The sequence below is a fragment of the Colwellia sp. MB02u-14 genome (assembly GCF_014076915.1).
In the GTDB taxonomy this organism is placed as follows: Bacteria; Pseudomonadota; Gammaproteobacteria; order Enterobacterales; family Alteromonadaceae; genus Colwellia_A.
Map to the genome: position 1 here is coordinate 230,687 of NZ_JACGUX010000087.1, position 57,671 is coordinate 288,357.

Genomic DNA, 57,671 nt, shown 5'->3' on the forward strand with positions numbered 1-57,671 from the left:
GAGTTTATTATTAGTAGTGGTGTTCGCACGAATGTAACACTAGAAGCAATTGCATTAATTAAAGATCTGGTTGAAAAATATCAAAATGACTTTAATGACAAAGATTTAGCCACAACTAAAAGTTATTATTTAAAAAGTAATGCGAGAAAGTTTGAAACATACAACGCAAAACTGGCGATATTACAAAGTATGAGCCAATACAATTTGCCTGCAAACTATATACTAGAGCGAGCAACATTAGTTGAAAGCTTAACATTAGAGAATATTAAATCGTTAGCGAATGAACATTTACGCCATGAAAAAATGATTTATCTCGTGGTTGGAGATGCTAAAACGCAGATGGAGGGTTTGAAAGCATTAGGTTTAGGAGAGCCCATTCTTATAGATGCAAACTAGTTGAGTTGAATAAACTTCAGTCTTGTCATTAATGGTAAGACTGAAGTTCATTATAATTACTCATGCCATCGAGTTAATTAACAATGGGTACTTTACCGCTTTCTGGTAAATTGCTGTATTGAAAGTAACCAGAAAAATAGCGTCTAAAGGTAGTTGATTGATAAGAGCATCGAGCTTTTTTTTTAACTTTCCCCCTGTGAATCTCTATAAACAGCAATACTAGCTGTTACTGCACCAAGGGTTTGATAATAACCCCCTGCACTTTCTTCTCTTGTAACAACGTCATCACCGATACCCTTTCAAATACTAATACTTCGCTTAACCAACATATCAACAAGTTGTCGAAGGGTCGCCGTTTGAATAAACATATCTCGCCGAATTTTCATTTGACTTGCTAAAAAGTCAGCATTTCCAATAGTCGTACCCATTGGGCTTTTTGAAGTAGCGATAAGTCAAAAAATTTACGATCAAAAGTAAAAATATCAGAAGAGGTGTCTATTTTCCAGTTTAGTTCTTGTGCATAAAGATAAAAATCAACAGTTTCTAAATCTTTAGGCGTGTGACACGCTATTTCAACACGTTGTTGCTTTAACTGATGTTTAGCGCGTGGATAGGTCATGATCTCAATATTAAACTCGCGGTCAGAAATTTTTACAATAGCGTGAAGCATGTCAATAGTTAGCCCTGTACCCTGCGCATTAACAAACGGGGGAAGGGTTCCATAGCAACGTTAATTCTTTCAGCTAAACAGGAAAAACTAAATCCATTTATTAAGATCCCGAACCAGAAAATAAACTTCATGATTATCCAATACACTTAATAATAAGGGTGAAGCGAGGGTAATTAATTTAATAATAGATATTCTTTGGCAATAATATAATGCACTGTTTAGTGTCATTATTGTTATTTTTTGTCATTTATTCGATTATCAGGCATAAGTAAAACAAACAGAAATCCAACTAATGCAGCAAACGCGGCAAGATTATAGGCAAGTTCGCTGCCTTGCCCTCCTTGCCAAACATTACCTGCTATATAAGCACCAATTGCACCACCTAACCCATAGACACCGCCAATATAGATTGCTTGACCACGGTTTTGTTGGTCATCATTGAAATGTCGATGAATAAATTGAATAGAAACACTGTGGTACAAACCAAAACTAAGTGCATGTATGCACTGAACGAGTGCTAGAACCCAGATAACATCCGCAAAATTACCGGTCATAAGCCAACGAACAGATGTTAATAATATACTCATGGCTAACAGCGTTTTCAAAGAAAAATATCGGAAGAATACGCTCGCATAGATAAAAATAAGGATCTCGGCCATTACTGATATGGTAATGAATATACCAACCGCAAAACCAGGGTAAGCCAGCTCTCGAAGATAAAGCGCAAAGAAACCATAATAAGGACCAAAACTCATTTGTAACATCAAGCCCGCAAGAAAAAAGCATATAAACGAGCGACAAAGAATTTTATCAATGATTTTTTCTAACGGCTTAACACTATTTCTTGTAATTTTCGCAGGGGTTAATTTCATGCTTGAAAGAAATAATCCTGCCAGCACAAATACACCTAAATAAGTAAATGCATCTGCAGAATATCGCTCTATTAAGTCTCCAGCGAGAACCGCTAAAAAAATAAAACCAATACTCCCCCACAAGCGAATACGTGCATAAATTTTTGCACTACGTCGAATTGAGTTAAGGGTAAGCACTTCAAGTTGGGGTAAAACAGCGGTCCAAAACAAACTAAAAACCGCTAAACAAAAAACAATTGGCCAATAACCGTTTAACCAGAAAAGCAGTGAAAAACTCAGTAGAGCTAACAGCGAACCACTGCGAATAATTGATAATTGTTTACCTGATTTATCAGCTGCGAAAGCCCAGAAGGTAGGACCGATGATTTTAGTAGCAGTAATAATCGCAAGAATTTCACCTATTTCAATTGAACTAAAGCTTTTTGCATCAAGAAAAATAGGTAAGAAGGGAATAATCAGACCTAAAATAGCAAAGTACCAAAAGTAACTCGAAGAAAGCCTTACAAATTTATCCGATGTCATTACTTTTGGCTTTCAATAAAAATCACTGACTAGGATTCAATATCAGGTGTAACACAAATAACATCAGCGTTTTGTCCACGATGGCGTAAAAAATGGTCCATCAGCGTTAGTGCTAACATAGCTTCGGCAATAGGAACCGCACGAATGCCAACACAAGGATCATGACGACCTTTGGTGACTAAGTCTGTTGCTTTTCCAGCTAAATCAATCGTTTTGCCACTGACTCCAATACTTGAAGTGGGTTTCATTGCAATGTTAGCAACAATACTTTGTCCTGATGAAATTCCACCTAAAATACCCCCACTATGATTACTGGCAAAACCCTCTGGAGTTAATTCGTCACGGTGCTCTGAACCTCTTTGGTTTACCACCGCAAAACCATCGCCAATCTCAACACCTTTAACAGCGTTTATTCCCATAAGCGCATGAGCAATATCAGCATCCATACGATCAAAAATAGGTTCACCTAAACCAACGGGCACGTTAGTGGCTCGCACCATTATTTTAGCGCCAATGGAGTCTTTCTCACGGATAATGCCGCGCAGTAGCTCATCTAACGCATCAAGCTTAGTTACATCGGGAAAGAAGAAAGGGTTATTTTCTACAATGTTCCAGTCAATGTTAGTTGCGCAAACGTCGCCTATCTGAGTAACACACCCTTGAATGTCGACATTAAACTTTTCTTTTAAGTATTTTTTAGCTACAGCACCTGCCGCAACTCGCATTGCGGTTTCACGTGCTGATGATCTTCCGCCACCGCGATAATCACGAATACCGTATTTTTGCCAATAAGTATAATCGGCATGACCCGGACGGAAACTTTGCGCGATATTGCCGTAATCTTTTGAACGTTGGTCGGTATTTTCAATGAGTAAACCAATAGGTGTTCCCGTTGTTTTTCCTTCAAAAACACCAGACATTATTTTAACTTGATCAGGTTCACGACGAGCAGTGGTATAACGAGAAGTCCCAGGACGACGACGGTCAAGGTCATCTTGTAAATCAGCTTCTGATAACGCTAAACCTGGCGGACAACCATCAATAATTGCACCTAAACCTAATCCATGGCTTTCACCAAATGATGTTACGGTAAATAATTTTCCAAAAGTATTGCCTGACATGAATATATCTTCTCTCTATTATTTGAATATACAATTACGGAAATTGAACTGAATTACTTTTTTTCAAATGCTTGTGTGAAACTATTCGCATGATTTATTAACTGTTCCTTAGTCAACATAAACACACCATGACCACCATTTTTAAACGTTAACCAAGTAAAAGGTACTTGCGGGTAGACATGCTCAACATGAATTTGAGAGTTCCCCACTTCGCAAATTAAAACGCCTTTTTCATTTAGGTGGTTAGCCGCTTGTGCAAGGATTTCACGAACGATATCTAAGCCATCGACACCCGACCCTAAACCCATTTCGGGTTCATGCAGGTATTCTTGCGGTAATGCGTCAACGTCTTCTTGATCAACATAAGGTGGATTAGTAACGATTAAATCATACGTTAGTCCATCAACCCCAGAGAAAACGTCAGATTGAATTGGAATAACTTGTTCTGTTAATCCATGATTTTCAATATTAATTTGTGCAACGTTAAGTGCATCAATCGATAAATCGAGTGCATCAACCTCTGCTTCAGGAAAAGCGACGGCGCAAGCAATAGCAATACAGCCACTGCCGGTGCATAAATCAAGAATACGTTTTGGAGGGTTCTTTTGAGAAAAAGTGGGTAAAAAGTGTTGTTCAATTAATTCACCAATGGGCGAACGAGGCACTAAAACGCGCTCATCAACATAAAAAGGTAAACCAACAAACTGAGCCTGATTCGTTAAATAGGCGGCTGGCAGTTGTTCAATAATGCGTCGTTCAACTAAAGCCAACACGGTTGATTTTTCGTGTGAAGTTAATCGACAATTAAAGACTTGTTCACTTAATTCTTCCGGTAAATTTAAAGCAAACATCACTAAGGTTATTGCTTCGTGCCACGCATTATTAGTACCGTGACCAAAAAAAAGTTCAGCTTGATTAAATTCACTGGTGGCAAAACGTAAATAATCACCAATGGTATGTAGTTCATCTTTAATTGGTGAAAAATCAACTTCGTTCACATCTATTCTCTATTATCTAGCAATTTATGAGGCATATTATAACCTTTTGCTTGTTATTGCCCACAGATGTTTTTAGAATTTAAATTGTTTTCCCTATTATCATTAAGAATGTAGTTTCAAACATGAAATTTAAAGAAGCCTTAACTTCCCATGAGATTGACTTATTCAAGCAAGCGATCGGTAAAGTAAAACCAATCGTGCAAGATAAAATTGCTCCGATTAAAAAGCACGTACAAAGTCAATCATTACAAATGGCTAAAACAAAAGTTAATGCAAAGAAGAAACAGCATGCTGAGTTTTATTTTTCTGATGAATTTGAACCAAACTTGAATCAACAAGGTCCGATGAAATATGTTCGTGAGGATGTTGACAGCTTTGAGGCTAAAAATCTAAGACGTGGTCGGTATGCACCCGATTTAATTTTAGACCTACATGGTTTAAATCAGAAAACAGCAAAATTAGAAATTGCTGCATTGATGTACGCATGTAAAAAAGAACATGCAAAGTGTGTATGTATTGTGCATGGTTTAGGTTCAAAGGTACTGAAAAATAAAGTTCCCCATTGGCTAGTGCAACACCCTGATGTAATGGCTTTTCATCAAGCACCACTTGAATGGGGTGGTAATGGTGCTTTATTAGTACTCGTTGAACTCAATGATCGCTTCGCAGATCTTGTCTAGCGATAAATCTAAAGGCTAGCAGGTGACGTATGAGCTATTAACTGCCCTCGCATTGTACTGATATTATAACTAATTTCAGCAATAGAAGCGGTTTCAAATAGCGGCGCATGCTGACCACAAGTAAACTCTGCCACCAAATAACTGACCAGAGGCATATGCGATACAATCAGTATATTTGCTTGTGCATTATCAATAAAAGTTAACTCAAGGTAATTACGCATTTTATCTGCGGAATCTTCTGGTGTGATAAATTCAAGTGTGGTTAAACTCGTTGCAGTCGCTAAGCCGTTTTTTACAATTTTTGCGGTTTGTTGAGCGCGAACATAAGGGCTGACAAAAATGGCGTCAAAGTGCACTTTTTTATCGACTAACCTACTTGCCATATTTTCAGCTTCACGCTTACCTAGAAAGGTTAATTCACGACATTGATCAGAAGGAGCCATCGATTGAGCTTGACCATGTCGCATAACAAATATTCGCATAAATTTTCCAAATAACATCATTTTTTCAAATCGCCTGCATTTTAGCGTTTATTTCGGTCTATAGTATAGATAATTAATATAAAAATTAAGAATACATTAGACTCCAGTTAATGCATCAGGTAATTTAACTGAATAAATAAAATAATTTTAGAAACAAACGCTTACCTTACCAGTGTCCGTCACCAATAAGGTTGTTGCAGTGTTTGCCGGAGCATATATTGAAACAAAGCCCAAATGACAGCAAGCAATATAAAACGTTAACTCTATCAAACGGCTTGCGTGTTCTAGTAATTCATAATGAGCAAACCAATAAATCAGCGGCTGCATTAGCAGTAAATATTGGACATTTCAGTGACCCCACAGACCGAGAAGGTTTAGCTCACTTTCTAGAACATATGCTGTTTTTAGGTACTAAGTCTTACCCTGACGGTAGTGAATATCAAAAATATATTAGTCAACACGGTGGTAGTAATAATGCTTGGACCGCAACAGAGCACACCTGCTTTTTCTTTGACATTCATCACCAACATTTTACCTTTGCACTCGATCGCTTTAGTCAGTTTTTTATTAGCCCATTACTTTCAAAAGAGTTTGTTGAGAAAGAGCGCCAGAATGTAGATGCTGAGTTTAAACTAAAACTCAAAGATGATATTCGTCGTTTGTACGACGTGCACAAAGAAACCATCAATCAAGCACATCCTTTTTCAAAATTCTCGGTTGGTTCAATTGATACACTAGCCGACAGAAAAGAAAGTGACCTGACAACCGAAATACGTGATTTTTTTCAACAACATTACCGCGCCAACATAATGACACTTGTATTAGAGGGCCCACAGTCACTTGATGAATTATCGCAATTAGCAAAGAATAAATTTGCCGATATAAAAGCCGCAACTTCAACTCCCAAAACAATAGATATACCGCTTTATTTACCTGAGCACCAACAAATAAAAATAAATGTAAAACCGGTAAAGAATGATAGGCAACTTATTGTTAGTTTTGCAATGCCCAGCATTGATCCCTACTACCGTAACAAACCAGAATCTATTTTGACCTATTTACTGGGTCATGAGGGTAAAGGCAGTATATTGTCTTATCTTAAAAAACAGCGTTGGGCACTTAGCTTAACCGCAGGCTCAGGCGTAAATGGATCAAACTTTAAAGATTTCAATTTAAGTATTTCGCTTACTGAATTAGGTGAGCAGCATATTAACAAAATTATTAGCAGTATTTTTTCTTACTTAAATTTAATGAAAAGCAAACCTGTTGATGAGTTTTATTATCAAGAAAAGCAGGCAATCGCTAACTTATCGTTCAATTACCAAGAAAAACTAAAACCCTTAGATTCTGTGTGTCAGTTAGTTATTAACATGCAGCATTACGAGTCCGAAGATTATATTTACGGTGATTACATAATGGATGGTATGCAACAACAAGAAATCAATGTCTTGTTGGGCTACTTATCAGCAAGTAATATGCGCATTATTCATATTAGTGCGCAAAATGAATTTGATAAAAATAGTTTTTGGTACCAAGTCCCCTTTAGTATTGAAAAAATCAGTCCTATGCAAATTACAAACTGGGAAAATGAAGTAATAACTCATGACCTTTCTTTACCGCTAAGTAATCCTTATATCGTAAAATCGCCTAAAATATACGCTTCTACTCCGGTTAGTAAACAACATAAAAGCACCCCTGATTTAATTGAAAAAATTGATGGTTTATCTATTTGGTTTAAACAAGATAATACCTTTAGAGTACCCAAAGGTTATATTTATATCGGTATTGATGCACCACTCACCATAAAAGACAGTAAGCATATTGCGATGACACGGCTATTTGTCGACTTATATAGTGATGCCGTTATTGAACAGCATTATGACGCTGAACTAGCGGGTATTCATTATCATTTATTTTCGCATCAAGGTGGAATGACACTACAACTCTCTGGCGTTAGCACTAAACAAGACAAGCTCCTTGAACAATTATTATTAAGTTTAGTAACCGCGAGTTTTATAGAAGAAAAGTTTGAGCTATTTAAAAAACAATTAATTAACCATTGGCATAACGCGCAAACCAGTAAATCTATTTCACAATTATTTTCGATTCTTAGCTCAACAATGCAACCTAAAAACCCAACAAGTAATGAGTTAGCCAATGCTCTGGAAAACACATCATTTAAAGAGTTTACAGCCTTTAGAAAGCACTTATTTGATGGGATAACTATTGAGGCGTTAATGCATGGCAACTGGGTACCTGAACATGCATTGAAATTTAGTGAACAATTAAAAGCAGCATTTAGTCATCATTATTCAGATAAGTATGCCGTTAATGTACCTGTTCTTGATATTGAAGACCAAGGTGACATTCACCTTCCTTTGCATTTACCAGAACATGATCATGCTGTTGTTATTTATTATCCGTTTTCAAAGAAAGACTTAAAAACAATAGCGATAACCATGATCACTGGCCAAGTGTTATCTCCACTCTTTTTTCAAGAAATGCGAACTGATAAGCAATTTGGCTATTTAGTCGGTGTTGGGTTTATTCCTATTAATCGTTATCCTGGTATCGCCTTTTATATTCAGTCGCCACACATAAATGCTGATGTTTTAGTCACAGAAATAAACGGGTTTATTAATCAGTCTTTAGAGAAGTTAACGCTTTTTTCTGACGATGATTGGCTGCATATTCAACAAGGCCTGGCGAGTCAATTACAAGAAAAAGACTCTAGTTTACGAATAAAAAGCCAAAGATTCTGGGCCGCTATTTGTAATAAAGAAACGAACTTTGATGAAAAGCAGCAATTGATTCAAGTCATCTTGTCATTAACTGTAAATGATATTAGTCATTTTTTTACTGAACAACTTTTAGTGAATAACAATACGGATAGAATAACTTTAACAAGTTACCCAGACAGTACGGAAGAAAAAATCAAAATATCACTCCAGCACAATGAAAAGATTAGAAAAAGATTAAAAAAATGTCAAAGAAAATATTAAACCTGCCGATATAATATCAAGGTTAACCAAATGAACTTAGTAAAGTCTCTTTTATATATTAGAGTAAATGAGTTGACTTAGCCCTAGGCATCATTTTTAATGTGATGTATGCAATACGAATAACAAAAATAATAAAATTGCTTGCTTAGTTTACTCAGTTAACACCAGTCTACTCTTTATTTAAATATTCTTTCTGGTTGTTTTTAATATTAATCGTGTAAATAAGCCTAATTGAAGCTTCTATCCAAGGTTGTATTTGTGCTTAATTTTTTTCCCAAGACTCATCTGATAAAATCACAACAGTTCTTCTGCATTTTATGTTTACTCACTCTCACGTTAATATTTGGTATCCAAAGTGCTTTGGCTGAACAAACAACAACAGAAAATCTCATTGCAAAAAACAGCTCACTATCCAGCCAAGCAGCTTTAAAATTCAAGCATTTATTAACTTCTGATGGTTTAAGCCAAAATAACGTCTTTGATATTACCCAAGATCTCGATGGTTTTATATGGATAGCGACAGAAGATGGTCTCAATAGATACGATGGAAAAAACTTCGTACATTATCGAAAAGATTTAGCCGATCCTAATTCGATTGCGCATAACTTTATTCGTAAAGTATTTATTGATAATACCGGTGTTCTTTGGGTGGGAACTGAAAAAGGCCTAAGTAAATATAACGTACTACTTGATAACTTTGAAAATTTTTATCATCAAGAAAGTAATAATGAATCATTAAAAGACGATGTGATTTGGGATATCTATCAAGATAAAAAGGGAACTATTTGGATATCTACCACAAATGGTATTCATAAATTTAACGAAGCAAATAATAATTTTAAACAAATAAAAATTCACGGACTCGAAAATGAATTAAAAGAAATAAAAACGATTTACCAAGATTTGAAAGGAAACTTTTGGTTTGGCAGCTACGATAATGGTATTTTCTTAGTTAATGAAAACTTAAATTACTCTGCGTCATTACAAAAGAAAAATAATAAATTTCACATAACCATACCAGCTAATTCATTATTTGACATAAAAGAAATTAAGGGTAACTACTGGTTAGCTACAGATAATGGCATCTTTGTCTTAGATGAAAATTATAACCCAATTGATACCTATAACACTACTCATCCAACCAATAGACTTATTTCCAATAAAGTCAGAAGTATAGTGCTAAGTAATGACTCAACAATTTGGGTTGGCACTGAAAATGGTTTAAATATTATAGATCCAAGTTTAAAAAGTATAAGAACCTATCAAAAAAATCAAATACCTAGCAGTCTTTCAGAAAATAGAACCTTTAAAATCATTAAAGATATAACGGGTAATTTATGGCTTGCGACATACGGAAAAGGCGTAAATATTTTTTTTAATGACTCGCTTCATTTTAAGCATTATTCAAATGGTAACACTAGTGGTTACATTGAGTTATTAGCTGAAACAACGGACGGAAAAGTTTGGTTTAATGAACGAAATTCCGGATTGAATTATATAAAAAGTACGACCTCAGGTAATTATATTAATGCAATTAAAAATAAATATATTGATCATATAAAAGCAGATAATAAGAATAATTTATGGATAAACACCTCTTCAGATAACGACTCCGGTGAATTATTTATTTATAACGTTACTTCTAAAAAAACAGTAAAAGTTGAAAGTTGGAAAGAAAATTCACTTTATGACCAAAGCTATCCTTTTAAAATTTTTAATAATAAAGTTTGGTTTATAGATACCAATGGCCACCTTACTTCCTATCTGATATCCACAAATGACTTTGAACGATACCAGCCACAAGATAATAAACGTTTAACAACCTTTGATATCGATAATAAAAATAATACCATTTGGGTAACCTCGAAAAATAACAAATTGCTCTCTTTTGACTTATCGATACCTTCAGATAACCAAAGAAAGTTTGATGTTCATAATATTAAAGGTATTAAATATTTATCAACAATCAAGATAACTTCAATAAAAGTTTCAGACTTATGGGTTTGGCTAACATCTAAGCAAGGTATTTTACTTTATGATAAGAAAAATAAGAAAACTACTTACTTTAATCAAAGCAACAAGTTATTAAACAATTCAATTCAATCTGTTTTGTTAGATAATAAAGAAAATGCTTGGTTTACAACGAATGGAGCGATTTCTTTTATTAATCCCACAACTCAACAAGTTAAAAACTTTGGTAAGGATCTACACCTTGCTGATAATGAGTTTATCGACAATTCCGCTTTAAAAACAATTAACAATGAACTTTATTTCGGTAGTCGTGATGGTGTATATAAATTTAACCCACAAAAAGTAATAAAGATTACCCAACGATTGAATTCGCCAAAATTAACAAATTTATTGATAGCGAATAAAAAAATTAATGTAAATGATGAAGAAGGCCCTTCAAGTAATAGCGTGTTCTCTTTAAGTAAACAGCTAAGTCAGTTAAATAATTTAACCTTAAAACACAAACAATCCCCCTTTACCATTGAGTTTATTTCGCCCAATGCAAAATATCCTGACCAAATAGGCTACCGATATCGTTTATTAAACTTAGAAGAGAATTGGATCGAGGCGGGTAAAAATAACTACCGAGCGACCTATACCAACCTGAGTCAGGGTGACTACAGCTTTGAAGTTGAAGCCTATGATTTACTCGGTACTGTTCCAAGTCAAAAGGCTACCTTAAACATTCATATACTGGCTCCTTGGTGGTTATCAAAAAGCGCCATTAGTGTTTATGCCCTATTTATTTTATTAGTTATTGCTTATTTTGTTCAGCAAATACGCCATAAGCGTTTATTTCACTTACAAATTCAAAAAAGCGAAGAGCGTTTGAAGCTTTCTTTATGGGGCAGTGGCGATGAAATGTGGGATTGGAATATAGTAACTGGCAAGATATATCGCTCAAATATTTGGGGTATTTTAGAGTTCCCACAAGATGGAAAACGCAACGTTGGCTCCGATAAGACCAACATTAATGAGCACGATATTACGCGTGTTCGTGACGCGATAAATGACCATTTCGATAACGATACTGACCATTTTGAAGCAACATACCGTGTAAAGAATAAAGATGATAAATGGATATGGGTACTTGACCGCGGAAAAATAGTTGAACGTGATGAAAAAGGTACCCCAACCCGCATGACAGGTACTTTAAAAGATATAAGCCGCATAAAAAAAGCAGATGAACGTTTAAAATTATTTGCCAAGTGTATTGAGAATATTTCAGATGCGGTTGTTATATACGATCGTGCTTTTAATATTGTTGATGTCAATAAATCTTACCAGCGCATTACCCAAAAAACGCGTAAAGAAATGCTTGGTATAACGTTAGAATTTGCCCAATACCCAAAAAGTTTCACCAAAGATGTAAAAAAGCACTTAATAACCAAAGGCAGTTGGCACGACGAAATCGAAAGTAAACGTGATAATGGCGAAGTATATTTAACCGACATTAATATCGATGTGATACTTGATGAGAATAAAAGTATTTCTCATTTTGTTGGTGTGTTTTCTGATATAACTAAACGCAAAGAAACAGAAGCCGAACTGCGAAAACTAGCCAATAGCGATACATTAACAGGCCTGCCTAATCGTTCATATTTTCAAGCTAATCAAACTCTGCTAGTTAATAAAAAAGCCCCTCATGCTCTATTGGTTTTTGATTTAGATAATTTTAAAAAGATTAATGACTCTATGGGACACGAAGTAGGAGACGTACTTTTATGCCAAGTAGCAAAAAGAATGCAAGCTGTTGGCAGAAAGCAAGATACGGTTTACCGCTTAGGTGGTGACGAATTTAGTATTATTATTGAAAACACCAACGATATCCATACGATCACCAGTATTGCTAAAGATGTGCTAATGACCATTGCCCAGCCACTGAAACTAAAAAACCAAGAAGTGGTGCTTTTTAGTAGCTTAGGTATTGTACTTTATCCTGAAGATGGCATATCCCCGCAAGAGCTACTGAAAAATGCCGATACGGCCATGTACCACGCAAAAAATAATGGCGGTAATAAATACCAATTCTTCAGTGACTCAATGAACAAAGCCGCCGTAAAACGCTTACAAGTAGAAAGCTTAATACGCCATGGCTTAAAAGAAGACTCTTTTTCAGTTTTCTATCAACCTAAAATTGAAATTTCTACTGGTAAAGTTGCCGGTATGGAAGCGTTAGTGCGTTTTGAGACACCTAAAAAAGGCATTATCAGTCCGATAACTTTTATCCCTATCTCTGAAGAAACAGGCCAAATAATTGACATTGGCGAAGTGGTTTTAAGAAAGTCATGTTTTGCCACAAAAAAGTGGGTTGATGCCGGATTATTTATAGGTCGTGTTGCGGTCAATTTATCAGCAGTGCAATTTACCCAGCCTAATTTGGTTGGCATGATTGCTGACATTCTCAAAGAAAGTCAATTACCGGCTAAGTACCTAGAATTAGAAATAACGGAAGGTACGGTAATGGACTCTCCACAAAAAGCCATTGATATTATGTTACAAATTCGTGCGATGGGTATTCACTTATCACTTGATGATTTTGGTACGGGTTATTCATCGCTCGCTTATTTAAAGAAGTTTCCGCTTAATACCTTAAAAATTGATAAAGCTTTTGTGGATGACATCGAAGAGTCTGAACAAGGGCGTAACATGGTTGCCACCATAGTAACGATTGCACATAACTTAGGCATGCAAGTAGTCGCTGAAGGGGTTGAAACTAATCAACAGCTGAGTTTTCTTTCTGGTTTACGCTGTGAGCAATTACAGGGTTATCTCTATAGCAAACCCTTGCCAGAAAATGACTTTCAGAAATATCTACTCTCACACCAAATAACGAACAAATCGACTAATTTTGGCAAAACGTCACGTTAATGTCACTTTGTAAATAAAGTAACTAAACGACGGCACTGCCTTTAACAAAGTTTTGACAATAATACGATTTCCCCCCCCCCTCTCCCTAAAAGCCTTATTAAATAAGGCTTTTAATTTTTGGCACACTATATGCTTTGACATTCATGAAATTAATAATAACAATTAAGGAAATATGAATGCTTAGCTCACTTATTTTATCTCTAGCGATGTCAACTTCACCTGTTCCAGTAATAGAGTCTGATTCATTAATGATGAATGAAATTGGAATTAGAGAAGGTAAAGTACGTATTGGAATTAGAGAGGGTAAAGTACGTATTGGAATTAGAGAAGGTAAAGTTCGTATTGGAATTAGAGAAGGTAAAGTACGTATTGGTATTAGAGAAGGTAAAGTTCGTATCTAGGAGTTCATAATGATTAACTTATTTAAAGCTTTATTTTTACCAAAGACCACAGCAAACCCTATTGCTGCTAGCATTGAAATTAAAGAAATGCCTGCAAGTAAGTGGTGGAAGTAATAATCATTGAACCACTATTTTCAATGGTTAGTTTGAAGAAAGACACTGTTTGCTACAAGGAATGTAGCTGTCTTATTTTACCTAGAGTGGTAAAGAAAAATTAATTTTAAAAGCGTCTAAGCTTTTAAAATTAATGTATTAAAGCCAAACATCTTATTCACCTTCATACGTTTATTCATACAGAACATTGGCCAAATAAAAGGCCCAAACACTAATCCTGCACATGCCCAACGCTTCAAACCTAAACCACTACGTAATGCCTGGCAGTAAAAGAACATCGAACAAACAACACTGACAACCGCTAAAAATAACAACATAATATTTACCGCTAAACCGACTTAAAGAATGGCTAAAACTTTATTAGTAAAATATAACTAATTTAGAGTATTTATTCAACTTATTTTTACAGGTTAAAAAGCATAAAAAAAGAGGCTTTAAATTGCCTCTTTTTCGTTAAATTGCCACCAAGGTGGCATAACATTGCCTGTTGCTAATAATATTTATTACCGGTTTCAGCCATGGTAATTAATGCCTGACAAGGCTTGAAGCGTTCGCCTAGTTCACTACTCCACAAGTTCAACTTATTAACAATTACCTCTGCACCTAACGTATCGATATAATGGAATGGTCCACCTAAGAATGGAGGAAAACCAATACCAAAAATAGCGCCGATATCACCGTCTCTTGCATTGCGAATAATACCTTCGTCTAAACATCTTGCGGCTTCGTTTAACATCATAAAGACACAACGTTGCACAAGCTCATCATTCGTTTTTTGATCTTTAATGATAATATTTAATAATGGATAGACAGATTCATCAACAAGTTTTTTGGTGACTTTTTTGCCGTTTTTATCTTTATAGAGGTAAAAGCCTTTCTGCACTTTTTTACCCAAGCGCTTATCAGAAATAAGTTTATTAAATGCTTCTGGTGCCGCAAAGCGTTCGCCTAATTCAGCTTGTAAAATAGGACCAATTTTAGCGCCTATATCAATACCGACTTCATCGAGTAATTGTATGGGACCAACAGGGAAGCCAAACTTAACCAGTGCTTTATCTAACTTTCCAATCGACTCACCTTCTAACAATAACAAAGCAGCTTCATTCATATAAGGCGCTAATATACGGTTCACATAGAAGCCCGCTTTGTCTTTAACAACTATCGGCGTTTTGCCTTGTTTTTTAGCAAAAGCAACTGTCGTTGAAATAGTTTGATCAGAGGTTTTTGAATGAGCAATAATTTCGGCTAACGGCATTTTATCTACTGGAGAAAAGTAATGTAAACCAATTACGTTTTCAGGGCGCAAAGCTTTTGCTGCTATTTTCCCAATCGGTAAACTTGAGGTATTACTCGCAAAAATAGTGTCTTCAGCACAAATACTTTCCATGTCATCAACCATTTTTTGCTTTAATGACAAGTTTTCAAAAACAGCTTCTATAACCATATCAACATTTTTAAAACCGCTATAATCAACACAACCCGTAATTTTAGCCAATTGCTTTTGCATTTCACTTTTCAACATAAAGCGACGTTTAACTTTTTTGTTAAGTATGTCATAACCATATTTCATCGCATGGCTGATACCTTGCGGCGCAATATCTTTAATACGTACATCAACATTCGCTTTAGTTGCACTAACAAAAGCAATACCACCGCCCATTAAGCCGCCACCTAAAACGCCAATTTGGCTAATCGGCTTAGCATTAACACCTTCGATGCCCTGCTCTTTTTTCATGTCGGTAGTGGCGAAGAAAATCTGTCTTAATTGTGCTGACTCTGGTGACATCACTAATTCACCAAAATGATCGGCTTCTGTTTGGTAACCACGCACTGATGACTTTTCAATACCGCTACGCACACAATCAATAATTTTAAGTGGCGAAGGATAGTTTCCTTTTGTTTTCGCTAATACAGATTTAGTCGCTTGATTAAATATTATCTTACGGCCAACCGCATTACCTTCAAGTGCTTTGTCTAGCACACTGATTTTTCGTTGGCTCTTCTTAATTTTACTGGCTTTGCCTTGTGCCGCTAGCACTAAGTTTTCTGCAGCAGAAACTAAAATACTATTAGGTACAACATCGACAATTAAACCCGCCTTTAACGCTTGTTTTGCTCGAAGCTGTTTTCCCGTTAACATCATGTCTAATGCTTTTTGAATACCCACCAATTTTGGTAAACGTTGTGTGCCACCGCTACCGGGTAATAACCCTAACTGTACTTCAGGTAAACCTAATGCTGTTTTAATATTATCACTACAAATACGTGCATGACACGCCATAGCAAGTTCAAGTCCGCCGCCTAGGCAAGCACCATTAATAGCCGCAACCACAGGAATTGAAAGGCTTTCAATTTGATCAAAAATCATTTGCCCATTGCGAGAAAGAGCCGTTGCTTCGCTCGCACTTTGACAGCTTGCCAGCATATTAATATCAGCACCCGCCACAAAAGAATCTTTTTTGCCACTAAGTAAAACAATACCTTTAATCGTACTATCATTACGTATTTCTTTTAATACCGTATCAATTTCCTCTGAAAACTCAGCTTTCAAAGTATTCATGGATTCGCCAATCACATCCATGACTAAATGAGCAATGCCATTATCTTGGCGAATTAAGGTAAACGTACTCATATTATTACTCTCTTGGTTAATCTCTTTATCGTTTGCTTGGTTGCTATCGTTTTGTGCAGTCATTAGTCTGTCTCCACAATCATTGCCGCGCCTAAGCCACCAGCTGCACATGCTGTTGTTAAACCGGTGCCACCACCACGACGATTCAATTCATTGAGGGTTTGCACAATTAAACGTGTGCCAGTTGCCGCAAACGGGTGACCATAAGCTAGAGAACCGCCCATAACATTGAACTTAGCCATGTCTATTTCGCCAATCGCTTTATCTTGACCTAATTGCTCACGGGCAAACTTAGTACTGGCAAACATTTTCATATTAGCCAGTGCTTGCGCTGCAAAAGCTTCATGCATTTCAATTAAATCTAAATCTTTTAATTCCATACCCGCACGTTTAAGAGCTAATGGCGTCGCATAACTTGGACCCATTAACATATCTTGCCAAACATCAATGGCAGCAAAAGCATAACTCTTAATATAGCCAAGCGGTTTATAACCTAATTCTTTGGCTCGGCCTTCGCGCATTAAAATAATAGCAGAGGCACCATCGGTTAATGGTGTACTGGTTGCTGCAGTCACTGTGCCGTGTTTTCTATCAAAGCAAGGGCGTAACTTTTTATAACCCGCTAGTTCTGAGTTTTCACGAATACAATTATCTTTTTCAATAAAGCTTTTATAAGGTTCACTGTAGGCGGTCATCACTTCACCCGTTAACTTACCTTCTTGCCAACTTTGGGTCGCTAAAGTATGTGAACGGTGTGCTAACTCATCTTGTGCTTCACGAGAGATATGATGAGTTTTCGCCATTTGTTCAGCGGTTTGCCCCATTGATATACCCGTTGAGTACTCAGCAACAGCTGGTGGAACAGGCATAATATCTTTTAAACCTAACTGGCGAATAAGTGAAATTTTTTGCCCTAAATTTCTCGCTTTACTTAAATCAAGTAAGATACGCGCAAACTTTTTAGAAACACCAATAGGTGCAACAGATGAAGAGTCAGCACCACCGGCAATACCCACATCAACATAACCAGCCATTATAGCTTCAGTTACATTAACCGTTGATTGAAAGCTTGTTGCACAAGCTCTTGAAACACTATAAGCATCAGTATTAACATTCATACCGGTGCCTAAAACAATTTCTCGTGCAATGTTTGGCGCTTCTGGCATTTGAACCACTTGACCAAAAACCAACTGATCGATAATAGTAGGGTCAATATCATGCTTTTTTAGCAATTCATTAACGACAATTTTTCCTAAATCTACTGCTGGAACACCATGAAAAGCAGTCGCTTGTTTTGCAAATGGTGTACGCAAACCAGCCACTACAGCAATGCGTTCTCCGTTTCGAGTCGTTAAATTCATTTTTGTCATGTGTTACCCTTCTATCGTAATATCTAGTTTTATCGTCTTTAGACCAAGAGGTCTGACCACTTATTTGTTGCTTTATTCTAACCTCAAATGAAATAAATACAACTCCCTGCTAAAACGTGAAGTATTCATTCCAATATAAATTGTTAAAAATCATGTCAAATCGTAAAAATCGCTTGTTTTATGGTACCTGAACCTTATATATATACCCATAGGTTTAACAATAAAAACAAGTAAGTGGTAGTTAGCATGGCAATTGAACATTTTTCATCTTTAAAAGAATACTTATCTCAACAAATTATCGGTCAACACGCCCTTGTTGAAAACTTACTAATCGCACTCCTTGCCAATGGTCACTTAATTGTAGAAGGTCCTCCCGGCTTAGCAAAGACTCGTGCAGTAAATGCACTAGCTGAAGGAATTGAAGCAGACTTTCATCGTGTACAATTTACCCCCGATTTATTACCTGCTGATTTAACGGGCACAGATATTTACCGCCCTGAAGACGGTACCTTTGTTTTCCAACCAGGACCTCTTTTTAGAAATCTAGTTCTCGCCGATGAAATAAACCGTGCACCAGCAAAAGTACAATCGGCTTTATTAGAAGCGATGGCAGAAGGACAAATTACGGTTGGTCGTAATACCTACCCACTCCCCGATTTGTTTTTAGTGATGGCAACACAAAATCCGATTGAGCAAGAAGGTACGTATCCACTACCTGAAGCGCAATTGGATCGATTTTTAATGCACATTGAAATCGATTATCCTGATGCTGTCAGTGAATTAGCTATTTTAAAACTCAACCGTGGTGAAGCACTTCAACATAACAAAGAAAGTAAAAAACCGGTAAAAGAGATATCACAAAGTGATATTTTTGCCGCGCGTGATCAAGTGATGGAAATTCATATGGCACCAGCGATTGAAAATTATATTGTTGATTTAATCATGGCAACACGTACGCCAGAAAAATATGACGACCAATTAAAAAAATGGCTCGCATATGGCGCTAGCCCACGAGCAACAATAGCACTTGACCGATGTTCACGTGCTAGAGCTTGGTTACATAATCGTGATTTTGTTAGCCCTGAAGATGTTCAAGCCGTATTCCATAATGTGTTACGTCATCGTATTTTATTAACTTATCAAGCTGAAGCTGAAGGTATTAGCAGTAATCAACTTCTTGATCACTTATTAAGTTTAGTCGCTGTTGCTTAAGTCGCTTAACAACATCAATAAAATGAACGATCAATTTTGTAAGTAAATTTATGTGGCTTAATCAAAAAAAAGAACAAAATCAGCAAGACATTGTAAGTCTGCTCAATGGTATTGCCAGTAATGGGATTGAATTATCTATTGATGAATTAATTCAATATCAAAACAAAATTAGACTCATTGATCTTGCTGCACGTAAAAGTCAGCATGGTCAAATGTCGGGCAATTATCTCTCTCGCAGTAAAGGGCGAGGGATGGAGTTTGACGAAGTGCGTCATTACCAAAATGGCGACGACATTCGTGCTATTGACTGGCGAGTAACCGCAAGAACAGGTAAAACCCATACCAAGATTTTTCGCGAAGAAGTTGAACGTCCTGTACTGGTGGTTACCGACCTAAGCAGTTCGATGCTATTTGGTAGCCAACTCCTTTTTAAGTCAGTGCAAGCGGCACATTTAGCCGCATTAGTGACTTGGCATGCTAAAGGTCGAGGCGATCGAGTGGGCGGTATTATTTTTAATGAACATAAGCATAGCGAATTAAAACCGCGCAGCCGTATGCAAGGCGTGCTCCATTACTTACATAGTTTAGTTGAAACGCATCAGCACACTCTGTCACTTCAACAACAAGGTCAAAGCGAATCACACGCTAGTTCCCCTCTGTCTAGCGAGCAATTAAATGATTCTGCCAATGCCGCTTTTGAAGAAAATTGCGCACGATTAAGGCAACTTGCACGACCGGGAAGTTTAGTTCATTTGATCACTGACGGTAACCATATTAGCCAAGAAACTATCCGTCACTTATCTCATATCAGTCGTCATTGCGAATTGGTAGTATGTTTAATAAGTGATCCGCTAGAACACGATTTACCCAGCAGTAAATATAAAATGAATGTTGCCGTAACCGATGGAATATCGAAACAGCAATTATTAATTGGTGACGCTGCATCGGCTAAAGATTATCACCAACAAGCCAGTCAACTCGCTCAACAAAAACAAGATTTATTACTTAAGGCCGGCGCGAGAGTTTTACACTTTTCATCAGGCCAAACTTTAGAGCAGCAGTTAACCGACGGAGTCGCCTCATGGAAGCGTTAAAACAGCCGTCTGAACAATTAGCTCAACTAAAAGATATTCATTTACCGGAGCAGATCCATAATTATCCTATCGCATATGGCTGGTGGATATTACTTGCTGGTTTATTGGTTACCTTAATTTTCATGATTGTTAAATGGCAGAAACGACGAAAACTCAATCTTGCCAAAAAGGTTGCACTAACAAAACTTAAAAACACCGACAACAATGACGACGTCATCGCATTGCTTAAGTGGGCTGCTTTTCAATACTTTCCACGTAATGAAGTCGCCTCATTACATGGTGAGTCATTAAAAAACTATTTCCTCAAAAAATTACCCGTTAAACAACAAGAAAAGTTTCAACTGTTGTCTGAACAGCAATTTAACAACAAATATCAGCTCACTGACAACCCAGAAAATGAAACGTTGAAGGAAGCCGCTCATCTTTGGCTCAGTCAAGCACTACCGCCGAAGTTGCTAAAGAAAAATTCGGTAACAGCACATGAGAGACAGTCATGATTAATCTACTACTACCTTGGGTATTATTAGCGCTGCCAATACCTTTGTTCATGTATCTATTACCCGTAAAAAATCAAAACCAAACAGCGGCATTAAAAATGCCTCTGTTAATTCAAAATGCCTCAAGTCAAACTTATACGGCTAAAAACAAAAAGTCTCCTCGAGTTTTGTTCTTACTTATTTGGGTATTAGTCGTTATTTCTGCCAGTCAACCACAGTGGCTAGGTGAGTCAGTTAATGTGCCCACCGAAGGGCGTGAGATGATGATCGCCGTTGATCTGTCGGGCAGTATGCAAGTAGAAGATATGCAAATAAATGGTCGCACGGTTAATCGCTTAGATATGTTAAAAGTATTATTAGGTGACTTTATCGAACGTCGAACAGGTGATCGTCTAGGACTTATTCTCTTTGGTGACGACGCCTATATGCAAACGCCGATGACCTTTGATAGAAAGACAGTACAACAGATGCTTGATGAAGCCGTATTAGGCTTAGTCGGTAAACAAACAGCCATTGGTGACGCTATTGCCTTGGCAGTAAAGCGCTTCGATACAAAAAAAGATTCAAACCGCGTATTGTTACTGTTAACTGACGGCCAAAATACTGCCGGTAAAATAACACCCGAACAAGCATTAGAACTTGCTGTAGCAAAAGATATTACCATTTACTCAGTTGGTATTGGCGCAGATGTTATGATCCAAAATTCAATTTTTGGCAAACGCCAAATTAATCCTTCCAGTGAATTAGACGAGGAATCATTGCAACAATTAGCCAGCGAAACGGGTGGTTATTACTTTCGAGCTCGCGACAGTAAAGACATGAGTGAAATATACGAATTACTTGATGCTCTAGAACCCATAGAACAAGACCAACAACAAATGCGACCTTTGACTGCATTATTTTATTGGCCACTAACAATAGCGTTACTGCTATCATTTTTCTATTTAATCTGGGTAAACCTGCCCGTATATAAGTTAAAAGGAGCGAGTAAATAACATGGCTGACTTTCACTTTATTCGCCCTTGGTGGCTATTCGCTATTATCGCTTTGGCTTTGGCATTAAAACTACTTAATAAATACCGCTTAAGCCAATCAGGCTGGCAACAGCTATTGCCGCAACATTTAGCGAATGTTTTAGTTGATATACAACACAGCCAACAGAAATTGTCACTGACTTTACCTTTTATTATTGGTTTACTTGCGATTGTTGCCTTAGCCGGACCTACCTGGAAAAAGCTGCCTCAACCTGTTTATCAAACCGCACGGGGCTCAGTGTTGATCATGGATATGTCTTACTCTATGTATTCGACTGATATTTCACCCAATCGATTAACACGATCACGTTACAAGGCCATTGATTTACTTGAACAATTAAATGAAGGCGAAATTGGGCTTGTCGCCTATGCAGGAGATGCTTTTACTATTAGCCCTCTAACAGATGACATTAATAACATTAAGTTGTTATTACCTTCTTTATCGCCTGAGTTAATGCCAGAACTCGGCAGTAATCCTTTAGCAGCACTGACACTTGCTCACGACATGCTCGTTAATGCAGGTCATAGCAAAGGTGATATATATTGGTTTACTGATGGCATTGACAACTATGATATTCAAGACATCACTAATTGGAGTCGAAGCAACAACCATCGTTTGAATGTGTTAGGCATAGGTACAAGGTCTGGCGCACCAATAAAACTCAATAATGGCGAGTTGATGAAAGATAATAGTGGTTCAATTATCGTTCCTAAATTATCAGTATCAGCATTAAAAGGAGCCGCGAAAAGAGGCCGTGGTTATTACGCAACCCTTGCTAATAATAATAAAGATATTGAACAGTTATTATATAAACCACTTGATATTGACGAGCAACAACAAAAAGAGTCTTCAAATACGGGTGATCAATGGCAAGAAGCTGGCCCTTATTTATTATTATTAGTTTTACCCTTATTACTGCCCTACTTTCGCCGAGGACGCTTACTGGCCATATTGCCAATAATGTTATTAATAACACCCGTTGATAAGAGCTATGCGGACGGTTCAACCCTAGCCAATACGGTTCAACCGAGTACGATAGCAACATCAGAGCAAGTACCAAATGAAAATTTTGCCAAAAGCTATTGGGATAATTTATGGCAAACTAAAGACCAGCAAGGACAAAAGCAATTCAATGCTGAAGCTTTTCAACAAGCAGCAAACAGTTTTGAAAATTCATCATGGCAGGGGAGCTCTTATTATCGCTCTGGAGAATACGAACAAGCATTAACAGCATTTCAGCAACAAGATACCGCGGAAGCTCTATATAACCAAGGTAATGCTTTAGCACAATTAAAGCGCATTGATGAAGCGATTGAAGCTTACACGCAAGCGCTGAAAAAAGATCCTAAACATGAGGATGCAAAGGCCAATAAAACTTATCTTGAAGCGTTAAAAAAACAGCAAGAGGAAGAGGAACAGCAACAAGACAACCAGGATAAAGATAAAAATAAAGAAAAAAACAACGACGAAAATCAGCAGCAGCAAAACCAAGAGAATCAAAATAAAGATCAAGAACAAAAAAACAGTGACGACCCATCACAACAAAGTGATGCTGAACAAGAAGGTGAGAAAAAAGAAGATTCAGACAACAAGCCCTCTAAAGAGGAAAATTCTGAACAAGAAGATAAAAGCAAAGCGGAACAAGAACAGCAAGCCCAAGAAGGTGAAGCGAAAGATGATGATAAAAACAAGCCAACGCAAACACCTGCTCAGATTCGTGCCGAAGAGCAATTAGCAGAAGAAACTGAGCAAAAACATCAACAATTACTCAATAAAGTAACTGATGATCCGTATATGTTATTGAGAAATAAAATGCAGCTCGAATATCAAAAGCGTCGTAATAACCGAAGTAGCGCAAAAGGAACAAAAAAGTGGTAAAAATAGTGATGAAAACATTTATAACCTTATTAGCCATTATTCTTAGTAATGCGCTTTTTACAAGTAATGCGTTAGCTGCAAGTCAAATAAGTGCAACTATCGATAAGAATCCTGTAGTGGTTAATGAATCTTTTATTTTAAAAATCACCATTGATGATGATGTCGATACTAACGCTTTAAATACCTCTGCTTTGTTACAAGACTTTATCGTTGGCCGAACTTCAGTGAGTTCTCAAACAAGTATGGTGAACTTTAAAACCACCCGTACAACAACTTGGAGCACCTTACTTATAGGGAAGAAAGCTGGAAATTTCATCATTCCCGCCTTGACAGTCGCAGGTATAAAATCTCAAGCCATAAATGTTCAAGTATTAGCTGAAAATGATCCCCTTGCTGACAAGCAGCAAGACATATTTATTACGACTGAAGTCTCAGCTAAAGAAGTCTATGTTCAGCAGCAGCTTACATTAGTAGTAAAGCTTCACTTTGCTGCTGAGCTAAAGCGTGGAAGTCTAACTGAGCCGACCTTAGAAGGTGCAAGTATTACTCAAATAGGAAAGGATAAAGAAGAAGATACCGTTATTAACGGTCAACGCTATCGTGTTATTGAAAGAACGTATGCAATAAGCCCTAAAAACAGTGGTAAATTTATTTTAAAATCACCTGTTTTTTCTGGCGAAATTTTAGTGCCGTCAACCAGAAGAAATAATATGTTTAGTTTTTCAGAAACTAAGCCGGTGAGTGTTATTGGAGATAAAATCCCATTACTTGTGCGTCCTATCCCTGAGACATTTCAAGGAACTTGGTTACCCAGTGATTTACTTGCTATTCACCAAAATTGGCAGCCTGATATAGCTACGTTTAAGGTGGGCGAACCTATTACTCGCACCATCACTTTGACCGCAGCAGGTTTATCACAAGAGCAACTGCCTATCCTTGAAATAACAGTTCCAAAAGGTTTAAAAGTCTATCCAGATCAAGCGCAGTTACATACGGGTATGAGTAGTGGCCATTTAGTCAGTCAGAAAGTACGAAATTTTGCTATTGTTGCGAGTAAGCCAGGTGAATATCAGTTACCAGAAGTAAGTATTCCATGGTGGAATACTGTGACCAATCGTTATCAAGTCGCAACTATTGCCGCGCAAAAAATCACGGTATTGCCTAATAGCGAACTTGAAACTGCCACCACTGTAGTTAATGTCAATCAAAATAAAGATCTCGCGCCCGCTAAAACAGTAATAATTACGCAGACATCTTGGTTGCAGTGGTTATTTTTAGCGTTATGGTTACTGACGTCTTTAGCGTGGTTTATCAGTGCAGAACTGGCCAAACCTTCGCAAGCCAAGACATCTAAAAATAAAACCCCAAATAATAACGCTTATTTATCTTTGTTGGCTGCCTGCAAAAAGAATCAAGGTTTGGCTGTTCTCACTTTAATTTCACCTTGGATAAATATTTTACAAGCTAAAGCAGGTAAAGCAATTACTGCGACGCTTGATGAAGCATTACTCGAGATTAATAGTGATGAATTTCAACAAGAGATAAATTATTTACAACAATGTTATTACGCAAAAGATCAGAAAGATTGGCAAGGAACCAGCCTAATAAAATTGATTCAAGCGTTTAATAAGCAAGGCTTAAAAGAGAGTAAAGTAACCGTGTTATCCCTGAATCCAACGTAAAAAATGAAATGATTTTTTAAATGCGAAATAAAATAATGTCTGCTCAGGTCTCTTACAACATGGCAACAAAACAAGTTAGATATGAAGCACTAGTTAAAGCATTGCATGGCGACTTATTCCGTTATGCATACTGGCTCTGTCACGACAAACATGTTGCAGAAGATTTAGTGCAAGAGACCTTTTTACGGGCATGGCGAGCTTTAGATTCATTGAAAGATGAAAAAGCGGCTAAGTCATGGTTGATCACAATTCTACGCAGAGAAAATGCCCGTCGTTTTGAGCGTAAACGCTTCGATATGAGCGAGTATGAAGAAGCCACGATAACCGATACTAAATCGACAAGTAGTGAGCAAGAAATAGAAAACTACTGGCTACGTGAAAAAATAGCACAAATGCCAGAAGAATACCGAGAGCCATTAGTACTACAAATTATTGGTGGTTTTTCAGGTGAAGAAATAGCTAAACAGCTTAATTTAAATAAGAATACCGTAATGACAAGGTTGTTTCGAGCGCGTAACCAATTGAAAGATGCTTTAGAAAATACTCCCAACGTTAGAGGCCATTACAATGGATGAGTTGCAATTTAGACGTCGTATTTATGCAGATCCAAATACACGTGATGAAGATATGATTGCTGCGATGAATAGTGATCCTGCCAAACAAAGCTTTACACAAGAACTTGAAAGTTTAGACAGTAAGCTCTTTCAGGCGTTAAATATTGAAGTACCTAATGGCTTAAGTGATAAACTTATTTTACGTCAAACAATGGCTAGTCATCAGCAGCAAAAACGCAAAAGCCGTGTACGCCTAACATTGGCTGCATCCGTTGCCTTAGTGATGGGGTTAACCATTAACTTTATGCAGTTTTCTAGTGCATATAGTAACTTAGGGGATTATGCGATCGCTCATATTGTCCATGAAGAAGGCCATTTCTCTAATACTTCAGCTGCAAATGTTAGCTTAGCCTCTCTTAACGATAAAATGGCGACGTTTAATGGCAGTTTTACCGATAGCATAGGTAAATTAATGTTTGCTGATTATTGCCGGTTTGATGGCATGAAAAGCCTGCACTTAGTTTTTCAAGGGGCAACAAGTATCGTCACCGTTTTTGTTGTTCCCGATAATGAGGGCCTTGAATTTATTGCTGATTTTTCAACAGATAAATTCATAGGAAAATCCCAAAATTTTAAAGACAGTAATATTATTGTAGTTGCTGACAAAAGTGAATCACTTGCGCAATGGCAAACAGCGATTGATAAAAATATTAACTGGTCTATTTAAGCAATAACAAACACTATTATTCGACTTATAATTTCGTCGCGTACAAAACCATGGGACGAAACTTTTAATCCTCTCTATTTAAAACTCCATTGTTCTGATACTGAAACCGCCATATTAATACAGAAATTGTCATGCTGAACTTATTTCAGTATCTACTACTAACAGCATTATCAACAAGTACTAAAATAATAGAGCATTTCTTGGTATCAACTTGCACCAATCTATTTATAAGCCCCAGACATACGAGACTTGGGGGTGCTATAACCGTTAACGTGCAGGATAGCTAAGACCTAGTAAGACAGGATATCTGGGAGACGCAGAACATAAAAGCCCGTTATTGAATTTCAATAACGGGCTTTTTATTAATTTAATTTCAAGATAATCTCGAAAAATTAAGCAATAAGAAATAGAGTTAATCGATGTTGTGGTTATGCTGCTCTATCATCTCATCAAACATTTTTTCAACAGATTCATCAGGTGTCGCGGTCATGTTACTGACCACAATAATAGCGATTGTTGAAAGAATAAAGCCGGGAACAATTTCATACATCACTGAACTTAATAATTCACCACCTACAGTGATAGGCACGTAGATCCAAAAGAGAACAGTTAATGCACCTGTTAACATACCTGCTAACGCACCTTGTTTGTTCATTTTTTTCCAGTAAAGACTTAAAATAACTAAAGGCCCAAATGCAGCGCCAAAACCCGCCCAAGCATTGCTTACCAAACTTAAAATAGAGCTATTTCGGTCATAAGCTAAAGATATCGCAACAAGAGCAACTAACAACACAGATATACGACCAACAAAAACAAGTTGCTTATCAGTAGCGTCTTTGTTGAGAAAAGCTTGATAAAAATCACCGGTTAATGAGCTGGATGTCACTAATAACTGAGAAGATATTGTACTCATTATTGCAGCTAAAATTGCGGCAAGTAAAAAACCAGAAATAAGAGGATGAAATAAAACTTGAGAAAATAAGACAAAAATAGTTTCTGGGTCAGTTAATGTCGTCCCTGTTTTCGCTACATAAGCAATACCGGCAAAACCTGTTGCCATAGCACCACAAATAGAAACAATCATCCAAGTCATACCAATACGACGGGCGGCAGGTAAATCTTTAACTGAGCGAATTGCCATAAAACGCACGATGATATGCGGTTGACCAAAATAACCTAGGCCCCAAGCCATCGCTGAGATAATAGCCAAAGCACTCACACCACTGAACATATTAAATTTTTCAGCATCAAGCGAATGAATAGTTTCATTCATAGCTTGTAAGCCTCCAATATCGCTTATCACCACAAATGGAACCAGTACAAGCGCAACAAACATAATACACCCCTGCACAAAATCGGTTAGACTAACAGCTAAAAACCCACCAAACATCGTGTAAAGTACCACAACACCTGCTGTAACATAGAGGCCTGCCTCATAATTTAAACCAAAAGAACTTTCAAACAATTTACCACCCGCAACAATCCCTGAGGACGTATAGAGTGTAAAAAAGATAATAATTACAATCGATGAAACTACACGAAGTATATGGCGTTTATCGTTAAAACGATTTTCAAAAAAGTCTGGTAATGTTATAGAGTCATTAGCTACTTCGGTATATGTTCTCAAGCGAGGTGCAACAATTAAATAGTTAAAATAAGCGCCAATCACAAGTCCGACAGCAATCCAAATACTGCTTAAACCTGAAACGTACATAGCTCCAGGTATCCCCATTAACATCCAACCACTCATGTCAGAAGCACCAGCAGAGAGTGCAGTAACTGAAGGGCTTAAATTACGACCGCCCAACATATAACCCGCAGCATCACTGGTTGATTTTTTATAGGCATATAAGCCTATACCGATCATGACAATAAAATATAAACCTAAAGAAAATAACGTACCAAAAGCCAAACTAACCTCCGAAAAATATTATAATATCTTTGCTGTGTAAAAGTAAATTTCTGCTACAGAACAAAAAATAGAGTAAGACTAGTATGACTAGATATTTTTCTATTACTATACTTTTATTCTTTTCGTGTCTATAAAATGTATTATAAATGTAATGTTTTTATGACAGTGACTAATATATAGAAATAGTTAATGCTAATTGGTCATATTTACAATATATTCACTGTAGTTATGATGTGTTCAGGAATTATTATGTATTTTTATGCCGCAAGGCAACCCATTCTAGATAAAGACAAAAATCTTTTTGCCTATGAATTGTTATTTAGAGACAGTATTGATAACGTTTTTCCTGACATTGATGGCGACGAAGCCACAACCAAAATGATCGAAGCAAGTAAATTTAACTTAGGTATTGGTGAATTTACCGCTAATAAACCTGCCTTTATTAATTTTACACTCGAAACGTTAAGCCTTGGTTACGCAAATATGCTAGCGACTGATGAAGTAGTTGTAGAGATTCTAGAGACGGTTAAGCCGGGTAAAAAACTGCTAGCTATTTGTAAAGATCTTTACGAGCAAGGGTACACATTAGCGCTTGATGACTACGAACATCAAAAAGTGTGGATGCACTTCTTCCCATATATCAAAATAATAAAAATAGATTGGAAAATTTCCACTATTGAAGAGATAAAAGAAGTTAAGCAGGCGATTATAAATTTTCCTGATATTAAGTTACTTGCAGAAAAAGTTGAAACATACGAAGAATACAATCAAGCTTTAGAATTAGGTTTTGAACTGTTCCAAGGTTTTTTCTTTGCAAAGCCTGAAATGATAAAAACTAAAAGTCTATCTCCGTCACAAATAGCGATGGCTGAGTTACTTTATGAAACATCAAAACCCGAATTAGATTTAATCAGTATTACATCTGTATTTGAGCGTGATGTGACACTTTCATATAAATTATTAAGATATGTCAACTCAGCAATTTTCCGGAGGAGCACAGAGATATCTACAATAAAACAAGCACTTGTAACCTTAGGCTCTGATGAGTTAAAGCGTTTTTTAGGTCTAATGTTTGCTATAAATGTTAACCCTGACAAGCCTTCTGAGTTAATCAATTCAGCAATGGCTCGAGCAAAGTTTTGTGAGCTTGTTGCAAAAAACATTAGTGTTCCAGTAAATAGCTCAATTGCATTTTTAACGGGACTATTGTCATTAATTGATGCCATTTTAGATGAAAAACTTGAAACAGTTTTAGAAAAACTTCCTCTTGCTCAAGAAATAAAAGATCCTTTACTCACTAAAAAAGGAGTCTTGGCTGAATTAATACAATTGTTAGAGTTTATTGAACATGCACAATGGGAAAAAACCACTATTGTCATGAAAAAATTAGGTATTGAAAAAGAGAAAGTCATTAAAGATTATAATGAAGCACTAAATTGGGCTGATGAACAATCCCAAATGACCAATAGTTAACTTCGTTTCAAAAGCTAAAAGGCCAAATTTTACATCTATTTTCCTGTGATATTACCTCTATGAACAGAGGTACTTGTGATTTGTAATAATACAGTTCATATCGTTTTTCCTGAAGATCGTCACTCTTTCACATCCATGTGACCGTGACATACCGTTCTTCCTGAACATCGTCACTCTTTCACATCCATGTGACCGTGACATACCGTTCTTCCTGAACACCGTTACTCTTTCACATCCATGTGACCGTGACATACCGTTCTTCCTGAACATCGTTACTCTTTCACATCCATGTGACCGTGACATACCGTTCTTCCTGAACATCGTTACTCTTTCACATCCATGTGACCGTGACATACCGTTCTTCCTGAACATAAAAACGAGTAAGATTTATAGTCTTCGCTCGTTTTATGGTGACAGTAACAGTAGAATAACAGCTCAAAGACTATATAAACGCTAATGACGTTACACAGTTATATAGAAATACTACATCAGATCTTTGCGGTCTTTAGCCATAACTTTGGTGGTTAGCAAATTAAAATCTTTTAGCTCAATTATCTCATCCGTTAATTGATCTTCAAGAGCATCAATTGCGATAACTGACTGACAAAGCTCCTCGCTTCGCGTTTCTATTTCGTTACCACGAGATTTCATTTCGTATTCCATCTTTTCACCAAAATCTTCCATACGTGTTTCAAAGGCATCCATATCGCCCCCAGAAAAAAGCATCTGTTGACCAACAGCAATCATCAAACTGCCTATCGAATTTTGCACTGTTTGCTCTACAGCACTCTCAATACGCTGTTCGAAATCTTCATTGAAAAAATCGTCTCCTGAAAAGCCGTTTTCATCAAAATAAATGTCTTTATGGTGAGTAAAACCTTCATCGATTTCTTTACGTATTTCTGAGAGTTGGGCACCAATTTCAGCACTAATATCATTCCCCTCACCTAGCAATTCATTAAAGGCTAAATTTACGCCATCACTCGCAAGATCAATAGCATCTAATGCAATCCCTTTTACTTGCGGAACAGCAGATCTAATACGCATAGCATAATCGGTAACTAAAGATTGCTGACTATCAGATAAAGCGATTTTATTGTCATTAACGTATAGCATTTCATTATCAACAATTTTGTAGAGCGCTTTTTTATCTCTTGAGAATTCAATGGCTGTGGCGGTAATTTTAACGCCTCCTGATATGTCTGCATTGCATGAGTCATTGGTAAATGATGCTTTAGAAGCAAATGAACTGCTGCTTGCCAATATTAGTGCCGTAGCGATTAGTGTTTTCATATTATCCCTTCTCTTATAAAATGTTGTCTTTAACTAAATAACGCATAACTAAGCTCGTTATTACAAAATAGGTGCCATAAAATAAAAGTAATAAAATTCAATAGGGTATATAAAAACAAACAATAAGAAAGAGAATAAAAAGCTATTATTTGGTTAAGAAAACAAAGTTTTAGTTAATATGATATGTTTTGCATTTCAATCAGTCTTGATTGACAACGGGCAAATTCAAAAATTAATTGTTGCCCCTGATAAAGGTCAAAAACATCAACTTCAGCGTTAATAATAAGTCTTATCTTTCTATCATAGAACTCATCAACCAACGCAATAAAACGTCGAGCTTCGTCATCTAAATGACGAAGCTCACCCAATATTTTACCCTCACGTTGATAGCCATCTTCCACGCCAGAGGCAACTGAAATAATTCTTTCTCCATTGAACTGTGGGACTTGATCAAGTAATACTGTTTTAAAACTATCAGCCAAACGCATATAGTCTCGCTGACTTCTTGGGCCTGAACAAAGCGCATAAAAATCAAAGAGTATCGTTTTATCAGTTTTCGCTTGGTAAGCTATTTTACGGTGGTTAACTGTTATATAACCTGAACTTACTTTACTCCCTGTAACTTCAAAGAATCGATTAACCAGAGTATTATTTTTAGCCAAGGGAAAGCTATAATCACGATACTCGATTGCAACTTCATCGTGGCCTAAACGATGGTCAATGTCACCATCAACTGATAACACTTGGCAATGCTTATTAATTAGACCGATAGTTGGTAGAAAGCGTTCACGCTGTAAACCGTTTCTGTAGAGTTGCTCGGGTTGACTGTTAGATGTAGCAATTAAAATAATACCTTGCTGAAAAAGTGCTTGAAACAAACCCGAAAGCAACATGGCGTCACCAATGTCTGAAACAAAAAATTCATCAAAACATAGCACCTTAATTTTTTTTGCCCAGCGCTTTGCAATAAATGTTAAAGGATCACTTTCCCCTGAACATAAATTTAATTGCTGATGAACTTCTTCCATAAATCGGTGGAAGTGAATACGTTTTTTTGCTGTGATCGCTAAATGTTGGAAAAACAGATCCATAAGCATGGTTTTACCACGCCCAACTCTGCCATAGAAATAAATTCCGGGAATAACAATGGGTTTATTAAGTCGTTTAGCCAGCCAAGACTGCTGTTCTTGCTGATAAATGTTCTGGGAGAGCTCATCGAGTTTCGCAACTGCATTAACTTGTGCGTAATCATATTGAAAATGATTTAAAGCAGATAACGACTGATAAGCTGAGAGCATAAACTAAATTTTTTCCACAAAAAAAGGGTGAGACATAAGTCTTACCCTTTTTAGCAATTTATTTGTATGAGGTAACCTAGGTTAACTCAACATACAAAATTAAAGAGCTTGAATGTTCTCAGCTTGAGGACCTTTCTGACCTTGAGTAACAGTAAACTGTACTTTTTGGCCTTCAGCTAGAGTTTTAAAACCGTCGCCAGAGATTGCAGAGAAATGTGCGAAAACGTCAGGACCAGATTCTTGCTCGATGAAACCAAAACCTTTAGACTCGTTGAACCATTTTACTGTACCAGTAGTTGTAGACATAATAGTATCCTATTTGTTTAATATAATTTTAATTTTGTTCCAGTCATTAAATAAATTTAATGACAAAAAACGATATTGCTGAGAGTGTTGCTATGACTTATTAAACAGGACGAGCTACTAACATAACTTCGAAACTTGGTACATAAATATAGGTAGTACTTTCTAGCTGCGTGCATCATATATCTTTCACAGAAAGAGTCAAGGTTTTTATCTATTTTATTAATCGTTTTTCTGATTTTATATCCAAAAGTCAAATTTAAACACCTATCACTGATTTAATTTTTAACTTTCACTGTATTATTAGTGTCTCTACTTTTACGAATAAGTGCATCATCGCCAACCGCTATTGTAGACTTTGCTAATCGGTCATAAAGTAGAACATTGACTGTCGCCGCTAGGTTCATACAGCCATTCGTTGGAATATAAACCACGGCATCTGCCTTATCGATGACTTCCTGACTAATGGTCCCGTCTTCAGGGCCAAAAACATACATGGCATTCTTTGGGTGCTCAAATACAGGTAATGGTATCGCTCCTTCAATTAAATCAACACAAATCAATTGACTGCCCTTAGGCACACTATCTACTAAAGATTCCACCCCCGTTAAAGGGATTTTTTTACTTGCACTTTGTGTATCGGTATAAAACTTAGCTGCTTTTGCATACCTAACACCGCTATAAAGAACGGTATCCACTTGATAACAGCCTGCAGCACGCATTACAGCACCTACATTACTTGGACTTTTAGGGTCAGTTAAGCCTAAAGTTATCTCTGCTGAGTCAACACTCTTTTGTTTTAATGGTACTTTTATCTTTTTGGTCATTAATCTAGTCGTTTTAGTTGGTTACTTTACACAGGCATGTAAATCTTAAAGGAATTCTCCTTAGCTTTTATATAAAACTCAAGTAAATATTAAAATATAATTTATATCTAGTATGAAATTTCAATTTTTGTGATCTTGCCATCCATTAAATAAGTCATTTGATCCTCAACCCAAGAGCTTGTCATAACCCGTTACATTTCATACGCAACAAATAACGGTGATCATCGTCATAATAGCGACAACTTCATAAATAAAGAATTATCCTGTCATCGGTGAACCTAAAGGAAACAACATGAAAAAGAGTTTAGTAAAACTATGGAAAGAAAATAAATCATTATTTATTTTTATCTGCTTAATGTTAGTTTTTCGTAGCGCAGTTGCGGACTGGAGTGACGTACCTACCGGCTCTATGAAGCCGACTATTGTTGAAGGTGACAGAATTTTCATTAATAAAATGGCATATGATATTCGCTTGCCCTTTACACACTTTTCACTTTTTAAACTTTCCGACCCACAAACTAACGACATCATTATATTTGACTCTGCAGCCTCAGATAAACGTCTAGTAAAACGCGTAATCGGACTACCAGGTGATAATATCTCGATGAAAAATAATAAATTAATAATAAATAGCCAGGTCATTGACTATCAAAAAAAATCAGCAAAACACGACTTAACTAAGAACCAATACGATAAAACTGAAACCATTAACAGTCAACCCCATGTTATTCGTATTAATAACATGGGGTCGCCATTAGCAAACTTCAGTGAAGTGATAGTCCCCAATGGGCATTATTTAGTACTGGGAGACAACCGTGATCATAGTGCCGATTCTCGGGTGATAGGCTTTGTACCTCGTAGCGAAATTGTTGGACGGTCAAATAAAGTCGCTTTTTCTTTAAATTATGATAATTACTACTTACCCCGTAGCGATCGCTTTTTGCACTCACTTTAAGTATTAATGCCTTTAAAAAGGTAAAATGTATATTGTAATTTCACTTTGTATTTGACCTATTAAAACTCAATAACTAGGAGCTTTCTGCAGAGGCTTAAAGTTATTTTTCATTCAGTTAACAGAAAACTCCCATGACATCATTTTCTGTTAACTGTGCTCTAATCGCACTAAACAGTAAAACTTCAACGTCGATGATATTATCAATATTATAGCCAAAGAGTTCAGTATGGCAGCCGACATGATAAAACGAGCAAATAGTACTCAATATCATCACAGTAAATCACCAATAGTAAATTTAAAATCAGCTTTTATGGTTATGGGTTTGCAAGGATTACTAACGAGTGTTGTTTATGTGTTCATCAATAATTTCAGGCCTTCCCACCATATTTCAAAAGTTTTGGTAATAGAATTTGATAATACTGTTTACAAACAGCTTTGATGTCAAAAAGCTTAGCTGACATCAATTTAAATTTACCGTCAAAAAAGAACTTCTTGATTTGAGCTAATGCTTGTAATATCGCTAGCATTGCTTTAAATATTAATATCTATGAAAAAATTAAGGTTACTATGAATAAATTTGTTCCTAAGTCGCTTACCCTAGTAAGTGCATTATCTATTGCTACATTATTTTCTACGCTAAGCAATGCAACAATTGTTGAGGTTGAAACCTCTCAGGGTAATTTCAAAGTTAATCTACATGATCAAACGACTCCTAAAACGGTAGTAAATTTTTTAAAGTATACCAATGATGGTGATTATAATAATACGGTTGTGCATCGTTTAGTCCCGGATTTTATTATGCAAGCGGGTGGTTTTAAATTTGATGGTGACTTACCATTAACACCTATTGACGTTGATGACACCGTTCAAAATGAGCCGATTTATTCAAACGTTAGAGGTACCATTGCAATGGCAAAACGAGGAAACAATCCTAATAGTGCGACAAGCCAGTGGTTTATTAATTATAAAAATAACAGTGCAAATTTAGATTTACAAAATAGTGGTTTTACCGTCTTTGGGGAAGTTATTGAAGGTATGGATAATATTGATAAAATAGCCTTGATCCAGCTTTGCGAAGAAAGACCTATGCCTGGATATACCAGCGAACAATGCGCCAATAGCAATTTTGTACCTGGTGTAGATAACTTTGTCACCATTCATAGCGTAACTATTATTGATAGTTCTGCGACAACAGACACAAGTCTGGCTTCTGTAAAGAATACACTTATTAATAAAGAAGAGAGCATTACTAGTGATAGTGGCGGTAGCTTATCCTATTTTGTATTATGTGCACTCACCCTGCTGGGTTTTAGACGTAAAATCAAATAGCTTGTAAAAGTAACTAATCAGAGACCTTACCGCGCAATGCTTTAACATTGCTGCGGTGAGATTTGCCCGCTAAACGTCTTTTTTTAGAGTTTTTTGTAGGTTTAGTTTCTCTTCGGACTTTTTGAATGACCATTGCTGATTTAATTAATTCAACTAATCGCTCAAGTGCAGATTCGCGGTTCTTCTCTTGCGTTCTAAATTGTTGTGCCTTAAGAACGAAGATCCCTTCTTTAGTGATGCGTTTATCTTTTAAGGCAAGTAAACGCTCTTTATAAAAATCAGGTAAAGAGGATGCCTTAATATCAAAGCGCAAGTGAATCGCTGAAGATACTTTATTTACATTTTGCCCACCCGCTCCTTGCGAGCGAATAGCCGTTAATTCTAATTCATTGTCACCTAATGAGACATTATTTGAAAGTACTAACATATTTACATCTATAACATATTGATCAACGCGTTAAGTATACCATTCATATCGATGGTAATACGCGATAAAACAAAACGGGAGCAATAAGCTCCCGTGAAAAATCTAACGATTAACTGTTTTAAAATTAGTTTAAGTTCATTTCTTGAACTTTCTCATGAGCGATTTCAGGAGTAACAGAAACAGGTTTATTGTGTAAATTTGCTTTTAATTGACCTTTTCTATGCTTAAGTGCAGCGTCAAGTTTTTTGGCTACACTAGCGATTGAGGGAAACATGACATCTTCTTGTGCTGAAACCGAAATACGACCACCTTCATAATTTGTCGTTATTTCAGCACCATATTTTCCATGTTCTTTTGAAATAATAATGTCTAATGAGATCAGCGTAGGAAAATGGTTAGAAATTTTTAAGAATTTTTCATCGATATGTTCTTTTACACCATCAGTAATATCTACATGGTGACCTGAAAGATTTATTTTCATAGGTATTCCTTTTATTAATAACTCTATTTAAGACTTGTGGGTAAAGTCGAAAAACACAAGCCCTTAACATGAAAATAATTAGCATTAATTCCATAAAGAGCTCATATAACTAACTGTAGCAAAATTTATTGATTATTTTCTGATTTAGCTCATTTTTTTGTTTTATTTTTATTTAATTCCCCTAAGTTAATGAAATTATTTTGTTTAAAAGAGTAAAGCATAAACAATACAAGCATTTTAAGTCAAAAAACGGTTATAATATTGATTGATTTTTGAGTTAACGAATCGCTGTTAAACAGCAAAGAGATGCTACATGTTTGATGATATTCGCCCTTATCGAGATGATGAGGTTGCAGCTGTGATCCAAAAACTGATTAATGATCAAGGGCTACTTTCTTCTATTGCTAGTTTCAAAATGCCTCGATTGTACAAAACTCTGCCAATAATTTGTCGTTCAATAGTAAAATGGACGCTAAAGTTGCGTTCCAGTAAGTTTAATAATATTGAACAAATTCAAACAGAGGTGGCTAAATATTTACATCACTTAGTAAACAAAAGTACTGACGGCTTTACCTTTAATGGTTTGGAGAAGATTGATACAAGCAAGCCTATGCTTTTTATTAGTAATCATAGAGACATAGTGCTTGATGTCGCATTAATTAATTGGGCATTGTACAACAGTGGCATCAATACTGTTGAGGCTGCGGTGGGTGACAACTTACTTCATCAGCCATGGGTTGCTGATTTAATGCGTATTAATAAAAGCTTCATTGTTAAACGCAGTGAAGAAACAAAGCGAGCAATGCTGACAGCTTCAAAGCAATTGTCTGCGTATATTCATCATACCGTTCATGAGCGCCAGCAAAATATTTGGATAGCACAACGTGAAGGTCGCGCGAAAGACGGTATTGATAAAACCAATTCAGCATTAATTTCAATGCTATTACTTAACAAAGACAAACAAACTCCAATTACCAATTATTTAGCTGAAATTAATATTGTTCCTGTTTCTATTTCATATGAATTTGATCCCTGTGATCGTGACAAAGCGATTGAGCTCGCCGAGCGAGAAGCAACGGGTAGTTATCAAAAGAAAGAAAATGAAGACTTAAATAGTATTACGCAAGGATTAGTGGGTAAAAAAGGCCGTGTACATGTCGAATTTTGCCATGCTATCAAGGGCGACCTTGCCGATAGTAAAGCCATAGCAAAAGCGATTGATCAAGAAATTATCAGTAACTATAAACTATATGACAGTAACTTAACTGCCTATGCAAAACTCAATCAGCAAGCAGAAATTAAGCAAAGTGTCATGAATCAACTTAATAGCCGTATGTTCGAATTAACCCAAGAGCAACAATATTGGTTATTAACCATGTATGCTAATCCGGTAAGAGCTAAACAAGCATTAGATTCATGATTACTTAAATATTTATTTCCATTAAAACGGCGCTGTATAGCGCCGTTTTGTTGTTATACAATAAAATTATTTCTTTATCGATATATGATAATTTTTTACATTATGAGCAAAAGAACTATTTTTTTTATTTTGATAATATGACAAGTAATTCACATATTTATCAGTATATTCACTTTGAACCAAGTCTGTTTTTGTAACTAATACAATCGTGTTATTGTTAATAATGCCCTCATAACCAGATAAAGCAGTAACAACGGGTAATTGTCCGGTAATTTCACCATAACTTGTCCATTTAGCTGGCATAGGTGTGTTTTTTTCAGGATGGTAAGCTTGATAGCTTATAGCAATAATAGCCATTGGGTAATTAGCAACATTACTATAATCATAGCTCCAATCTGATTTGATTTCTGAAAAATATCTATCATCAATATCTGGTTTTCTATCAGAGGCAGCAACTGAAAAACTCGTAGTATATGTAGAAGAGATAAGTTGATGCTGGCTAGATATTTTTATTTTCCCAAAAGCAGAATCTGTTTCAGAAAAAATTACTTCTGCATTCGATTGGTAGACGGTTTCTGACACATAAAGATGACTATTAAATAAATCGGCGATATTATCTTCTTCTAGAACACTAATCGCAAAGTGTTGCTGCCCTGAAAATAATTGACGTGTAGTAAAAGGCTGGTGATTTTTATTTAAGCCAATTCGCTCAACTGCATCAAAAGCTGATAGTTGCCAGATGAGTTCACCATCATCATTAAAGGCCATTTGATTAAAGTCATCTATAAAGCCAGCCGCACCTTGTACATTGTTATTATTACCGGTACCAACAAGAGAAAAAGAATGTAATGGCCAAGTCCCCCCCATTATCCGACAAGCTTCAACATTCATAAAATTAGTACGTTGGGAATCCACAACTTCAGTGGTAGTAAATGTTGCAGAGCTGGTTATCTTAGTAATATCAGAAATAGGGGTATGAGATATTTCAACATTTCGAGTAACACATTCACAATTTGAATTATCAATTATTACAGCATGCTGAGCTTGATAAATAGCCGGTGTGGTTGCATTTACTTGATGAAAGCTAACAAAATCTAAACCTTCAACCTCTCCTGCCTGCTGATTTTTAGCAACAAGCGTATAATTTATGAATTCACTTGCTGATGAAAAACTAAAAACTCCATTTTCATCAGGTTGTAACTTATCTACAACACTCCAATCCCGGTTTTGAATAAATAACTCGACATCAACAAAGGGAAGCTTTTCACCGCATTTATTAGTCAGTGTTGAGGTTAATGAGAAAGGGTAAAATTTTGGAACCTCTGGTGTAGTATCTTTGTTACTAGCTCCGCCGCCACATGCGGCCAAACAAGTAAATATTGAGAGTAATAAGAATGTTTTTTTATATTTAATAAGAAAAAATGGAGTTGATGTTTCATTTGTTTTTAATAACTTTTTCAGCATAGAAATTAATTTATCTGTGATTACGGTTCATTAACCCAATTATAGGGTAATTTATACATGTACTGAAAGCATAACGAATATAATAAGTGAAATAAGTATCCCTAGTAACATCTAATTTAACGCATTAAAGCTGAGCTTAATTTAATTCAAATAGTGGGAGTAATTATCAGGGATTTTTAATATATACATCTATTTAATTGAGAGAGTAAAAAATTAATTTTTGACAGTTCATCTCGGTAGACCCTTTTCAGCGTATACAAAGTTAACGCTGATTTTAAAGCGTAAAAAATAAAGTCATAATTTTTATCCAAGAGCATGTATTTGTTCTATGCTTATGAAGTATTTATAAAAATCATTAATTTTAAAGGGATATATAATGAAAAATAACTTACTCATATCAGCGTTTGTCACACTAACACTAATGGCTACTGGCTGTTCTGACACTAAAGAGACCACAGTTAACCCACCCTCTCCCATACCTCCTATTGATAAAACAGCAACCGCAACATTTAATGTTGCTTTAACGGGGGTGGCTGTTAAAGGTACGATGGCTAATGCAAGTATATCTATTCACCAGATTGACACTACCACAGGTGAAAAATCACCCATTAGCTTTCGGATAGCGAACTCAGTTGAAGCAGAAAGCTATACAGTATCAGCTCCAGCAGGAACTTCAGATGAAACATTAGATGAAATGCTCGCGTCTAAAGTATTAGCTGAAAACCCATTAGAGCCAACAACTGATAAAAATGGAAAAATGAGTATTTATCTTGAAAGTACCTTTTCTGGTGCTGTGATCATAAATATTACCAGTAGTTCATCAGTAGATGCTAGTTGGCTAAGATGCGACTCTTATACTGATTGTGGCGTTTATGAAAATATTGCATCAACTGTTATACCTAATAATGGTGACTTAGCTATCGAATTTGGAGAGTGGTATAAAGAAGATTTAACCTTAACGACAATAAAATACATTCCTGAGTCAACTAATCCCGAGCAATCTAGGCATTATTCCTCAAATGTCACGGTATTTACTGAAGTTGTGGCCACAATATTACAAGATAATTTAAGTGCCGATCCTATGGTGCCGATTAGCCAGCAAGCTATATCAGACGCTTCAGTCCATACTATTATGCAATTGCTTGGGCCAAATGGTGTCATTAAAAACGCAAACTTACTTTCGGATATATCTAAAGGTGTTGGCTTCGACCTTAGTGATATTGGCGAAAATGTCAGCTTAAATGCTGGTAACCTTGCACTAGCCCAATTGTCGGCAAGTTTACAAACAGTCGCCGCGGCAGGTGACAATGGTACCCTATCAGAAATGATTACAGAATTGGCAACATCAGTATCAGATGGTAGTTTAAATGCTGTTGCTGAGGTTTCACCTTCTGCTGCTCCAATACAATCAATTATTTCTAAAGTATCTTCAGTTAACAACAATTCGAAACCATCCGCTCTATTTAATGCAATACAACAAAGAGTGAAGAAAATAGCTGCTATTTATGTTGCTATTGTTACGGGTGACACTGCGGCATTAGACGCGTTAGGTGTTAATGCTGGCATTAGAAACTCAATCACTAAAGCGATGGAAAATGCTGTTAAACGTGGAGCTATATCACAGCAAGATCTTATTAATAGTGCGATAGAAGTCGTCGCTTTAGTAGAAGAAATAGGCTGCATTGGCGATGCATGTACTATAGGAGATGAATTATATGCTGATATAGCAGCTAAAGTTACCACCGAGCTTGCAATGCTCAATACTAAAATAATGAGTATCGCCAGCAATATCGATACTACAGCAGCAGCTATTACTACAGCTGAAGCATTAGAGACAAAAGTTACAGATGCCGATACGGCAATTATCTATTATGAATCAGCAATCGCGGCTTATTTTATGATTTTTAACAGCAATGATGTGAACGTGTTAGGTAACAAAGCTAATCGTTATGACATTGAAGCGAATGCTTGGGCAGATACCGCTAAATTTTTAGTTGCTTCAAGTTCGGAATATCAAAGTTTACTTGATACTGCTGAAGAAATAGCCAAGCTAGCACACACAGAAACAATACAAATAAATGGCGACACAGGATTACATATCGATGTTCAAGCTTTATTAGCTAACGCACAAGCAAAACTTGTTGAATTTGATGCAGTAGTGCCAGCCGCGAAAGCTAGAGCAGAATCATCAAATGACATGGCACTCACTAAACAAGGCCTAGCAACAACGGCACAAACAACGTCATTAAATAGCTATGAAGCTGCAATGGCTATGAATAGTCCTCAAAGTATTGCCGCTGCTACCGCTTTTCTTATGGCCGCTCAACAAGCACTAACAGATAAATTAGACTTTATTTCAATGGCAAATACTTTCCTAGAGTATTCAGAAGTAGCGCTGAATGATGCTCAAAAATACGCAGATATCGCTGAAAATGATACGGATAAAACTGCAGCCGCAACTTTAATGGATTCAGCAGCGGCATTAATAAGTCAATCAAAGGCGCTAATAATATCAGCAAATAAAGATGTGAATCTATTTTCTCATATGGTGGCTGATGCAAAAGCTAAGCAAATAATTTTAAGTAAGTTACCGATGGTGAAAAAGACAACTCAATCTTTTGCTGATATTAATGTAGTTACCATTTTGGGTCGTGATGCGTTAACTGATATCGGCGAAATCATGTTTGATGTACTTGAAGAGGCGAATCAAGAAACAGGTAATGTTATCGATAAAGCGTCACTGCTTCATATTGGTTGGATTTATAGTTTTAATAAAACAAACATGACAATAGAAGCGAGCCATGAAACTAAAGGTTCATTTCAAGGTGTTGCCGAGTTAAGTAATGATGACAGTGATACAACATTACTGCTTGCATGGGCAGCGACCCTAATGGAGAGTGGCGATAATGGTGCTACTTTTGAATTCTCCGCTGGTGACCTAAATGGTTGTGCCACTGGTAATTCTCAAGGTTCGTGTTCAGCATTAACGTTCAGTGGTGTGTTTACCTCATTAAGTGACCTAGATACTAAAGACCCGGTTAAAACTATGTCATCAAGTACACTAGCAATCATAGACAATGATGCCAACTTCACGGGAACATTAATCTTAAGTAACCATGATTTATCAACTAATGAGCAGCCTAACACTTTTAAAACAGAAGTTATTATGGCTGGAATGTCGGCAGACGTTGCTTTCAACTTAACATTCAACCTTGATGAAATGGATGATAATGAAACCTTAAATGTAAAACTAATGATTGGTGATGATGGTTACAAAATGATGGGTAGTGCTGATAATGGCGCATACCTTATGGGTACTATTTGGTTATACGACTATAAATATGGTGACTTTGTTGAGATGTCAAATGGCGTTGTTGTGACGTATATTGATGATGATGAAGTTGAATATTTTGATTTAACTTTTACTATTGGTGATTAATTAGCTCTGTTTGCGGGAGATATTATGCTCCCGCAATTTTTAACCTTTAATTATTCAAGGATGTAAATTGAAAATAAAGCTTACTTTATACTTATGTATTTTTCTGCATTTTAATACTTTTGCAAGTACCTCTTCTCTTACCCTATTTTCTACATTTAACGCTGAAGTTTATGCGGAGTCTCAGCCCATTAACTCTTTTATAGATGAGTTTAATCAACCTTTAACTAAGGGCAATAGTGCCTTTACTTATAATCAGTTTGAGGTAGGTGTAACCTATTCTGCTTTTTCTTTTGGACTGCAAAGTCGCTATGATTATGTAATGGAGTTCGATCCCGACACAGCACTTTATACTCATATTGAAAAAAATGATTTAGCATTTGAAAATCGATTTTATACCTATAATCTAAAAGCAAAGAATGCAACAAGCCATGGTGTGTTTTTTTCGTACAAAATTGACTTCAACACCCCCGAAATAACATTAACACCTAAACTATCAATATTTAGCAGTAAACACTTTCAAGACGGTAATATTAACGGACAAGTTTTAGCTGATAAACCACAAGGAAATTTTAATATTGATTATGCTTTTTCAAAAGATAGATTATTTAAATCTTTTTCACCGCAAGATAGACCTAAAGGTCTAGGATTCAGTTTAGATATTGCGTTTGATTGGCAAATATCAGAGCAATTAATACTGGGCTTAGCTATCAAAGATTTATATTATAAAAGTAATTACGCTGATGCCGGTTATGCTTTGGAGAGTATTCAAGATATTCCTTTTCAAGAAGATAATGAAGGTAACGTTTATTCTGAGCCAGCAATTAGCTTAAAGACATCAGGAAACAATCAAACTAAAGATCATTCCTTAACAATGCCAGCAAGATATTATGGCACCCTTGATTATAGAATATCATCACTCTTTTCCACGCAGTTAGCTTTTCGTTCAATAAAGAATGACCAATTCACTTCTCTTTTAGGTCGTTGGCACTTCAGTGATAACTGGGCACTTATGGCTGGATATGAAAATAAAAGTGAGGCATGGAAAATAGGTATTGGGTCAAAATCTATCGGCATTAATTTCCAAACTGACTCGTTAGATTTCGAAAAAGCATATTACCTTCATTTTAATACTTACCTATCTATTTTATTTTAAGGAGGACAATGTGAAAAAAAATGATCTCATTAACCTATTTTTAATGCTCACTTTACTCAACGGGTGTGGTGGAAATTCTGAACCTAAAGCTGAGGAAAAACAGTCCGAAATATCTCTAGCAAAAAGCCAGATAACATTTTACTTGCCGAGTTGGTTTGACCCTGTTGGGGAAATAATAATACGTTCACAAAGTGGTGAAACCATCACGTCAGCTAATACGTTATCTTTAAATAATGAGAAGATTACGATAGAAAGCAATCAAATCATTACTATTGAATATACTCCAACCTCTAAAAGCATTCTTTGCCCTGTTACAATAGGCTGTGGTGACTCATATAATGATGAACACCAAGACATTAATGCCAACGGCAAAATTGATTATAATGAAGCTTTTACCGTTGACATTTTTTTTTCAACTAAAGTATTTTTAAGCCCTGGTGCTAATAAAGTTTATTTTTCATTATTATCTCAAATTGAATCATCAACTGAAGTGAACAGCCATTTAAAAAGTTTATCTATTACCCCTAATTATCATCAAACCTATGTCGATAAAGAGAACACAAGGCGTTATAAATTTTTAGCAGATGGCAGCTATTATGCCTTATTTAAATCGATAAAAAGTCCGCAAAGTATTCGACTTATAAAAGAGTCCCTTACCTTATTTGTGCAAAATAATGAGATATCAGATATAGCGACTGATTATTTCACTAACCTAGATGACTATTTATCTGAGCAACAAAAAAGTAATGATGATGCACTTATTAACGATGATTTAGTCAAAGAGAAGTTCTCACTGAACAGATTACTTGCAAACTCAAGCAAGCACTTCACACCTAGTCACTCGCCTGATGTAAATGACAAAATACTACTTGAACAGTTCAGAAACGTATTAGCCTTTATTAATATACAAGAACTTAAATATAATAATGAGGCGAGTGATAAAATCACTGAATTATCGAGTATTTTAACTGATGACTCAACACATACTTTAGCAATATTCAGTGAAATATTAACTGAAATACTACAGCTATATTCTCCAACAAATGACACGGCTGCGGGGTTTTATCAATACCAAGGTTTAGACATAAACTACCGAGGGTCACCGTATACTTGGATAATATCAGGGATATATAAAGAAACAGAAATCAATCTGGAATTAAGGATTCCTCAATGGCGAATAAGTGCAGCCCGCGGAGACTTATTTGAAGCAAGCATATTAGGCAATGTAAGAAGTAAATATACATCCTTGACGCTTAATACTGATAACTTGTTACTTAAATTTGATGGTGTAACAGACGTTTTTAATGATGAGAAAGCTAAAACTGCAACATTGAATTTAATAACAAATCTTTCAATTTTGACAGAGAATGGTGAAATCACTGGTCGTATCAATATGACAGGTGAAAGGGTTAAAAATGAAAGTGAAGTGTTAGCTTCTATTTTGAAACAGTTTTCATTTTCGGGACTATTAACAACCAAAAACCAAACAACGAATATTTCCATCATAGCGGTAAAAAACTCGCAATCTTTAACCCAAAATGAAAATGACTTTATCTATGATGTTTTATTAGATATTCCTTCCTCTGGAAGTGCTGATTTTAGGTTATCAATATCAGGATTATCGACAGATTTTGAACGATTAGATAATGTAAATTTAGCATTAAGAATGCAGGGTAAAGTTCTAGCGTTAACGTTAGCGCAAAATAATGACACGAGAAAACTGATCATTAAAGGACTTGATGGCCGCTGGTTATCACTTTTACAACAGAAAAAAGATTACACAGGTCAATTATATTTTGGCAATAAAATTATTGGGGAGGTAATAACGATAAGAGGTCTGCCTGGTATTTTATTTCCTAATGGTGACTTTCATTCAATATTCTAGTATCACACTAAAAAGTACAAGCTAAATAGATACTTGTACTTTTTTAGTTTTAATGGAATAAATTAAATATTAACTTAACTTAATTTATTTTTCCTGATAAAAAGCTGACATTGCTTTGTACAATGAATACAAATCAACTTTTGAACCTACGGCATAAGGTGAATGAATTGATAATATTGGAACACCAAAGTCAATAACTTCCATATTGTCATTTGATAAATCACTACCAATAGTCCCTCCTGAAGCTTTACCTTTATAAGTAGAGGTTTGCCATTTGATTTTATTGTTATCTAAGTAATTACGTGTCCAGGCCATGTATTCAGAGTTCGCATTAAAACCACCACCGTAAAGCTTTAAGTTAATACCATTACCTAAACGTGGCGCATTACCTAATTCCCAAACACCTGCCCAGTTAGGGTTTACACCAGGGTTTACATCGGCTGAAATCACTTTGGTATTACGTAAAACCTTACGCAATTGATAGTCATTATACTCAGCACCCTTTTGGTTGTATAACAAGCTACTCATCATATCAACAAGGTACGATGAACTTGCCCCGGTATTATTAATATTACCCACTTCTTCGTTATCAACTAAAAAAGCAATTGAGGTAAATTCTGGAATCGTCTGTTCAAATATGGCATTAACAGCGGCAATAGAGCTCGCTTTATCATCTTGTCCATATGCGGCGATCATACTGCGATCAAAGCCAACATCGCGAGGTTTAGTTGCTGGCACTAATGCTAATTCCGCCGAAACTAAGTCTTCAACAGAAATATCATATTCTGTTTTTAAGAAATCAACGATTAATTCCTTTACAGATTTATCTAAATCAGGCTTAGCTGCGATGATCACGTCTAGCTCTTCTTTTTTGATCACGTCACGACTTTTACGACTTCTGTTTGGGTGATCAACGTGTGGGGCTAAATCAGGAACCATGAAAATAGGATCGTTTTCATCAAATCCAACAGAGATATTAATAACCGTGCCGTCTTTTTTATCAACGCGCCCAACAAGGGCTAAAGGAATATTAACCCACTGGTAGGTTTTAATGCCGCCATGAATATAAGTTTGTAACATCGCAAATTTTTGCTTTTCATAAAGCGGGCGACCTTTAAGCTCAAGTCTTGGTGAATCAATATGCGCGCCAACAATACGAGTACCTTGCTCAAGATCCTTTTTACCCATCACAATTAATGAAATGGTACGGTCACGATTCACATCATAAAAACGGGCGCCGGGTTTCAAGTTACTTTTTTCAGACAAACGCTTAAAACCTTGTTTTTCTGCACGCTTAATCGTTTCAGTAACAAAGGTTAATTCTGTTGGTGTTTTATAGATAAATTCCTTGTAATCCGTAGCATATTTTTCAACGGCAACTAACTCTGTTTCAGAAAGGTTTAACCAGCTCGATAGTGATTTTTTCTTATCTTTGTCTTCTTTATCTGTTTCAGCATAGGTATTACCAGAAAGGGCAATAGTACTAATGATGGCGATACTTGTTAGCGTTCTTTTTATATTCATTATTATTTCTTTTAATTAATGGCTCCTGATCATAATAAAGAGAAAGAACACCGCCTGACAAGTTTTATTCGTTTGAACAGATAGAAAACAAGGTGAACGTCGGCATTTTAATGACCTTTATAGCGTTAACGTTATTAAAGCTAAGTAAAGTTGTTTAACATGGCTAATCACTCATTTAAAACAACAAAAAAATGTAACAAATTATTTACAACAAAACAAAACCTTAATAAAGTAATGTCATTTAAAATCTCTATAGCTATGATTTTATGAAAGAAAAAATAAAAAATATATTAGTATCAAAATACAAATTGTTAAAATCAATCTAAAAATCGTTTAACCACCCTATTTACGCGATGACTAAAAATAATTCATTAAGGTTATATGATATAACATCATTGATATTTTCATTTAAAAACGTTTCCATTAGGAAACCTTAAAAATAATAAAGTAGGATCTGGGTAAATGACATTAAAAAAATCTCAAATAGCTAAAGCATTGTCTGTGGCTATTATTGGCTCAAGCGTTGCGCTTATGGGCTGTGAAAAAGCTGATACGCCAAGTAACTCAACCGTAGTTGAAATGCCTCAAAAACAAACAAGCTTAATCCGTACTAAAAGTGAATCGCTTGAAGCCGTTTATGCAGAAATGCGCGCGAAGCAAGTGAGCAATGTTAGCTATAAATTAAGTGTAACTATTGATAATAAAAGTGAAAGTTTTACTGGCTCTACCGAGCTAATATTTGACTTAGCTAAAGATAATAAAAACGATTTAACAATAGATTTTGATGAAGGCGACATTAAATCATTAAAAGTAAACGGTAAAGACGTTAAGTTTAGCTATGAAAAATGGTTTATTACGATTCCTGCTACCGAATTAACCGCAGGTAAACAAAGTATCACTATTGATTACGAACGTCCTTATTCAACAGATGGTTCTGGTTTTCACCGTTTCGTAGACCCTAAAAACGGCGAAGTTTACCTATACACTGATTTTGAACCGTATGATGCAAACCGCTTATTTCCTCATTTTGACCAACCCGATTTGAAAGCCAGTTATGAAATTGAAGTAACTGCACCTGCCCATTGGCAAATTATTAGCGCGACTCGCGAAACCAGCATCAGTGAGAATGGCGATACTAAGGTATGGTCTTTCCCTGCTTCTGCAAAATTCTCCTCTTATGTTTTCTCTCTTCATGCCGGTAATTACGCGGTTTGGGAAGATGATTTTGAAGGAATGAAGTTACGTTTATTTGCTCGCCAAAGCTTAGCCGAATACGTAAAGACTGACGAATGGTTTATTCCTACCAAACAAAGTTTTGCTTTCTTTAATGAATATTTTGAAGTTAAATATCCGTTTGGTAAATATGACCAAATTGTAGCACCTGATTTTAATGCAGGTGCGATGGAAAACGTTGCTGCGGTTACATTCAATGAAGGCTATATCGCTCGTGGTGAAAAGTCGACGAGTGCTCGTATGAGCTTAGCAAATGTTATTGCACACGAAATGGCGCACATGTGGTTTGGTGACTTAGTCACAATGCGCTGGTGGAATGGCTTATGGTTAAACGAAAGCTTTGCTACATACATGGCTAACTTGGCAATTGCTGAAGCCAGTGACTTTGAAAACAACTGGGATGTATTTTACTCTGGCACTAAGCAGTGGGCTTACCGCACAGATGACTCTGTAAACACGCATGCGATAGAACTACCTGTAGCTTCCACAGGTGATGCATTATCAAACTTTGATGGTATTACCTACGGTAAAGGTGCTTCAGTTTTAAAACAATTACCTTATTATTTAGGTGAAGAAAACTTCCGCGTTGGTGTAAGTAACTACTTGAAAAAGTTCTCTTACCAAAATACTGATCTTGAAGATTTTATCGGTGAATTAGGCAAAGCAGCCGGTAAAGATATGACCCAATGGACTCAAGACTGGTTATTTAACGCAGGCTTAAACACCATTAAAGTTAGCTATCAGTGTAGTGATGGTAAAATTAGCGATTTTGCTATAAATCAAACCGCACCTGAAGGCTACCCAACGTTACGCGAACAACGTGTTCAAATCGGTTTATACAATGTAAATGCCGATGGTAATGCAATGAACTTAACATCAGCGACACCTATTATGTATAAAGGGGCAACCACTGAAATTAAAGAAGTGATTGGTCAAACATGTCCTGATTTAGTTTATCCAAACGAAGCAGATTGGGGTTACGTAAAAGTAGATCTTGATGAAAAGTCACTCGCTTCAGCGCAAAAACATATCAACGAGATTGATAATGCCACTATGCGTTTAATGTTATGGCAGAGTTTGTCTGACAGTGTCAATGATGCAAATCTAGCTGCTGACCAGCTTGTCAATTTTGCAATGGAAAACATTGAAGGTGAAACTGATTATAACGTATCGCGTAAAATCGCTAGCACATTAACGTCAGCCCTTGGTTACTTAACGGTAGCAACACGTTTAGAACAAAAAGATTATTCAGCACTTTATATGGACGTTGAAAACTTATACTTACGTTTATTAGAAAACGCTGAAGCAGGTTCAGACTTCCAAAAACTTTGGTATGGTCGTTATGTTAGTGTCGCTAAAACAACAAAACATTTAGCACATTTACAAAACATGTTAAACGGTGAGAAGAGCTTTGAAGGTGTAACAATCGATCAAGACAAGCGCTGGACATTAATCGCTAAAATGAATCGTTACCAACATGGTAATTACCAAGCATTATTAACGGCTGAAGCAACAAAAGATATTACTGACTCAGGTGTTAAAAGTGCCATTTATGCAGAGGTTATTCAACCAGAAGCTAAAGGTAAAGAGAAATGGTTTAACGTGGTTATTAACAACCCTGACAAACTAAAACTTTCAACGCTTCGTTACATTATGTGGGGTTTATTTCCAGGTGAGCAACAAGCTTTAGAAGCGCCTTACAAAGCTAAGATCCTCGCTCATATTCCTAATTTAAATGAAGGCAGTGACCTAGGTTTACTTGAGTCTTTTGCTGGTAGCATGCTGCCAACAGAATGTACGCCAGCAAGTGAAGCAGAATTAGCACAACTGATTAAAGACTATAGTGGTATGAAGCCACAGGTATTGAAAACAGTAAAAGCAAGCCATCAACAAATTGGCCGCTGTGTTAAAGCCCTTAAACTATTAAAATAATATTTTTAAGAGCAGTCGTCACGCCTTTATATCGATTTACATGGAAGTGCTAAGGCCGTGATGACATGGATGTCAAAAAACGGCCACGTATGACCGTGACATAATGTTCATCCTAAATATAAAAAGGCCTTATGTGAAAACATAAGGCCTTTTTTATCGAACACGTTATTATTAAGTTGTACTATGTACTTTTAATTTTGCTAATTTATCAATTTGATGCATTGAGTTCATATGCGCATAAATCACGGATAAGTAACCTTTCTTTCTCAACTCTAAAAACTGTTCATCACTTAATTTATCAAGTGTTGCTTGGTTAACCGTATAAATCCCATCAAGTAGAATTTTTCTATTAGGGATATTTAGCGATATCTTACCTTCTGTAAGTAATTCATTATCAACTAAATAATGAATAAACTCTTTGGTCATCAAATTTTGCTTAAAATAATCACTCATTGTTAATCTATAACTTTCTAGGTATTTAGACTCTTTACCTTGAGCATCAAAAAAGCGCTCGCCTGCGCCTGCATTTAAACGGGGGCAAGACTCATCAATAAAAAAGCCATACTGCTTTTCATTATTTTCTTCTTTGGTTAAGCTTAACTTAAAAGGATATAAACTCGCACTTTTAGGCGTAAAAATAGCTCGCCATTTATTATCATCAACAAAAAAGTTTTCACCTAAATCAATACCCGTCAAAATAACAGATTGAAACTGACCCGAATCACCATTTTTAATAAATACTATCGGGAATTCATTGGCAGCCTTCGCGAATTCGTGCATCACAACTTCTAAGTTATTCACATCGTTAACATGCTCAAAAGTCACTTTACTATCAATGCTAAATTCCCCATGTCGTTTAAAACTTATAGGGTGGTAATCATTATTCATCTAGTTCTCTTTATTATTTTAAATATTATCAGATAGTGTATTATTTATTGTATATGATGGGTAGCCCATAATTTTTATAAATGCGCGATATCATAAAATCAATAATCAGTGAAATAATAATATAAGTGATTACTTATTAGAGGGCAATGACTCCTTGCATATCATCACTTTAAAGTTTGGGAAGAGTATGAATTGTAATAAAAATAAACTTTATATTAATAATAATATAGAAGTTGAAGTTGAAGTTCGCAAAATAGGTAATGAAGAAACCAAAATCATTATTATTGATGGCTTTAGTCGCTCACCAAACGATTTAATTGACTATGTTATTACGCAAGGTAATTTAGCTTGTAATAAACGGGACAATAACTTTTATCCTGGCGTAACATGCCCTTCAGAAGCGAGTTACACCGACACTCTTTATAAAGTACTAAAGCCTATCATTAAAGAAGTTTATAAATTACCCGTAGCATACCCAACAAGACTTGAATCAACATATGCGATGGTTACCTTTGATCCTTCTGAATTAAACCAAGATCAAAGAATCCCTCATTATGACTCCATAAGTACCGGTCAATTAGCTGTTTTACATTATCTATGCGAACCCCCCTTTGAAGGAACGGCTTTTTATAGACACAAAGAAACCGGTTATGAAACAATCACTCGGCATCGAAAAGAGCATTACTGGTCGTTTGCAGAGCCAAAACTTAAAAGCAGTCACTACGGTGATAAATACGCTAACAATGGCAATAATGAATATGAGAAAATTGCCAATGTTGACGTGAAGTTTAATCGACTGATTATCTACCCAAGCAAATTATTACACTCAAGTATGATTAATCCCGAGCATTTATCTTCAGACCCTTTAAAAGGTAGATTAACACTACGAACTTTCATCACTTATTAATGCTATTGAAGCTGAATGAATTCAATTATAGCGTTAAAGCGTAAGCTCTCGCTTTTTCAAGGTCTTCTGGGGTATCAACACCTTCAACCGCTAAACGTGTTTCAGCAACGGCAACATGAATTTTTTCGCCCTGCCATAGTACTCTCAGTTGTTCTAAAGATTCAATTTGTTCTAATTGGCTCGCTGGCCACTGAACGTAGTCTTTGATAAACCCAGCGCGATAGGCATAAATACCAATATGGCGTAAGTAAAAGTCACCAATAGTCGCGACACTTTCTTCATCAAGAAAACGAGTTCTGTCATAAGGGATCGTCGAACGGCTAAAATACATCGCATATCCGTGCTTATCCGTTAATACTTTAACGGCGTTTGGGTTGAACGCTTCCTCAACATCATGAATATGAACAGCGAGTGTTGCCATTCTAGCTTGTTGTTGATTTGTTCTTTGTTGATCCGCTAAGTTTCGAGCAACTTGAGCAATATTTTCTGCTGGAATAAAAGGCTCATCTCCTTGAACATTAACAATAACCTGATCATCATCAAAATTATAAATATTCATCACTTCAGCTAAACGTTCGGTGCCAGATTGATGATCAGCGCGAGTCTTACAAACTTCACCACCAAATGCTAATACCGTTTCTTCAACCTGTTCATTATCCGTAGCAACAATCACTTGGCTGGCACCACTTTGCAAAGCCTTCTCTACAACCCATTGGATCATAGGTTTACCATTAATGTCCGCTAATACTTTCCCCGGTAAACGAGACGACTCAAACCGAGCAGGAATCACAACAACAAAAGACATTTAATTCTCCTAATAGATTTAATTAGTCATTTTCACTAATACGGCGTGCTTCGCTTTCTAACAATACTGGAATGCCTTTTTCAATAGCGTAAGCTAAGCGGTCAAATTTACAGATTAATTCTTGCTGTGTTTTATTATAATCAAGTTTGCCTTTACATACCGGACAAGCCAATATTTCCATCAATTTCACATCAAATGCCATGGTCATTCTCTTATTTATAAGTTTATTTATGCTTTAATTTAGCTTTAGTCTAGCTTTAATACGGCTAAGTTTATTAGCTTTTACTTGGTCAAATAGCCCATCTAAAAATGGCGTTATTTGTTTTTTTTCAATTTGTGCATCAACCGGTAAATACCACCAGTTGTCTTGAGCAAAATCAGTACATTTTACGGCATCTTTTTCCGTCATCAACAGTGGTATGTCGTCAGAAAAGCGGGTAAATTGCATCTTATTATAGTGTTGATGGTCGACGAAACCTACCGATTTATCGATGCTAAAACCAACATCGACTAAGGTTTTAAAAAAACGTGCAGGGTCACCAATACCGGCTATTGCATTGATACATTGATTGTCTCTTTCAGTAAAAGTCTGCTGAAATTCCGTTAATAGTAGCCGTTGCTTAGTTTTAACATTTACCACCGTTTTAGCCATTAATGTCATTATTATCTGCGGTGTATTTTTGGGATAGATACTATTCTCTTCTCGGGGTGTTGCGCCATTAAAAATAAGTGCATCCACCGTTTTTAATCGCCATAAACCTTCACGTAAAGGCCCTGAAGGTAACAAGAAACTATTACCAAACTCTCGTTTACTATCAATAACAATAAGTTCGAAATCTCGCTTTAAACGATAATGTTGCAAGCCATCATCAGCAATAATAACTTCACATCCATGCTTTACTAATAACTGAGCATTCAAAACACGATCGCCGCCCACAACAACCGGAATTCCATGGCGTTGATAAATCAGTAATGGCTCGTCACCTGCTTCAGCAGCTGTACTACTTTCACTTAGCAGGTATGGGTAATGCGGAGCTTTTCCGCCATAACCTCTGCTGATCACACCGACTTTTATTCCTTGTGCCAAGCATTGTTCAATTAAGTATAAAACCACCGGCGTTTTACCATTGCCACCAATACCAATATTACCTACCACCACCACGGGTATATCAATAGCGAATGATTTAAAAAAATCCAATAGATAACATTTGCGTCGTACAGCAGATAACAACCAAAAGATAACCGTTAACGGCAACAGTATCGGAACGAGCAACCATTTGGCAGGATGTTGAAAAAACCATACTTTTTCAATTAAGCGCATAATGAAATCTCAATACTCACTTTATTCGCTAAATTGAAAGTTGTGTAATTTGGCATATGCACCGTCTTTTGCTAATAAAGTTTGATGATCACCCTGTTCAAGAATTTTACCTTGTTCCATTACAATGATTTTATCCGCATTTTCAATGGTAGATAAACGATGAGCAATAACAATACAGGTGCGATTTTTTTGCAATACTTGTAGCGCATCTTGAATATGACGTTCAGACTCGGTATCTAATGCACTGGTTGCTTCATCAAGAATTAAAAAGGGTGCATCACACAACAATGCTCGAGCAATGGCAACACGTTGACGTTGTCCGCCAGAAAGCAAAGCGCCATTATCGCCGATATTAGTATCAATTCCATTAACCATATTTTCTGCAAATTCAATAACATGGGCATTTTTAGCAGCGGCAAGAATTTCTTCTCTACTGGCACTCGGTTTTCCATAAGCAATATTATTAGCGATAGAGTCATTGAATAACACCACTTGCTGAGAAACATAAGCAAACTGAGCGCGCAAGTCTTTCAGTTTGTATGAGGTAATATCTTTCCCATCAATTAATACTTTACCCGCTGTTGCATCATAGAAGCGCAGCAAAATCGCACTTGCCGTTGATTTACCGCTACCAGAACGTCCAACCAGTGCGACTGTTTCGCCAGCATTCGCGGTAAAGCTTAGTTGAGTCAGCGCTAATATTTCATCATTATGATAAGAGAAGTCAACCTGCTCAAACGCCAGTGTTCCCTTAGCTTTATCGAGAGTATGTTGTCCGGTATCTTTTTCTTTTTCTTGGTCTAGTACCGCAAATATACTCACACATGCTGCCATACCGTTTTGAAAATCACTGTTTACAGTCGTCAATAATTTAAGCGGTCTCAATAGCATAGTCATAAGGGTAAGTACTGTGATAAAAACACCGGGAGTAAGGGTGTCTTTCATAAAATCTAAATTAGCGACATACAAAACAAAGGCTAAGGCAAAAGAGGCAATAATTTGAATTAGCGGAACACTAAATGATTTAGTTGCCACCATTTTCATACGTTGTTGGCGATTATTTTTATTAATTTTACCGAAACGCTCTGATTCACGCTGTTGGCCATCAAAGGTTAACACCACTTTATGGGCATTAAAGGTTTGCTCTGCGGCAGAAGTAACCTCACCCATCGCACTTTGAATTTTCTTGCTAACTTGGCGAAAACGTTTAGAAACCACAGTAACAATAACAGCAATAATAGGCGTAATAAGGAGGAATATTGCTGATAACTGCCAGCTGTAGTAAAACATAACCGCCAGAAAACCAATAACCATTGCGCCTTGCTGCACTAAGGTAAGTAACGCTTTACTGGTCGCTTGTAAAACCTGCTCAGTATCGAAGGTCAATTTAGAAATTAAGGTGCCCGTAGATTCTTTATCATGAAAGGTCACCGGAAGCGCCATAATGTGTTCGAATAAATTTTGTCTTAAATCGGTAACAACGTTATTACCCACCCAAGCTAAGCAATAATTACCAAAAAAATGGCAGATACCACGGATAATAAAACAAACAATAACAAAAAGTGGTGCCCACTTCATAAAATTTGGATTAGTATCTGCTAAACCCTCATCAATTAATGGCTTTAACTGTGAGAAAAATAAAGTGTCGATACCAGCATAACCAAGCATACCTAGAATAGCGATGACAAACCCTGCTTTATAAGGCTTAGCATAGCCCATTAAACGTTTAAAGTTTTGCCAAGTGGTGGCTGCTACTACTGTATTTTTACTTTCTAACATTCAATCTCTCTATGGCTTAGCGATTAATGACAAGGTATTAAAATTGCTACTATTTTAACGCTATTTTACGCGCTAACCAACTAATATTATAGTAAACCTTAATTAGCAAACCAATAAGGATTAATATCTTCACGATAGCTTACAATTTTAAGGCTTTGCTCTGTAACTTGTATTTGGATCATGCCCTGCTCAGCCGTTGAATATTGATTAACCTTCAATTGCTGATAACGTCTAAGCACCGTTTTATTCGGCATCTTCCAACGGTTCATAAATCCGGCGCTAAATATAACAGCGTCGGGTGAAACGCCTTTAATAAAGCGAGTACTTGATGACGTTTTTGAACCATGGTGTGGCGCCACAATAACATCTGCCTTTAATTTTATACCCAGCTCGTTGTTGGTGACCAATAACCTTTCCACTTTACGAGAAATATCCCCCGTTAGTAGCACATTATATTTACCATCAGAAATGTTGATCACACAAGAATTGTCATTTTCTTTGTCTTGAATAACAGCAGGCCACAACACAGAAAAAGTTAAACCTTGCCAAGCAAAGTCATCGCCTTGCTTACAACTTTGTATTTCAGGGAAGTTATATTTACCAAGGTCTTCTAACGGCTGATTATATTTTATTTCATTCACACTTATTTTATTTATAGCCATTTGTTTATCGATAAAAGCTAAACCGCCGGCATGGTCATTATCGGCATGACTTAAGAGTAAATAATCGATAGTCGTGATACCTCGATACTGTAAATAAGGAAAAACAACACTTTCTGCCAAATTAAACCCACTCGGATAACT

47 protein-coding genes (2 of these 47 running past the window's edge) are annotated in these 57,671 nt (G+C 36.3%); 23 read left to right on the forward strand and 24 right to left on the reverse strand.

The features are described 5' to 3' along the window. On the forward strand, positions 1 to 396 hold the final stretch of the coding sequence (locus H4J52_RS17420) for a pitrilysin family protein (protein ID WP_182225304.1). Its footprint begins 2,472 nt before the window's first position; only the last 396 of its 2,868 coding nucleotides appear in the window; the start codon falls outside the window, past its left edge; the stop codon is at positions 394 to 396. Positions 397 to 790: 394 nt separating this feature from the next. Here the strand turns inward: H4J52_RS17420 and H4J52_RS17425 are convergent, their stop codons facing one another. The 4 genes from H4J52_RS17425 to prmB form a co-directional block, all read right to left on the reverse strand. Then, entirely contained in the window at positions 791 to 1,066 is a 276-nt protein-coding gene (locus tag H4J52_RS17425; protein ID WP_182225305.1) for a hypothetical protein, read from the reverse strand. 233 nt (positions 1,067 to 1,299) lie between these two features. Continuing rightward, entirely contained in the window at positions 1,300 to 2,460 is a 1,161-nt protein-coding gene (locus H4J52_RS17430; protein WP_182225306.1) for an MFS transporter, read from the reverse strand. Positions 2,461 to 2,489: 29 nt separating this feature from the next. Beyond that, positions 2,490 to 3,581 (reverse strand): chorismate synthase, encoded by a 1,092-nt coding sequence (gene aroC / locus H4J52_RS17435; protein ID WP_182225307.1) that lies wholly within the window; start codon positions 3,579 to 3,581, stop codon positions 2,490 to 2,492. Positions 3,582 to 3,634: 53 nt separating this feature from the next. After that, positions 3,635 to 4,579, reverse strand: coding sequence for a 50S ribosomal protein L3 N(5)-glutamine methyltransferase (gene prmB, locus H4J52_RS17440; protein ID WP_182225308.1), 945 nt, complete (start codon positions 4,577 to 4,579; stop codon positions 3,635 to 3,637). Between the two features lie 122 nt (positions 4,580 to 4,701). Between prmB and smrB the strand changes: the two genes are divergently transcribed. Then, positions 4,702 to 5,259, forward strand: coding sequence for an endonuclease SmrB (gene smrB / locus H4J52_RS17445; protein ID WP_182225309.1), 558 nt, complete (start codon positions 4,702 to 4,704; stop codon positions 5,257 to 5,259). Positions 5,260 to 5,267: 8 nt separating this feature from the next. On the opposite strand, the gene sixA is transcribed toward smrB, so the two are convergent. Next, a complete protein-coding gene (sixA, locus tag H4J52_RS17450) occupies positions 5,268 to 5,741 on the reverse strand; it encodes a phosphohistidine phosphatase SixA (protein ID WP_182225310.1) in 474 nt (157 codons plus the stop codon). A gap of 218 nt (positions 5,742 to 5,959) precedes the next feature. Here sixA and H4J52_RS17455 point away from each other — a divergent pair, with 218 nt between their 5' ends. The 3 genes from H4J52_RS17455 to H4J52_RS17465 all read left to right on the forward strand — a co-directional run bounded on the left by H4J52_RS17455 (position 5,960) and on the right by H4J52_RS17465 (position 14,025). Further along, a complete protein-coding gene (locus H4J52_RS17455; RefSeq protein WP_182225311.1) occupies positions 5,960 to 8,743 on the forward strand; it encodes an insulinase family protein in 2,784 nt (927 codons plus the stop codon). Positions 8,744 to 9,001: 258 nt separating this feature from the next. Next, complete coding sequence (locus tag H4J52_RS17460; protein ID WP_182225312.1) at positions 9,002 to 13,624, forward strand: EAL domain-containing protein; 4,623 nt, start codon at positions 9,002 to 9,004, stop codon at positions 13,622 to 13,624. 176 nt (positions 13,625 to 13,800) lie between these two features. Then, the gene (locus H4J52_RS17465) at positions 13,801 to 14,025 is read left to right on the forward strand and encodes a hypothetical protein (protein ID WP_182223357.1); all 225 of its coding nucleotides are present in this window, start codon (positions 13,801 to 13,803) and stop codon (positions 14,023 to 14,025) included. Between the two features lie 230 nt (positions 14,026 to 14,255). On the opposite strand, the gene H4J52_RS17470 is transcribed toward H4J52_RS17465, so the two are convergent. From H4J52_RS17470 to fadI, 3 genes are all read right to left on the reverse strand, one after another. Next, positions 14,256 to 14,456: a hypothetical protein gene (locus tag H4J52_RS17470; RefSeq protein ID WP_182223356.1), complete on the reverse strand. Its 201-nt coding sequence runs from the start codon at positions 14,454 to 14,456 to the stop codon at positions 14,256 to 14,258. A 173-nt stretch (positions 14,457 to 14,629) separates the two neighbouring features. Continuing rightward, positions 14,630 to 16,834, reverse strand: coding sequence for a fatty acid oxidation complex subunit alpha FadJ (gene fadJ, locus H4J52_RS17475; RefSeq protein WP_182223355.1), 2,205 nt, complete (start codon positions 16,832 to 16,834; stop codon positions 14,630 to 14,632). After that, positions 16,834 to 18,141: an acetyl-CoA C-acyltransferase FadI gene (gene fadI, locus H4J52_RS17480; protein WP_182225313.1), complete on the reverse strand. Its 1,308-nt coding sequence runs from the start codon at positions 18,139 to 18,141 to the stop codon at positions 16,834 to 16,836. Before fadI ends, fadJ begins: the two co-directional genes overlap by 1 nt. Positions 18,142 to 18,387: 246 nt before the next feature. Between fadI and H4J52_RS17485 the strand changes: the two genes are divergently transcribed. The 8 genes from H4J52_RS17485 to H4J52_RS17520 are packed head-to-tail and all read left to right on the forward strand — an operon-like array spanning position 18,388 to position 26,820. Next, complete coding sequence (locus tag H4J52_RS17485) at positions 18,388 to 19,353, forward strand: MoxR family ATPase (protein ID WP_182225314.1); 966 nt, start codon at positions 18,388 to 18,390, stop codon at positions 19,351 to 19,353. Positions 19,354 to 19,403: 50 nt separating this feature from the next. Beyond that, positions 19,404 to 20,447, forward strand: a complete 1,044-nt coding sequence (locus tag H4J52_RS17490; protein ID WP_182225315.1) for a DUF58 domain-containing protein — start codon at positions 19,404 to 19,406, stop codon at positions 20,445 to 20,447. After that, the gene (locus H4J52_RS17495) at positions 20,435 to 20,944 is read left to right on the forward strand and encodes a DUF4381 domain-containing protein (protein ID WP_182223352.1); all 510 of its coding nucleotides are present in this window, start codon (positions 20,435 to 20,437) and stop codon (positions 20,942 to 20,944) included. The genes H4J52_RS17490 and H4J52_RS17495 overlap by 13 nt, the downstream gene beginning before the upstream one ends. Continuing rightward, the gene (locus H4J52_RS17500) at positions 20,941 to 21,939 is read left to right on the forward strand and encodes a VWA domain-containing protein (protein WP_182223351.1); all 999 of its coding nucleotides are present in this window, start codon (positions 20,941 to 20,943) and stop codon (positions 21,937 to 21,939) included. The genes H4J52_RS17495 and H4J52_RS17500 overlap by 4 nt, the downstream gene beginning before the upstream one ends. 1 nt (position 21,940) lies before the next feature. Beyond that, positions 21,941 to 23,857 carry a VWA domain-containing protein gene (locus H4J52_RS17505; protein ID WP_182225316.1) on the forward strand — a complete coding sequence of 639 codons (1,917 nt, stop codon included), beginning with the start codon at positions 21,941 to 21,943 and terminating at the stop codon, positions 23,855 to 23,857. Between the two features lie 8 nt (positions 23,858 to 23,865). After that, positions 23,866 to 25,539, forward strand: coding sequence for a BatD family protein (locus H4J52_RS17510; protein WP_182225317.1), 1,674 nt, complete (start codon positions 23,866 to 23,868; stop codon positions 25,537 to 25,539). Between the two features lie 20 nt (positions 25,540 to 25,559). Next, positions 25,560 to 26,114: a sigma-70 family RNA polymerase sigma factor gene (locus H4J52_RS17515; RefSeq protein WP_182223348.1), complete on the forward strand. Its 555-nt coding sequence runs from the start codon at positions 25,560 to 25,562 to the stop codon at positions 26,112 to 26,114. Continuing rightward, the gene (locus H4J52_RS17520; RefSeq protein WP_182225318.1) at positions 26,107 to 26,820 is read left to right on the forward strand and encodes a DUF3379 family protein; all 714 of its coding nucleotides are present in this window, start codon (positions 26,107 to 26,109) and stop codon (positions 26,818 to 26,820) included. Before H4J52_RS17515 ends, H4J52_RS17520 begins: the two co-directional genes overlap by 8 nt. A 412-nt stretch (positions 26,821 to 27,232) precedes the next feature. Here H4J52_RS17520 and putP read toward each other — a convergent pair whose 3' ends face one another. Further along, on the reverse strand, positions 27,233 to 28,732 hold the full coding sequence (gene putP, locus H4J52_RS17525; RefSeq protein WP_182223346.1) for a sodium/proline symporter PutP: 1,500 nt from the start codon (positions 28,730 to 28,732) through the stop codon (positions 27,233 to 27,235). Between the two features lie 249 nt (positions 28,733 to 28,981). On the opposite strand from putP, the gene H4J52_RS17530 reads away from it, so the two are divergent. Beyond that, positions 28,982 to 30,205 (forward strand): EAL and HDOD domain-containing protein, encoded by a 1,224-nt coding sequence (locus H4J52_RS17530; RefSeq protein WP_182225319.1) that lies wholly within the window; start codon positions 28,982 to 28,984, stop codon positions 30,203 to 30,205. Positions 30,206 to 30,688: 483 nt separating this feature from the next. On the opposite strand, the gene H4J52_RS17535 is transcribed toward H4J52_RS17530, so the two are convergent. The 4 genes from H4J52_RS17535 to H4J52_RS17550 all read right to left on the reverse strand — a co-directional run bounded on the left by H4J52_RS17535 (position 30,689) and on the right by H4J52_RS17550 (position 33,926). Continuing rightward, the gene (locus H4J52_RS17535; RefSeq protein WP_182181961.1) at positions 30,689 to 31,498 is read right to left on the reverse strand and encodes a DUF2884 family protein; all 810 of its coding nucleotides are present in this window, start codon (positions 31,496 to 31,498) and stop codon (positions 30,689 to 30,691) included. A gap of 173 nt (positions 31,499 to 31,671) precedes the next feature. Next, entirely contained in the window at positions 31,672 to 32,796 is a 1,125-nt protein-coding gene (zapE, locus tag H4J52_RS17540; protein WP_182181960.1) for a cell division protein ZapE, read from the reverse strand. A 99-nt stretch (positions 32,797 to 32,895) separates the two neighbouring features. Beyond that, positions 32,896 to 33,102 (reverse strand): cold-shock protein, encoded by a 207-nt coding sequence (locus H4J52_RS17545; RefSeq protein WP_070376065.1) that lies wholly within the window; start codon positions 33,100 to 33,102, stop codon positions 32,896 to 32,898. A 275-nt stretch (positions 33,103 to 33,377) separates the two neighbouring features. Beyond that, positions 33,378 to 33,926, reverse strand: coding sequence for an RNA methyltransferase (locus H4J52_RS17550; RefSeq protein ID WP_182181959.1), 549 nt, complete (start codon positions 33,924 to 33,926; stop codon positions 33,378 to 33,380). 292 nt (positions 33,927 to 34,218) lie between these two features. Here H4J52_RS17550 and lepB point away from each other — a divergent pair, with 292 nt between their 5' ends. Further along, positions 34,219 to 34,881, forward strand: coding sequence for a signal peptidase I (lepB, locus tag H4J52_RS17555; RefSeq protein ID WP_182181958.1), 663 nt, complete (start codon positions 34,219 to 34,221; stop codon positions 34,879 to 34,881). Positions 34,882 to 34,996: 115 nt separating this feature from the next. On the opposite strand, the gene H4J52_RS17560 is transcribed toward lepB, so the two are convergent. Further along, positions 34,997 to 35,155: a hypothetical protein gene (locus H4J52_RS17560; RefSeq protein ID WP_182225320.1), complete on the reverse strand. Its 159-nt coding sequence runs from the start codon at positions 35,153 to 35,155 to the stop codon at positions 34,997 to 34,999. Between H4J52_RS17560 and H4J52_RS20570 the strand changes: the two genes are divergently transcribed. Both H4J52_RS20570 and H4J52_RS17570 read left to right on the forward strand, forming a co-directional pair. After that, positions 35,120 to 35,320 carry a hypothetical protein gene (locus H4J52_RS20570; RefSeq protein ID WP_404851990.1) on the forward strand — a complete coding sequence of 67 codons (201 nt, stop codon included), beginning with the start codon at positions 35,120 to 35,122 and terminating at the stop codon, positions 35,318 to 35,320. The genes H4J52_RS17560 and H4J52_RS20570 overlap by 36 nt on opposite strands. 128 nt (positions 35,321 to 35,448) lie before the next feature. Then, a complete protein-coding gene (locus tag H4J52_RS17570; RefSeq protein ID WP_182181956.1) occupies positions 35,449 to 36,210 on the forward strand; it encodes a peptidylprolyl isomerase in 762 nt (253 codons plus the stop codon). Between the two features lie 13 nt (positions 36,211 to 36,223). Here H4J52_RS17570 and arfB read toward each other — a convergent pair whose 3' ends face one another. Both arfB and hpf read right to left on the reverse strand, forming a co-directional pair. Then, positions 36,224 to 36,637, reverse strand: coding sequence for an alternative ribosome rescue aminoacyl-tRNA hydrolase ArfB (gene arfB / locus H4J52_RS17575; RefSeq protein ID WP_182181955.1), 414 nt, complete (start codon positions 36,635 to 36,637; stop codon positions 36,224 to 36,226). Between the two features lie 124 nt (positions 36,638 to 36,761). Next, a complete protein-coding gene (gene hpf / locus H4J52_RS17580) occupies positions 36,762 to 37,118 on the reverse strand; it encodes a ribosome hibernation-promoting factor, HPF/YfiA family (protein WP_182181954.1) in 357 nt (118 codons plus the stop codon). 313 nt (positions 37,119 to 37,431) lie between these two features. Here hpf and H4J52_RS17585 point away from each other — a divergent pair, with 313 nt between their 5' ends. Next, the gene (locus H4J52_RS17585; protein ID WP_182181953.1) at positions 37,432 to 38,538 is read left to right on the forward strand and encodes a 1-acyl-sn-glycerol-3-phosphate acyltransferase; all 1,107 of its coding nucleotides are present in this window, start codon (positions 37,432 to 37,434) and stop codon (positions 38,536 to 38,538) included. Positions 38,539 to 38,604: 66 nt separating this feature from the next. Here H4J52_RS17585 and H4J52_RS17590 read toward each other — a convergent pair whose 3' ends face one another. After that, the gene (locus H4J52_RS17590) at positions 38,605 to 40,002 is read right to left on the reverse strand and encodes a hypothetical protein (RefSeq protein WP_182225321.1); all 1,398 of its coding nucleotides are present in this window, start codon (positions 40,000 to 40,002) and stop codon (positions 38,605 to 38,607) included. Positions 40,003 to 40,378: 376 nt separating this feature from the next. Between H4J52_RS17590 and H4J52_RS17595 the strand changes: the two genes are divergently transcribed. The 3 genes from H4J52_RS17595 (at position 40,379) to H4J52_RS17605 (ending at position 46,479) form a co-directional block, all read left to right on the forward strand. Beyond that, positions 40,379 to 43,441: a hypothetical protein gene (locus H4J52_RS17595; RefSeq protein ID WP_182225322.1), complete on the forward strand. Its 3,063-nt coding sequence runs from the start codon at positions 40,379 to 40,381 to the stop codon at positions 43,439 to 43,441. 67 nt (positions 43,442 to 43,508) lie between these two features. Beyond that, positions 43,509 to 44,594 (forward strand): hypothetical protein, encoded by a 1,086-nt coding sequence (locus tag H4J52_RS17600; protein ID WP_259367882.1) that lies wholly within the window; start codon positions 43,509 to 43,511, stop codon positions 44,592 to 44,594. 10 nt (positions 44,595 to 44,604) lie between these two features. After that, positions 44,605 to 46,479 (forward strand): hypothetical protein, encoded by a 1,875-nt coding sequence (locus tag H4J52_RS17605; protein WP_182225323.1) that lies wholly within the window; start codon positions 44,605 to 44,607, stop codon positions 46,477 to 46,479. A gap of 84 nt (positions 46,480 to 46,563) precedes the next feature. Here H4J52_RS17605 and H4J52_RS17610 read toward each other — a convergent pair whose 3' ends face one another. Further along, positions 46,564 to 48,003 (reverse strand): aminopeptidase 1, encoded by a 1,440-nt coding sequence (locus H4J52_RS17610; RefSeq protein WP_182181949.1) that lies wholly within the window; start codon positions 48,001 to 48,003, stop codon positions 46,564 to 46,566. 462 nt (positions 48,004 to 48,465) lie between these two features. Here H4J52_RS17610 and pepN point away from each other — a divergent pair, with 462 nt between their 5' ends. Then, a complete protein-coding gene (gene pepN / locus H4J52_RS17615; RefSeq protein WP_182181948.1) occupies positions 48,466 to 51,168 on the forward strand; it encodes an aminopeptidase N in 2,703 nt (900 codons plus the stop codon). 171 nt (positions 51,169 to 51,339) lie between these two features. On the opposite strand, the gene H4J52_RS17620 is transcribed toward pepN, so the two are convergent. After that, a complete protein-coding gene (locus tag H4J52_RS17620; RefSeq protein WP_182181947.1) occupies positions 51,340 to 52,056 on the reverse strand; it encodes a SapC family protein in 717 nt (238 codons plus the stop codon). A gap of 187 nt (positions 52,057 to 52,243) precedes the next feature. Between H4J52_RS17620 and H4J52_RS17625 the strand changes: the two genes are divergently transcribed. Then, positions 52,244 to 52,963 (forward strand): DUF6445 family protein, encoded by a 720-nt coding sequence (locus H4J52_RS17625; protein WP_182225324.1) that lies wholly within the window; start codon positions 52,244 to 52,246, stop codon positions 52,961 to 52,963. 25 nt (positions 52,964 to 52,988) lie between these two features. Here H4J52_RS17625 and kdsB read toward each other — a convergent pair whose 3' ends face one another. The 5 genes from kdsB to H4J52_RS17650 all read right to left on the reverse strand — a co-directional run. After that, positions 52,989 to 53,768, reverse strand: coding sequence for a 3-deoxy-manno-octulosonate cytidylyltransferase (kdsB, locus tag H4J52_RS17630; protein WP_182225325.1), 780 nt, complete (start codon positions 53,766 to 53,768; stop codon positions 52,989 to 52,991). Between the two features lie 22 nt (positions 53,769 to 53,790). After that, the gene (locus H4J52_RS17635; protein WP_182181944.1) at positions 53,791 to 53,970 is read right to left on the reverse strand and encodes a Trm112 family protein; all 180 of its coding nucleotides are present in this window, start codon (positions 53,968 to 53,970) and stop codon (positions 53,791 to 53,793) included. Positions 53,971 to 54,003: 33 nt separating this feature from the next. Continuing rightward, positions 54,004 to 55,089 (reverse strand): tetraacyldisaccharide 4'-kinase, encoded by a 1,086-nt coding sequence (gene lpxK / locus H4J52_RS17640; RefSeq protein ID WP_182181943.1) that lies wholly within the window; start codon positions 55,087 to 55,089, stop codon positions 54,004 to 54,006. A gap of 21 nt (positions 55,090 to 55,110) precedes the next feature. Then, positions 55,111 to 56,868 (reverse strand): lipid A export permease/ATP-binding protein MsbA, encoded by a 1,758-nt coding sequence (msbA, locus tag H4J52_RS17645; RefSeq protein ID WP_182181942.1) that lies wholly within the window; start codon positions 56,866 to 56,868, stop codon positions 55,111 to 55,113. 98 nt (positions 56,869 to 56,966) lie between these two features. After that, positions 56,967 to 57,671, reverse strand: partial view of a DNA internalization-related competence protein ComEC/Rec2 gene (locus tag H4J52_RS17650; RefSeq protein WP_182181941.1) — the final stretch only. The gene runs 1,746 nt beyond the window's last position; the window shows 705 of its 2,451 coding nt (coding positions 1,747-2,451); its start codon lies beyond the right edge, outside the window — the gene reads right to left on this strand; its stop codon occupies positions 56,967 to 56,969.

Bases quoted from the DNA above. Each gene is read 5' to 3' on its own strand.
- H4J52_RS17610 (WP_182181949.1), bottom strand. From the start codon at position 48,003: ATGAATATAAAAAGAACGCTAACAAGTATCGCCATCATTAGTACTATT.
- smrB (WP_182225309.1), top strand. From the start codon at position 4,702: ATGAAATTTAAAGAAGCCTTAACTTCCCATGAGATTGACTTATTCAAG.
- H4J52_RS17535 (WP_182181961.1), bottom strand. From the start codon at position 31,498: ATGAAAACACTAATCGCTACGGCACTAATATTGGCAAGCAGCAGTTCA.
- H4J52_RS20570 (WP_404851990.1), top strand. From the start codon at position 35,120: ATGATAAAACGAGCAAATAGTACTCAATATCATCACAGTAAATCACCA.
- H4J52_RS17545 (WP_070376065.1), bottom strand. From the start codon at position 33,102: ATGTCTACAACTACTGGTACAGTAAAATGGTTCAACGAGTCTAAAGGT.
- H4J52_RS17590 (WP_182225321.1), bottom strand. From the start codon at position 40,002: ATGCTGAAAAAGTTATTAAAAACAAATGAAACATCAACTCCATTTTTT.
- H4J52_RS17470 (WP_182223356.1), bottom strand. From the start codon at position 14,456: ATGTTGTTATTTTTAGCGGTTGTCAGTGTTGTTTGTTCGATGTTCTTT.
- arfB (WP_182181955.1), bottom strand. From the start codon at position 36,637: ATGTTAGTACTTTCAAATAATGTCTCATTAGGTGACAATGAATTAGAA.
- H4J52_RS17465 (WP_182223357.1), top strand. From the start codon at position 13,801: ATGCTTAGCTCACTTATTTTATCTCTAGCGATGTCAACTTCACCTGTT.
- fadJ (WP_182223355.1), bottom strand. From the start codon at position 16,834: ATGACTGCACAAAACGATAGCAACCAAGCAAACGATAAAGAGATTAAC.
- H4J52_RS17515 (WP_182223348.1), top strand. From the start codon at position 25,560: ATGCGAAATAAAATAATGTCTGCTCAGGTCTCTTACAACATGGCAACA.
- H4J52_RS17505 (WP_182225316.1), top strand. From the start codon at position 21,941: ATGGCTGACTTTCACTTTATTCGCCCTTGGTGGCTATTCGCTATTATC.
- H4J52_RS17510 (WP_182225317.1), top strand. From the start codon at position 23,866: ATGAAAACATTTATAACCTTATTAGCCATTATTCTTAGTAATGCGCTT.
- H4J52_RS17595 (WP_182225322.1), top strand. From the start codon at position 40,379: ATGAAAAATAACTTACTCATATCAGCGTTTGTCACACTAACACTAATG.
- H4J52_RS17585 (WP_182181953.1), top strand. From the start codon at position 37,432: ATGTTTGATGATATTCGCCCTTATCGAGATGATGAGGTTGCAGCTGTG.
- H4J52_RS17570 (WP_182181956.1), top strand. From the start codon at position 35,449: ATGAATAAATTTGTTCCTAAGTCGCTTACCCTAGTAAGTGCATTATCT.
- H4J52_RS17625 (WP_182225324.1), top strand. From the start codon at position 52,244: ATGAATTGTAATAAAAATAAACTTTATATTAATAATAATATAGAAGTT.
- msbA (WP_182181942.1), bottom strand. From the start codon at position 56,868: ATGTTAGAAAGTAAAAATACAGTAGTAGCAGCCACCACTTGGCAAAAC.
- pepN (WP_182181948.1), top strand. From the start codon at position 48,466: ATGACATTAAAAAAATCTCAAATAGCTAAAGCATTGTCTGTGGCTATT.
- H4J52_RS17620 (WP_182181947.1), bottom strand. From the start codon at position 52,056: ATGAATAATGATTACCACCCTATAAGTTTTAAACGACATGGGGAATTT.
- lepB (WP_182181958.1), top strand. From the start codon at position 34,219: ATGAAAAAGAGTTTAGTAAAACTATGGAAAGAAAATAAATCATTATTT.
- H4J52_RS17495 (WP_182223352.1), top strand. From the start codon at position 20,435: ATGGAAGCGTTAAAACAGCCGTCTGAACAATTAGCTCAACTAAAAGAT.
- kdsB (WP_182225325.1), bottom strand. From the start codon at position 53,768: ATGTCTTTTGTTGTTGTGATTCCTGCTCGGTTTGAGTCGTCTCGTTTA.
- H4J52_RS17520 (WP_182225318.1), top strand. From the start codon at position 26,107: ATGGATGAGTTGCAATTTAGACGTCGTATTTATGCAGATCCAAATACA.
- sixA (WP_182225310.1), bottom strand. From the start codon at position 5,741: ATGCGAATATTTGTTATGCGACATGGTCAAGCTCAATCGATGGCTCCT.
- H4J52_RS17635 (WP_182181944.1), bottom strand. From the start codon at position 53,970: ATGGCATTTGATGTGAAATTGATGGAAATATTGGCTTGTCCGGTATGT.
- H4J52_RS17490 (WP_182225315.1), top strand. From the start codon at position 19,404: ATGTGGCTTAATCAAAAAAAAGAACAAAATCAGCAAGACATTGTAAGT.
- H4J52_RS17430 (WP_182225306.1), bottom strand. From the start codon at position 2,460: ATGACATCGGATAAATTTGTAAGGCTTTCTTCGAGTTACTTTTGGTAC.
- H4J52_RS17550 (WP_182181959.1), bottom strand. From the start codon at position 33,926: ATGACCAAAAAGATAAAAGTACCATTAAAACAAAAGAGTGTTGACTCA.
- lpxK (WP_182181943.1), bottom strand. From the start codon at position 55,089: ATGCGCTTAATTGAAAAAGTATGGTTTTTTCAACATCCTGCCAAATGG.
- H4J52_RS17425 (WP_182225305.1), bottom strand. From the start codon at position 1,066: ATGCTTCACGCTATTGTAAAAATTTCTGACCGCGAGTTTAATATTGAG.
- H4J52_RS17485 (WP_182225314.1), top strand. From the start codon at position 18,388: ATGGCAATTGAACATTTTTCATCTTTAAAAGAATACTTATCTCAACAA.
- H4J52_RS17500 (WP_182223351.1), top strand. From the start codon at position 20,941: ATGATTAATCTACTACTACCTTGGGTATTATTAGCGCTGCCAATACCT.
- aroC (WP_182225307.1), bottom strand. From the start codon at position 3,581: ATGTCAGGCAATACTTTTGGAAAATTATTTACCGTAACATCATTTGGT.
- fadI (WP_182225313.1), bottom strand. From the start codon at position 18,141: ATGACAAAAATGAATTTAACGACTCGAAACGGAGAACGCATTGCTGTA.
- hpf (WP_182181954.1), bottom strand. From the start codon at position 37,118: ATGAAAATAAATCTTTCAGGTCACCATGTAGATATTACTGATGGTGTA.
- H4J52_RS17530 (WP_182225319.1), top strand. From the start codon at position 28,982: ATGTATTTTTATGCCGCAAGGCAACCCATTCTAGATAAAGACAAAAAT.
- zapE (WP_182181960.1), bottom strand. From the start codon at position 32,796: ATGCTCTCAGCTTATCAGTCGTTATCTGCTTTAAATCATTTTCAATAT.